Below are 56,690 nucleotides of genomic sequence, written 5' to 3'. Positions count from 1 at the left end.
CCCGACCTGGTGCATGATCCGCAGCACCCGCAGCACGGCGGCGTCGACGAGGGCCGCCTCCTGTGCGTCACGGAAGATCGTGCCGACGTACTTCTCCGCGGACCAGTGGTCCAGCCAGGTGTCCTCCACCAGCCGGTACACCGCGTCGGTCACGTCGCCGTAGCCCTCCACGCCGGCCAGCCAGACGTCCCGCTGGAAGACGGGATCGGAGAGCATGTGCAGCGCCGAGCGCACATTGCTGCGCCAGCGCCACCACGGCATGTCATTGACGGGCATGCCGCCCATGGTGGATGAGCGACGGCCACGACGGGAAGAGTTCTCCGAAGCTTGCACGGTCATCGATCGTACGTTCCCCTCCACATCGGTCACTTCTGCCCCCGCAATTCACCTGTGCGTCACCAATTGTTGACCCGAGATCACTCACGGGTTAGCCGTGTGGCGGAATCGTGCGGAACCATGACCGGCAGGCGACGCAAGCGCAGCACATTCCTCCCCGGCCTCCTCACCCGTCACGCCAGAAACGGCGTCCTCTCCGTGGGCACGGCGGTCGCGTGCGCGTCGCTCCTCGCCGGCTGCGGCGTCGTCCCCGGCACCACGGGGGGCGCCGGGGACGACCCGATCACCGTCATGACCTGGGCTCCCCAGGACACCAAGGCGACCAACAAGCCCGGCATGCCCGCCTTCGCCCGCGCCTACGCCCGCTGGATCAACGCCAAGGGCGGGATCAACGGCCGCAAGCTCAACGTGCTGACCTGCAACGACCACAACGACAGTGTGGCCACCGCCAAGTGCGCACGGCGGGCCGCCAAGGAGAACGTGGTCGCGGTCGTAGGATCCTACAGTCAGTACGCCGACTCCTTCTTCCCCTCCCTGGAGGGCGCGGGCATCCCGTACATCGGCGGCTACGGCATCACCAACGCCGAGTTCACCAGCCCCCTGTCCTACCCCGTCAACGGCGGCCAGCCCGCGCTGCTGGCCGGGCTCGGCCGCACGCTCGCCGACTGCGGGCCGGTCGCGCTGATCCGGCCCGACAGCATCGTGGGCGACCAGCTGCCCCCGCTGCTCGACTCCGGCCTGAAATCGGGCGGGCACCCGGCCGCGACGGACCAGCGGGCGGCGGAGGACGCCACCGAGTACGACGGCCATGCCGCGCGGGCGCTGCGGACGACGACCGCCACGCCGGGCGAGGAGGGATGTGTGGTGCCCGCGCTCGGTGACCGCACCGGTACCTTCATGGACTCCTTCCGGCGGACCCGCGAGGACTATCCCGACGTACGGACGGCGACCGTGCTCGGCAGTGTCGACCAGACGGTGATCGACGCGACCGGCGGGGCGTCGGGGCCGTACGAGGGCTCGTACATCACCGGCTGGTACCCCGTGGCGAGCGATCCGCGCTGGGACGGGATGAAGAAGGTGATCGAGGAGGAGGCCTTCGGCGACAACCGCATCGACGCCGCGGACGCCGGAGTGCAGACCACGTGGATCGCCTACACCGTGTTCCGGAAGGTCGTCGAGTCGCTCGGCTCCGCAGAGGTGACCGCCGACACCGTGACGGAGGCCCTCGACGGCGGTCTGAAGGTCAGCACGGGCGGGCTCACGCCGACGCTGCGGTGGCACTTCCAGGACAAGCTCGCCTCCGTCGGCTTCCCGCGCCTGGTCAACGCGAACGTGACCCTCCAGGTGGTGCGGGACGGGCGGCTGGTGTCGGCGCGCAAGGGCTTCGTCGACACGACGCGGACGCTCCAGGACGCCGACGTGACCTACTGAGCGCACCCGCTCAGTGGTTCACGCCGGATCACCTCACGTCACAGCTGGGTCGGCTGACGCTCGGTCAGTCCGTACTGCTTCGCGATCCCGTTCCACAGGGCGGCCGCCTTGGCCTTCTCGGTGCTCGCCACGCCGCTGGCCCGGTTCCCGGCCTGGGTCTGGCCGGTGACCCGGGCCTGGCCCTTCCTGCAGCCCTTCTTGCCGGCCGTCTGGTCGGCCCAGGCCGCGTAGTGGTTGTCGGCCGAGGCCGAGGCCTGCCACGCCTTGGTGAGGGCCGTGGTCAGCGCGGCGTGGTCGGGCAGCTTGTCGACGGTGATGCCGGAGAGCCGGGTGACCAGCTCGCCTCGCTGCCGGGCCGCGTCGCGCAGGTCCCTGGCGGCCTGGGCCAGGTTGTCGCAGCCCTTGACGTCGGCCACCGCGTTGATCACGGCGCTCCGGCTGTCGCCGCTGTCGGCGAGCAGCTTGTCCAGCTCGACCGCCTGGGCCCGGGCCGGGTCGGCGGACGGTGACGCGGATTCCGCCGTGGCGGGCGCCGAGGCGGCCACCGTCTTGTTGTCGCCGCCGTCGTCGTCCCCGCCTCCGCCGGTGCCGAGCAACGCGCCCGCGCCGACGCCGAGGACGGCGATGCCGATGCCGACGGCCGCGATGACCGGCACGCGCGAGCCGCTGCGGCCGCCGCGACCGGCCCGCCCGCCGCCGGGCTCGCCGTGAGCGGCGTGAGAGGGCTGGGAGGCGCCGTACGAGGGCTGCGGCTCCTCGATGCGGGGCAGCTGCTGGGTGGCGCCGGCCGGGCTCTGTGCGCCCCGCTCGCTGCGGAAGAGGTTCTCGAAGCCGGCGGGCGGCTGGTTGTCCCCGCCGGGCACCGGCGGGATGTACTGCGTCGCCTCGGCGTCCGGGTTCGACGCGGGCGGCAACGGCCCGGCTCCCGCACCGGCCCGCGGCCCGGTCCCCAGGAACGTGGTCGCCTCGGGGTCGTGATCGGCGGGCATCTCGGGCGGCAGGGCGCCCGGGCCCACCGGGGGTATGTACTGCGTCGCACCCTCGTCGGCGGACGCCGCGACGGGCGGCAGGTACTGGGTCGCCGCGGCACCGTCCCCGGCGACGGGCGGCAGGTACTGAGTCGCCCCCTCGTCGGCGACGGCCGGCAGGGGAGCGCCCGCGGCGGCACCGTGTCCGCCGGCGGCAGGCGGCTGCTGGCCACCCGCGACCGACCCGGACCCGGCCTGCGGGCCGCCCGCGGCGGGAGACCCGTAGGCACCGGAGGCGGGCGGCAGGGGAGCGCCCGCGGCGGCACCGTGTCCGTCAGCGGCAGGCGGCTGCTGGCCGCTCGCGGCAGCGGGCCCGTGCGCACCGGAGGCCGGCGGCAGGCCGCCCCAGGCGGGAGACCCGTACGCACCGGAGGCCGGCGGCAGGGGTCCTCCCCCGGCAGGGAAGCTGTGCGGGTCAGCGGCCGACTGCTGTGAACCGCCCCCTGCCGCAGGCCCGTACGCGCCCGAGCCGGGCGGCAGACCGTGCCCGGCGGAAGCCCCGTAGGCGTCAGCGGCCGGCGGCTGCGGGCCACCGGCGGGTGCGGCACCGGGGGCCTGCGCGTGCTGCGTGCCGGGGGCGGGCTGGTACGCACTGGAACCGCCTTCGGCAGGTCCGTACGCACCGGCAGCGCCTCCGGCAGGACTTCCGTAGCCGACGGGTCCGCCGACGGGGCCGGCGCCCTCCGGAGGCAGCGGGGCTCCCCCGGCAGGAGCGCTGTACGGGTTCGGGGGCTGTGTTCCCTCGGTGGGGAGCGCTCCCGGGCCCGGTGCGTCCCAGGCCGGTGACTCCGTCCACTGCTGGGGCGGTGGGGACTGCCAGCCCTGGCCCGGCGGTGGCGGCGGTGTCTGCTGGTCGGGGCCCCACGGCTGGCCCCAGGTCTGGCCCTCCGCGGGGGCGGCGGCCTGCGGCCGGCCGGTCGGGCGGCCGGCGGGGGCGTCAGCGGGTCCGCCCGTCATGCCCGGCAGCAGGGGTTCGCCACCGTCGGAGGGCAGCACGATGCCTTCGCGCGCGGGGCGCGCCGAGGGCTCCTCGCCCCGTCCACTCTGCGTCACCGGGACTCCTACTTATGGGGGACCTTGTGAATCGTCGGGTCACGCTACCGGGTCCCCTGAGCCCCGTGCCACGCAGCACAGGGCCTGACCTCGAGCCCTGTGAGCGCGGTAACACAACCAGGTCACGGCACGCCGCTCATGTCACCTCCCGCGCGCCAAGCGGCCGTTTCCCGCATGTTCACGCATCCGCCGACCCTGTGTTCACGCCGCCGCCTGCAAGTCCAGCCGCGCCCCGAACTCCCGTACCACCGCCTCGTCCCGGTACGGCTCCAGCCGCTGCTGGAAGTCCTCCAGGTACTCGGCGCCCCGGTTCGAGCGCAGCCGTTCCAGCAGGTCCACGGCCTTCATGCCGGTGCTGCACGCCTCCTCGATCTCGCGCTGCTGCACCTGCGCCGTGGCCAACAGCACATAGCCGATGGCCCGGCGGCGCGCCCGCGACTCGGGGTGCCCGGCCAGCGACTCCTGCGCGCACCGCGCCGCCGCCTCGGCCTGCCCCAGGTCCCGGTGACAGTGGGCCAACTCGTCGGCGAGGTAGGCCTCGTCGAAGTGCGCGATCCACACCGGGTCGTCCCCGGCGGCCGGGTCGGCCGCCTCCAGGGCGCTCACCGCGCGCCCGGCGGCTTCCTGGGCGGCGCGCGCGTCACCCATCAGGGCGTGCCCGCGCGCCTCCGCCGCGTAGAACATGGACTCGGCGCGAGGGGTCACGCGCCCCCGCGCCCCCTCCTGCGCCGCCCGCGCCAACTGCGCGATCTCCCGCGGGTTTCCGAGCTGCGCGGCGAGGTGGCTCATGGAGGCGGCCAGCACATAGCCGCCGTAACCCCGGTCCCCGGCCGCCTGGGCCAGCCGCAGTGCCTGGATGTAGTAGCGCTGGGCCAGACCGGGCTGCCCGGTGTCCACGGCCATGTACCCGGCGAGCTCCGTCAGCCGCGCCACCGCGGCGAACAGGTCCCGCCCGACCGCCTCCCGGTACGAGCCCGCCAGCAGCCCGGAGACGACGCTGTTGAGGTAGTGCACGACGACGGGGCGCACATGCCCGCTGCCGTACTGGTGGTCGAGGTCCACCAGCGCCTGCGTCATGGCCTGTACCGCCTGCACGTCGGACTGGCCCACCCGCGGGCCCGCCGAGCGCGCCACCTGGCCGTCGGGCGCGGAGATCAGCCAGTCGCGGCTGGGCTCGACCAGCGCGGACGCCGCCACGGAGGAGCCGGACAGGAAGTCCCGCCGCCCCACGTCACTGCGCCACAGCTCGCAGACCTGCTCGATGGCCCCCAGCACCGTCGGCGAGAACTGGAGACCGACACCCGAGGCGAGGTTCTTGCCGTTGGCCATGCCGATCTCGTCGATCGTGACCGTACGGCCCAGCTTGCGGCCCAGCGCCTCGGCGATGATCGCCGGAGCCCGGCCCCGCGGCTGCTGTCCGCGCAGCCAGCGCGCCACCGACGTCTTGTCGTAGCGCAGGTCGAGACCGTGCTCGGCACCGCACATGTTGACGCGCCGGGCGAGGCCGGCGTTGGAGCATCCGGCTTCCTGGATGAGCGCCTGCAGCCGTTCGTTCGGCTGACGGGCGACGAGCGGCCTTGCGGCCATGGCGTACCCCCTGAGGCTGCGGTGCCTGCCCACGCACCGAGTTGACGTGTCTCTTCCGCGGCCGAACCCCTCACGTCCCGGCGAAAAGATCCGGCCGTGAAGATCAATGCCCCGCCGACCAGGCGAAAATGCGAGGCATGTGAGGTTTGCCGGGGTGACGGCTGGTGCCGGCCCCACTCGTGGCTACCCAGCTCCGGCCGTCGGTCCTCCCGCGCGCCCCCGCACATGCACCCATGCGCCCCGAGGTCAGCGGCGATGCTCCTCCCCGCGCACGCGGGCGGGCGTAACCCCCGGTGACGACCAGAGTTGTGCTCATCGTGGAAGAGACGATCGCCGGCACCGAAGCCGCTCAGATCCCGAAGCAGCGCGGGGAATCGCTGCTGGAGACCGCTGTTCGCTACGCCGAGGAACGCCACTGGGACGTGTTCCCCGGCACCTGGCTGGAAGCCGCCGACGGCAGCCAGCGCTGCTCCTGCGGTGACGCGGCGTGCCCGGCACCCGGCTCGCACCCGGCGCGTCCGGACTGGGCGACGCAGGCGACGGGCAGTGCGACCGTCGCGCGGCGGATGTGGCAGAAGCAGCCGGCGGCGTCGATCCTGCTGCCGACGGGGCGGACGTTCGACGCGATCTCCGTGCCGGAGACCGCGGGGTTTCTGGCGCTCGCGCGGATGGAGCGGATGGAGCTGACGCTGGGGCCGGTGACGCTCACTCCGGACCGGCGGATGGAGTTCTTCGTGCTGCCGGGGGCTTCTGCGAAGGTGCCCGATCTGGTGCGGAAACTGGGGTGGTCGTTGGCGTCGCTGGATCTGACGGTGCTGGGTGAAGGCGCGTACGTGGCTGCGCCGCCCACGCGGTTCGGCTCGCGGGGGGCCGTGCAGTGGGCCTGCCGGCCGACTCCGGCGAATCGGTGGTTGCCGGATGCGGAGGAGTTGATCTCGCCGTTGGCCTATGCGTGCGGCAGGGATCGGTAGTCGCGCCTTCTGTCCTGTCCGGTTCGCGTCCATCGGCGGCTGCGGCTTCGTCGTGGTCGCTCGCGCAGTTCCCCGCGCCCCTGAAAGAAGGCCGGTGCACCACCGTAGGGTTCTCCGTGACGGAGGGAGACGCGGTGGGATCCAGCGCGGTGCGGGTGCGGGGGCTCTGGAAGCGGTTCGGGCAGCAGGTGGCTGTCGCGGGGGTCGATCTCGAGTTGCCGGCGGGCAAGTTCATCGGGCTCGTCGGGCCGAACGGGGCCGGGAAGACCACCACCTTGTCGATGGTGACCGGGCTGCTCAGGCCCGACCAGGGCACCGTCGAGGTGGTCGGGCACGACGTGTGGCGGGACCCCGTCGAGGTGAAGGCGCGGATCGGGGTGCTGCCGGAGGGGCTGCGGCTGTTCGAGCGGCTGTCGGGGCGGGAACTGCTGGCGTACACCGGGCGGTTGCGCGGGCTGCCCGGTGCCGAGGTCGACAAGCGCGCCACCCAGCTCCTCGACGTTCTCGACCTGGCGGGCGCCCAGCACAAGCTCGTCGTCGACTACTCGACCGGCATGCGCAAGAAGATCGGGCTCGCCACCGCTCTCCTCCACAATCCCGAAGTGCTGTTCCTGGACGAGCCGTTCGAGGGCGTCGACCCCGTGTCGGCCCATACCATCCGGGGCGTCCTGGAGCGGTACACCGCCTCGGGCGCCACGGTCGTGTTCTCTTCCCACGTCATGGAACTCGTCGAGTCACTGTGCGACTGGGTCGCCGTGATGGCCGCCGGGCGGATCCGCGCCACCGGGACCCTCGCCGAGGTGCGGGGCGACGCGCCCTCGCTGCAGCAGGCGTTCCTCGAACTCGTCGGCGCGCAGAGCCGGGACGCCGGGTCCGATCTCGACTGGCTGGGCGGCGGGTCCCGGTGAGCGCCCCGCCCATCACTCCCGTCTTCGTACGGCTGAAGCTGTCGCTGCTGCGCAACGGGCTGCGCCAGTCCGGCGGACGGAAGGCCGCCTACATCGCGTCGGCCGTCTTCGCCCTGTTGTTCGCCGCACTGCAGTTGATCGGCCTGATCGCGCTGCGCGGGCACGCGCACGTCGAGTCGCTGGTCGTGCTGGCCGTGACGGTGCTGGGCCTCGGGTGGGCGGTGATGCCACTGTTCTTCCCCAGCGGGGACGAGACCCTCGACCCGACCCGGCTGGTGATGCTGCCGCTGCGGCCCCGGCCGCTGGTGCGGGCCCTGCTCACGGCCTCGCTGGTCGGCATCGGGCCGCTGTTCACGCTGTTGCTGCTGACCGGTTCCGTGATCGCGGTGGCCCGGGGCGGTGCGGCGTTCGTGGTCGGTGTCGTCGCGGTCGTCCTGGCGCTGCTGGTGTGCCTGGCCCTGGCGCGGGCCGTCGCCGCCGCCAACGTACGGCTGCTGGCCAGCCGCAAGGGGCGGGACCTCGCGGTGCTGAGCGGTCTCGTCATCGCGGTCGGCGCGCAGGTCGTGAACTTCGGCGCGCAGCGGCTCGGCACGGCGGGGCTCGGCGAGCTGGACCCGGTGGGGGACGTGCTGCAGTGGGTACCGCCCGCCTCGGCGGTCGCGGCCGTGCACGCGGTGGGCGAGGGGTCGTACGGCCGCGCCGCCGTCCAACTGGCGCTGACCGCGGGCGCGCTGGCGGCACTGCTCGCGGTGTGGTCACGGCATCTGACCAAGCTGATGACCTCGCCCGACGAGTCCACCCTGGCCGGCACCGAGACGGCCGTGCGCGAGCGCTCGTCCACCGGGCTCGGGCGGCTGCTGCCCGCGGGCCGCACGGGCACGGTCATGGAGCGCAGCCTGCGGTACGTGTGGCGCGACCCCAAGACCAAGGCGGCCTGGGTGACGTCGCTGGCCATCGGCCTGATCGTGCCGGTGTTCAACGCCTGGCAGGGCACCGGGTCGGTGTACTTCGCGTGCTTCGCCGCCGGGATGCTCGGCATCCAGATGTACAACCAGTTCGGGCAGGACACCTCCGCGTTCTGGATCGTCGCGCTGACCATCTCGTCGCCCCGCGACGCCTACGTCGAGCTGCGCGCCCGCGCGCTGGCCCTGCTGCTGATCACCCTGCCCTACGCCACGCTCGTCACCGTGCTGACGACCGCCATGCTCGGCGACTGGCGGCGGCTGCCCGAAGCGCTGGGGCTGACCTTCGCGCTGCTCGGCGCGATGCTCGCGACCGGGGCGTGGACGTCCGCCCGCTTCCCCTACTCCATCCCGCAGGAGGGCTACAAGAACGTCGCCCCGGGGCAGACCGGGCTCGCCTGGATCTCGATCTTCGGCGGGATGATCGCGGCCGCAGTGCTGTGCGCGCCCCTCATCGCGCTCACGATCTGGCTGAACGTGAGCGCGCGGGGCGACGACTGGACGTGGCTGCTGTTCCCGGTGGGCACGGCGTACGGGGCGGTGCTCACCGTGGTGGGACTGCGGCTGGCCGCTCCTCAGACGGCCCGTCGGCTGCCGGAGATCCTCGTGGCGGTCAGCAAGGGGTGACCCGGGCGCTCCCCCGGATTCATTCGGTGTCGAGGCCGTCCAGGAACGGCTGGATGGCCGCGTACCAGGCCTCCGGCTGGTCGTAGTGCACCAGGTGGCCGGCGTCGGCGACCTCCGCGTACTGGCCGCGGGGCAGGACGCGGACCATCTCCTGGGCCTCGGCGCGGCCCAGCTCGCCGTCGAGGCCGCGCACGACCAGGGCCGGGCAGCGGACCTGGGCCAGCTCCTCCCAGTGGGCGTCGTACACCCAGGTCTCGCGGGAGCGGAGCATCTGCTCCGGATCGAAGACGGGGCGCCAGCCGTCCGGTGACTCGGCCATCACCTCGGCGTAGAACTCGCCGCGGGCCGGATTGGGCCGCTCCACCCAGGGGTCGTCCTCGCCGAACCACTTGCGGACGTCGGCGAGGGTGGCGAACGGCAGCGGCCAGGACTCGAACCACTGGGCCCACTCGCGCTGCGAGGCGCCGCCGAGCGCGGAGGCCCGCATGTCGCAGATGATCAGGCCGCGAACCAGGTCGGGGCGCCGGGCGGCGAGCTGCCAGGCGGTCAGCGCGCCCATGGCGTGACCGATCAGGACGACCGGGGCGAGGCCGAGCTGTTCGAGAGCGGCCTCGGCGTCGTCGACATAGGCGCCGCGGGTGAAGGACGCGTGCGGGGGCTTGTCACTACGGCCGTGGCCGCGCTGGTCGAGGGCGACCGCCCGGTACCGACCGGAGAGCCGGCGGGCCGTGGGCGCCCAGTGCGAGGCGCGGCCCATGAGGCCGTGCAGTAACAGCACCCCCGGGGAGCCGTCCAGTGCGGTGCGCCCGTCCCGCGGGCCCTGGCTGTCCCGGTCCGTGCCCCGCGCGTCTGGTGCGCCATGGGCGTCCTGCCCCGGATCCGGCTTGGGCGGGTCGCCGAACTCCCAGGCCGCGAGGCGTACGCCGCCCGTCCCGGTCACGTCGATGCGTCGCGCCATGTCCTGGCACCCCCCAAGCTTCGCGCGGACCGCGGCCGTCTCGGGCCGTCCGGTCCTGTGAACCGTGTTCTGCCTGCTGTGCCTTTGCCGTGCCTTGTGCCGTGCTGTCAGTGGGTCTCGTCGGCTGTGACTGCTGGTGTGTCTGTGCCCTGCGTCACCATGCAGACTATCGAATGCCCATTCGAGAATGCGCTTGTCGCGGGCAACACCCCTCGTTCGAGTGACCATCCCCGGGGATTGATCGCCGCTGCCGGGGGGAGATCTTCAGCGGGAGGCGGACCGCTCGGGGAAACCGGTCCGAGGGGAATGACCCTGAGAGCTCGGGGCTCCGGGTCAGCACAGGGGAGGACAGGCCCCGGCGCCACACGGCGCCGGGGCCTTCCCCATCTCCACGGCACATCCTCCCGCCCCCTCCCCGGCCGGGCGACATCGCTGTCGAGCCGCGGCCAAGAGCCCCTCAGGTCATATGCCCCACGCGACAGCGTCGCACGGGAACCGCGCGAGCGCTGCCATTCGACGGACCGAATACCGGATTCGACGGGATCACGCCAACGCCCCGAGCACCCCCTGCGAAACGGGAGTCGGCGCCGGCCTCGAACCGACGAGCCGCCGCCTCAGGGCTTGGCGACGAACACATGGGAAGCGATGTCCGCCTCCAGCTCGGCCGCCTCACCACCGCTGCCGACCAGCACACCACCCGCCGACTCGGTCACACTCACCACCGAGCCGGGCTGCACGCCCGCCCGCCGCAGCGTGTACATCAACTGCGCATCCGTCTGGATCGGCTCACCGATCCGGCGCACCACCACCGTCTTGCCCTCGGCACCCGGGTCGAGCGTGGCCAGCGACACCATGCCCTCGTCCAGGAACGGGTCCGCGCCGTCCTTCTCGCCGAGCTCCTCCAGACCCGGGATCGGGTTGCCGTACGGCGACTCCGTCGGGTGCCGCAGCAGCTCCAGGACGCGGCGCTCCACGGCCTCGCTCATCACATGCTCCCAGCGGCACGCCTCGGCATGGACCTGCTCCCACTCCAGACCGATCACGTCGACCAGCAGACACTCCGCGAGCCGGTGCTTGCGCATCACACGCGTGGCGAGACGGCGGCCCTCGTCGGTGAGCTCCAGATGCCGGTCACTGGCGACGGACACCAGACCGTCACGCTCCATCCGCGCCACCGTCTGGCTCACCGTCGGGCCGCTCTGGTCGAGCCGCTCGGCGATACGGGCGCGCATGGGGACCACACCCTCTTCCTCCAGCTCGAGGATGGTGCGGAGATACATCTCCGTGGTGTCGATCAGTCCGGACATACGTGCCCCTCGATGAGATCTGCCGGAGGCTGGACGGCTCACCGGCGCGTGCGCTGGCCCTCGACCCAATTCTGCCGGATACCACCGACAACCGTGCCGCCGGAGGCACAGCGGAGGTTACGACGCCCCGGGAACGGGTACAGCCGCCCTCTCCAGGAACTCCCGGCGCTCGGGACGCCCCCACACGGCCGTATTGACACCGCACTGGTCCAGACCGCACCGTGATGCGCGACACAAGCCCACCGAGGCCCCTGAAGGGAACCGTATGAGCGACCGCGCCCCGGCCGGCCAGTTCCTCGACGCCGCGATCGGCCTGCTGCAGCGGATCCGCGACGAGGAGGCCGACAGCATCGCGGCAGCCGGGACGCTCCTCGCCGACACCGTCACCGACGGGGGCCGCCTCTTCGCCTTCGGCGCCGGACACTCCTCCCTCGCCGCCCAGGACCTCGTCTACCGCGCCGGCGGCCTCGCACTCATGAACCTGCTCGCCGTGCCGGGCGTCGTCGGCGTCGACGTCATGCCCGCACCGCTCGGCTCCGCCCTCGAACGCGTCGACGGCCTCGCGAGCGCCGTCCTGGACAGCTCCCCGCTCCGCGCCGGCGACGCCCTGCTGATCATCTCCCTCTCCGGGCGCAACGCCCTCCCCGTCGAGATGGCCGTGCACGCACGCGCCCTGGGCGTGAAGGTCATCGGCGTGACCTCGGTGGCATACGCCTCGCAGACCGAGTCCCGGCACGCCTCGGGAACCTTCCTCAAGGACCACTGCGACCTCGTCCTCGACTCGAAGATCGCGGTCGGCGACGCGGAACTCACCCACGACAAGGTGCCCGCCCCCTTCGCCCCCGCCTCCACCGTCGTCACCTCGGCCCTCCTCCAGGCCGTCATGGCGACCACGGCCACCACCCTCGCCGACCGCGGCACCGAACCCCCTCTGCTGCGCTCCGGGAACGTCGACGGGGGCCACGACTGGAACGCGCGCGTGATGGAGCAGTACGCGGACCGCATCTACTACCGGCGCTGAGACGAACCGCCCCGGGCCCCGGGCCCCTCCCCGTCACATCACTCCGCGCCGGACAGCCCCTCGACACGTCACTCCGCGCCGGACAGCCCCGCGACACGTCACTCCGCGCCGGACAACCCCGCGAGATCCAGCGCCGCCGCGATCCGGACCGCCACGTCCTCCGCGTACATCGCGTCGGACCGCTCGAAGGCACTGCGCCCCGCACCCCGCAGGAACGTCACGACGCCCAGCGTCCGACCCCGGCTGCGCAGCACCGCGCACAGGGCGTGCACCGCGTCCGGCGGCCACTGCCGGGCCAGAGCCCACTCCCGGGCCTCCTCGGCCGGTACCGCCCCCGCGCTCGCCCGGAGCGCCCCGACCCGCTCCACGCACTGCAACGCCGGATGCCCCTCGGCATACCGCACCGGCAGGCCCGCCCGGCCCGCGACCTTGCTCGGACCCGGCGCACCGGACGGAGTCGCGGCGACCCGCACCAGCCGCACCGGCCCCCCGGACTCCGCATCCGCCAGCGGACCCCCGGCCACCCGGTCGATCAGCGCGTGGTCCGCGAACCCGGCCAGCGCGAAGTCCAGGTGGACGGTCGCCGCCTCCACCGGATCCTCGCACTCGGCCGCCGCCCGCGACGCCCGGTGCAGCTGCTGCGCACGGAACCGCAGCAGCGACGCCTCCTGCTCGCCCTGCTTGGCCTCCGTCACGTCCTGGAACAGCCAGCCCACACCCAACGGCACCGGCTCCTCCGCGAGCGGCGAAGCCAGCCGCACGAACCCGCTCCGCCAGCAGCGCCGCCGCTCCCCCTCCGGCGTCCGCACCGTCACCCACACCTCGGCCGGCGCGGGCGGCGCACCCTCCGCCAGCACATGCTGCAGCGCGCTCTCCAGCTCCTCCACACCCTGCGACAGCAGCTCCCCGAGCGGCCGCCCCAGCACGGACGTACGCCCCGTGCCCAGCGCCCGGGCCGCGTGCACGTTCACCACGGCCGGCCGCAGATCGACGTCCACGAGCACGACACCCCAGCCGGCGTCCTCGAACAGCGCCTCGCTCAACGCGATCGACCGCTCCAGATCGATCTGCGTGTGCACCTCGCTGAAGGCGCAGTACACACCCACCGGCTTCCCGTCGGGCCCCCGCACCACCGCCGACTGCGTCCGCACGAGCACCCGCCCGCCGTCCTTCGTCAGCAGCGCGAACTCGTGCACCTGACGCCCCGGGGCGTGCATCGCCGCCAGCAGCCGGCCCTCGACCTCCTCGGCGTCCGCGCTGCGCACGGCCCACCCGGCCAGCCCGCGCCGCCCCACGGCCTCGTCCGCGCTCCACCCCAGGATCCGCTCGGCCTCACGATTCCAGTGGGTCACGACCCCGTCGGCGTCGAAGGCGCACAGCGCCGCGTCCATACCGTCGAGCAGGGCGGCAAGCAGATCCGGACCACCCGGGTCCGAACCGTCCCGCCCGGGCTCGTCCGGCCCCAGTTCGTCGGTGGTCCCACTACGCCGGGAAGCACTCACCTGGACCCCCTGCAGGCTGCGTCCGCACGTACGGCACGTCGGTTCGCTACTTGCAATCATTCAACTGGAACGTGACCCAACGCACACCGGGTTCCCACAACATTGCAGGAATCGTTGTACGGCGGCGATCGCGACGTCAACGTGCCGGGAGCCGGAGTCAAGGTCTCAGAAAATCGGTTGATGCGGGGCCGGGCGGTTTCCTAGGGTTCCAGGTACACGAGAAGGGAGGTGGTTCGGCAGATGTATGAGAACCGGACGCGTGAGGTGGCTGCGGGCTAGCGGCCCGACACCACACACAGTGCGGTGCCGGACCAGCGCGTGAGCGAACGCGCAGCCGGCCCAAACTCCAGCAGTCACCCGACCCGCGAGTCGCCGGTACGTCCGGCCGGCTCCTCTCCGGAGGAACCAGACTCGCGGGTCGTCTGCGTTTTCGGGAGCCTCAGGGGGCGATGGCGGTGGACGAGTGGCGCGACGATCGGGTCGGGAGTGCGCTGCGGGGTGAGAATCCGGCCGTGATGCGCAGGCTGGACGCCGGGTTCGCGGCGATCGGCGATGTGCAGTTCCTGCCCGGTTACTCGGTGCTGTTGACGGACGATCCCGGGGTCCAGCGGTTGTCCGAGTTGCCGAGGAGCAGCCGGCTGGCGTTTCTGGGGGACATGGACCGGCTGGGGGAGGCCGTCGAGCGGGCCTGCCGGCGGGTGGAAGCGGGGTTTCGGCGGGTCAATCTGGAGATCCTCGGGAACGCCGACGGGTTCCTGCACGCGCACGTGTGGCCGCGGTACGACTGGGAGCCCGAGGATCTCGTGCGGCTGCCGGTGTGGCTCTACCCGCGTGCGATGTGGAGCGAGGAGCGGTACGCGCTCGGGGTGCGGCACGACCGGCTGCGGGAGGCGATCGGTGAGGAGCTGGACCGGCTCGCCGGGCGGGACGTGCTGACGGCCTCACCCGGTGCCGGGTGAGGCCGTGCGGCCGTCGGATCAGTGGGCGATGTCCCCGTAGCCCTCGATCTCGCGCGGGTTGCGGGAGCCGGGGCCGGTGTAGCGGGCCGAGGGGCGGACGAGGCGGCCGGTGCGCTTCTGTTCGAGGATGTGGGCGGACCAGCCGGCCGTGCGGGCGCAGGTGAACATGGACGTGAACATGTGGGCCGGGACCTGGGCGAAGTCCAGGACGATGGCCGCCCAGAACTCGACGTTCGTGGCGAGGACGCGGTCGGGGCGGCGGGCGTGGAGTTCGGCGAGGGCGGCCTTTTCGAGGGCCTCGGCGACCTCGAAGCGGGGGGCGCCCAGTTCGCGGGCGGTGCGGCGCAGGACCCGGGCCCTCGGGTCCTCGGCGCGGTAGACGCGGTGGCCGAAGCCCATGAGGCGTTCGCCCTTGTCGAGGGCGTTCTTGACGTAGGCCTCGGCGTCTCCCGTGCGCTCGATCTCCTCGATCATGCCGAGGACCCGGGAGGGGGCGCCGCCGTGCAGGGGGCCGGACATGGCGCCCACGGCGCCGGAGAGGGCCGCCGCGACGTCCGCGCCCGTCGAGGCGATCACGCGGGCCGTGAAGGTGGACGCGTTCATGCCGTGTTCCGCGGCGCTCGTCCAGTACGCGTCCACCGCCGCCACGTGCTTGGGGTCGGGCTCGCCGCGCCAGCGGATCATGAAGCGTTCGACGACGGAGTGGGCCTTGTCGATCTCACGCTGCGGGACCATGGGCAGGCCCTGGCCGCGGGCCGACTGGGCGACGTAGGACAGGGCCATGACGGCGGCTCGTGCCAGGTCGTCGCGGGCCTGCTCGGCGTCGATGTCCAGGAGGGGTTTCAGGCCCCAGACGGGGGCCAGCATCGCCAGGGCGGACTGGACGTCGACGCGGATGTCGCCGGAGTGCACGGGGATGGGGAAGGGCTCGGCGGGCGGCAGGCCGGGGTTGAAGGCGCCGTCGACGAGCAGGCCCCAGACGTTGCCGAAGGAGACGTGGCCGACGAGGTCCTCGATGTCGACGCCCCGGTACCGGAGGGCGCCGCCCTCCTTGTCCGGTTCGGCGATCTCCGTCTCGAACGCGACGACTCCCTCGAGCCCGGGTACGAAGTCGGACATCAGGCGGCTCCTCGTGATGTAAGTGACAGATGGTGTTGGTGTGGGGTGGGGCGGACCATGTGTCAGTCAGCTTGTGAAGCGGGCGGGCGGCCGTCCGATGGATCCACGGTCGTGCGCGGCGACTCGCGGTCCGGGCCGGTCTCCCCCCTGTGATGCCCCGTGCGGCTGGCGGTCACCCAACCGCAACGGCACCGAAACGATATCCCTGAGTGCCACCGTTGGGGAGACTTCGCGGCACTCAGTGCCACTCAGTGACGAAGGACACCGTCGGTACGGCAAGATGACCGGGTGACCGACCGCGACGCCGCCCCCTTCGATCTGGCCTCGATGCGCAAGCACTACCGGGCCGAGGGGCTCTCCGAGACCGAGCTGGCCGCCACCCCCGTCGAGCAGTTCGCGCGCTGGTTCAAGCAGGCCGCGACGGACGGCGGGCTCTTCGAGCCGAACGCCATGGTCGTCTCGACGGCCGACGCCGAGGGTCGGCCCAGCGCCCGTACGGTGCTGCTGAAGCACTTCGACGAGCAGGGGTTCGTGTTCTACACGAACTACGACTCCCGCAAGGCACGCGACCTGGCGGAGAACCCGTACGTCTCGCTGCTGTTCCCGTGGCATCCGATGGCCCGGCAGGTCATCGTCACCGGGGTCGCGCGGCGTACCGGGCGGGACGAGACGGCGGCGTACTTCCGGACCCGGCCGCACGGCTCGCAGCTCGGCGCGTGGGCCAGTGCCCAGTCCTCGGTGATCGCCACGCGCGCCGACATCGACGAGAGGTACGCCGAGCTGGCCGCGCGCTACCCGGAGGGGGAGCAGGTGCCGGTGCCGCCGCACTGGGGCGGTTTCCGGGTGGCCCCGCAGACGGTGGAGTTCTGGCAGGGCCGCGAGAACCGGCTGCACGACCGGTTGCGGTACGTGGAGCAGGCGGACGGGAGCTGGCGGGTGGAGCGGCTCAGTCCGTGACCGGCCGCCGGGCGGTTCCTATGGGCGGCGCAGCGCCTCCTCCAGCAGCCCCGCCCACTGCGCCACCACTCTTTCCCGGCGGGACGCGTCGTCGGTGAGGAGGTTGGCGAGGCCCAGGCCGCGGGCCATGTCGAGAAGGCCCTGGACGGTTTCGCGGACGCCGGGGACGGTCTCGTCGGCGCCGAGCAGGTCGACCGCTATGCGGTGGGTTTCGCGGCCCACGCGGGATTCGAGTTCGGTGACGCGGGGCCGGAGCTGGTCCTCGTTGGAGGCGGCCACCCAGAGGTGGAGGGCCGCGCGGAACAGCGGTCCGGTGTAGAGGTCGACCAGGGCGGCGACGACCGTGTGGCGGTCTCCGGCGGCGCCCTGCGGGAACAGGGCGCGCAGGGCGGTGGAGCGTTCCTCGGCGACGTACTCGACGGCCGCCGTGAAGAGGTCCTCGCGGGTCGGGAAGTGGTGCTGGGCGGCGCCGCGGGAGACGCCGGCGCGTTCGGCGACGACGGAGACCGTGGAACCGGCCCAGCCGTGTTCCGCGAGGCAGGCGACGGCGGCTTCCAGGAGCCGCTGCCGGGTGGCCCGGCTGCGGTCCTGCTTGGGGACTCGCTCCGCGCGGTCGGCCGTGTTCACACCGCCCATGTCCTTACACCACCCATGCCGGATCCCGTCGTTCGAGGAAGGCCGTCATCCCCTCGCGGGCCTGCGGGGAGGAGAACAGCCGGGCCGAGAGCGCGGTGAGGTCCGCCGCGTCCCGGTCGAAGGCCTCCAGCACCCTAGCCGTGAGCAGCCGTTTCGTCTCGGCCAGGGCGTCGGGGGCCGCTCCGCGCAGGCCCTCCAGGATGGGGGCCAGTGTCGCGTCCACGTCGTCGCCGTAGGCGGTGAGCAGGCCGGTCGTGGTGGCCGCGGCAGCGTCGAAGCGTTCGCCGGTGAGGTAGTAGCGGGCCAGGGCGCGCGGGTCCGTGCGCGGGAGGAGCGGGAGGGAGATGACCGCGGGGGCCACGCCGATGCGGACCTCGGTGAAGGCGAAGGTGGCTTCGGTGGAGGCGGCCGCGATGTCGCAGGCGGCGAGGAGGCCGAGGCCGCCGGCGCGGACGTGGCCGGTGACGCGGGCGACGACCGGTTTGGGCAGTTCGATGATCTGCCGGAACAGGCCGGTCAGGGCCTCGGGGGACGGAGGGTCGCGGAGGTCGGCGCCCGCGCTGAACGTGGTGCCGGTGTGGGTGAGGACGACCGCGCGGACGCCGGTGTCCTTGCCGGCGTCGGCGAGCGCGTCGGCCAGTTCGCCGACCAGGGCCGCGGAGAGGGCGTTGCGGTTGTGGGGCGAGTCGAGGGTGAGGGTTTCGACGGCACGCGTGCGTGCCGTGCTCACCAAGGCGTGCATCGTGTGGTTCCTCCTCGAGCGCGCAGGCCGTCTCGGTGCTCAGTACGACTTGGGCAGGCCCAGGGTCTGGTGGGAGACGTAGTTGAGGATCATTTCCCGGCTCACCGGGGCGATACGGGCCACCCGCGCGGCCGTTATCAGCCGGGCGAGGCCGTACTCGCGGGTGAGGCCGTTGCCGCCGAGGGTGTGCACGGCCTGGTCGACCGCCTTCACGCAGGCCTCCCCGGCCGCGTACTTCGCCATGTTGGCGGCCTCTCCGGCGCCCATGTCGTCGCCCGCGTCGTAGAGGTTCGCCGCCCTCTGCATCATCAGGCGGGCGAGTTCGAGGTCGATGTGCGCCTGGGCGAGGGGGTGGGCGATGGCCTGGTGGGCGCCGATGGGGGTGTTCCAGACGGTGCGGTCGCGGGCGTACTCGACGGCTTTCGCGAGGGCGTGGCGGCCCATGCCGATCGCGAAGGCGGCCGTCATGATGCGCTCGGGGTTGAGACCGGCGAAGAGCTGGAGGAGTCCCGCGTCCTCGTCGCCGACGAGGGCGTCGGCGGGCAGCCGTACGTCGTCGAGGGTCAGCTCGAACTGCTTCTCCGCGGCGCCCAGTTCCATGTCGATGGGGTGGCGGGTGAAGCCGGGGGTGTCGCGCGGGACGATGAACAGGCAGGGCTTGAGGCGGCCGGTGCGGGCGTCCTCCGTGCGGCCGACGATGAGGGTCGCGTCGGCGATGTCGACGCCGGAGATGAAGACCTTGCGGCCGTTGAGGATCCAGTCTCCGGTGTCCTGGTCGCGGCGGGCGGTGGTGGTGATGCGGTGGCTGTTGGAGCCGGCGTCCGGTTCGGTGATGCCGAAGGCCATGAGGCGGGTGCCGTCGGCCAGGGCGGGGAGCCACGTTTGTTTCTGGGCGTCGGTTCCGAAGCGGGCTATCACTGTGCCGCAGATCGCTGGTGAGACCACCAGCATGAGGAGGGGGCAGCCGGCGGCGCCGAGTTCTTCCAGGACTGTGGAGAGTTCGGAGATGCCTCCGCCGCCGCCCCCGTGTTCCTCGGGGAGGTTGACGCCGAGGTAGCCGAGTTTGCCTGCGTCGGACCAGAGTTGTGCGGTGTCGACGCCTGGGCCGTGGCGTTTGCCGAACGCGGCGACGGCTGCTCGCAGTGCCTTGTGGTCTTCGGTGTCCATCGGGGTCCTTTCGGATGCGGGCTCGTCGTGGCTGGTCGCGCCCGCGCGGCGGTAGGCGCATATTGATGGAGCCCCGCGCCCCTAAGAGGTCTCCGTCACCACAGCCAGTAGTGAGCCCGGCTCCACCTGTTGGCCTGGTACCGCGCGCAGCTCGCTCAGCGTTCCTGTCACCGGGGCCGTGATCTTGTGCTGCATCTTCATCGCCTCCAGCCAGAGGAGGGGGTCTCCGGCCTTCACGGGCGTTCCCGCGGTCAGTCCGTCGGCGACTCGGACGACCGTGCCGGGCATGGGGGCCAGGAGGGAGCCGGGGGCGTGCTGGGTGGTCGGGTCGGGGAAGCGGGGCAGGGCCGTCAGGGCGGTGGTGTTGACGTACACCTGGTCGCCGTGACGGGAGACCTCGAACCGGCGCCGCACGCCGTCCACTTCGAGGATCACCAGATCGGCCTCGGCGTGCACCACCCGCACGCCGTCCGCCTCCAGGCCCTGCCTCGTGTGCCGGTAGCGGGCCTCGTGCTCCTCGCCGGCCATCAGGTAGCGCTTGGTCTGCGGCTGCGAGGGGACGTTGCGCCAGCCGCCGAAGCGGGAGCGTCCGACGGCCTGGGCGAGGGCGGCGGCCAGGGTGGCGTGCGGGTCGGGGGACGGCTCGGTCAGGTCCGGCAGGTGGCGGTCGTAGAAGCCGGTGTCCATGCGGGCCGCGGTGAACTCCGGGTGGCGCAGGGAGCGGACCAGGAGGTCGCGGTTGGTGACGGGGCCGTGGATGGCGGCCCGCTCCAGGGCGGAGGCGAGCCTGCGGAGGGCCTCCGTGCGGGTGGGAGCGTACGACACGACCTTGGCGAGCATCGCGTCGTAGTGGACGCCGATCTCATCGCCGTCGGTGTAGCCGGTGTCCAGACGGACGCCGTCCGGCACGGTCAGGCGGTGCAGGCGGCCGGTCTGCGGGGACCAGTCGCGGGCGGGGTCCTCGGCGTACAGGCGGGCCTCGATCGCGTGGCCACGCGCGTGTGGCGGGTCGGCGTCGAGGGCGTGGCCTTCGGCGACGCGGATCTGTTCCGCCACCAGGTCGAGTCCGAACACGGCTTCTGTCACGGGGTGTTCGACCTGGAGGCGGGTGTTCATCTCCAGGAAGTGGGCCTTGCCGTCGGCGACGAGGAACTCGACCGTGCCGGCGCCCACGTAGTCGACGGCTCGGGCGGCCCGTACGGCGAGGGCGTGCAGTTCCCGCTCGAGCCCGCCGGCGAGTCCGGGGGCGGGGGCCTCCTCGATCACCTTCTGGTGGCGGCGCTGGAGGGAGCAGTCGCGGGTGCCGAGGGGCCAGACGGTGCCGTGGGTGTCGGCGAGGATCTGGACCTCGACGTGGCGGCCGTTCTCCACGTACGGCTCGACGAAGACCTCGCCGTCGCCGAAGGCGCTCGCCGCTTCGGCGCGTGCGGCGGCCAGTTGGCCGTCCAGGTCCGCCAGGTGCCGTACGACGCGCATGCCGCGTCCGCCGCCGCCCGCGGCCGCCTTCACCAGGACCGGCAGGTCGGCCTCGGTGATCTCGGTGACCTCGGTGAGGGGCTGGATGCCCATCAGTCGTTTGGCGCGGGTCTTGGAGGCCATGGCCTCGATGGCGTCCGGGGGCGGGCCGATCCAGACGAGGCCCGCGTCCTGGACGGCGCGGGCGAAGCCGGCGTTCTCGGAGAGGAAGCCGTAGCCGGGGTGCACGGCGTCCGCGCCGGCCGCGAGGGCGGCCTTCACGATCAGGTCGCCGCGCAGGTAGGTGTCGGCGGGCGCGGTCCCCGGCAGTCGTACGCTCGCGTCGGCCAGGCGCGTGTGGAGGGCGCCCGCGTCGGCGTCCGAGTGCACGGCGACCGTGCCGATGCCCAGCTCGCGGCAGGTGCGGAAGACTCGGCACGCGATCTCGCCCCGGTTGGCGACCAGCAGTGTGGAAATCATCTGGTTCCCTTGCCTCACATCCGGAAGACGCCGAAGCCGCCACGGGCGCCCTGGTAGGGGGCGGTGTGGATGGCGGACAGGCACAGGCCGAGGACGGTGCGGGTGTCGCGCGGGTCGATGACGCCGTCGTCGTACAGCCGCCCCGAGAGGAACATCGGCAGCGACTCGGACTCGATCTGCTGCTCCACCATGGCGCGCAGGGCGGCGTCCGCCTCCTCGTCGTACGGCCGGCCCTTCGCGGCGGCCGACTGGCGGGCGACGATCGACAGCACACCGGCGAGCTGCTGCGGGCCCATGACGGCCGACTTGGCGCTGGGCCAGGCGAAGAGGAAGCGGGGGTCGTAGGCGCGTCCGCACATGCCGTAGTGGCCGGCGCCGTAGGAGGCGCCCATCAGGACGGACAGGTGGGGGACCTTCGAGTTGCTGACGGCGTTGATCATCATCGCGCCGTGCTTGATGATGCCGCCCTGCTCGTACTCCCGGCCGACCATGTATCCGGTGGTGTTGTGCAGGAACAGCAGCGGGATGTCGCGCTGGTTGGCGAGCTGGATGAACTGGGCGGCCTTCTGGGACTCCTCGCTGAAGAGGACCCCTTGGGCGTTGGCCAGTACACCCACGGGGTAGCCGTGCAGGGTCGCCCAGCCGGTGGTGAGGCTGGTCCCGTAGAGCGGCTTGAACTCGTCGAAGTCGGAGGCGTCGACGACGCGGGCGATGACCTCGCGCGGGTCGAAGGGGCTCTTGAGGTCGCCGGGGACGATGCCCAGGAGTTCGTCGGCCGAGTACTTGGGTGGTTCGGCCGGGCCGGGATCGTCGTAGGCCTTGCGGTGGTTGAGGCGGGCGACCACGCGCCGGGCCTGCCGGAGGGCGTCGTGCTCGTCGACGGCGAAGTGGTCGGCGAGGCCGGACACCCGTGCGTGCATCTCGGCGCCGCCCAGGGACTCGTCGTCGCTCTCCTCCCCCGTGGCCATCTTCACCAGCGGCGGACCGCCGAGGAACACCTTGGCGCGCTCCTTGACCATGATCACGTGGTCGGACATGCCGGGGATGTAGGCGCCTCCCGCGGTGGAGTTCCCGAAGACGACGGCGACGGTGGGGATACCGGCGGCGGACAACCGGGTCAGGTCCCGGAAGATGGCGCCCCCGGGGATGAAGATCTCCTTCTGGGACGGCAGGTCGGCGCCGCCGGACTCCACCAGGCTGATGCAGGGCAGCCGGCTGGCGAGGGCGATGTCGTTGGCGCGCAGGGCCTTCTTCAGCGACCAGGGGTTGCTCGCTCCGCCGCGCACGGTCGGGTCGTTGGCCGTGATCAGGCACTCCACGCCCTCGACGACCCCGATGCCGGTGACGAGGGAGGCGCCGACGGTGTGGTCACTGCCCCAGGCGGCCAACGGGGACAGTTCCAGGAAGGGCGTGTCGGGGTCGAGGAGCAGCTCGATGCGCTCGCGGGCGAGGAGCTTGCCGCGCCCGCGGTGCCGTTCGACGTACTTCTCGCCGCCGCCCGCGAGGGCCTTGGCGTGCTCGGCGTCGAGTTCGGTGAGCTTGGCGAGCATCGCCTCGCGGTTGGCCCGGTACTCGGGGGTGTTCGGGTCGAGCGCGGAGGTCAGGACGGTCACAGGAGAACCTCCGGTATGTCCAGGCGGCGGGAGCGCAGCCATTCGCCGAGGGCCTTGGCCTGCGGATCGAAGCGGTGTCGCGCGGCGACGCCGGCGCCGAGGATCCCTTCGACGACGAAGTTGAGGGCGCGGAGGTCGGGCAGGAGGTGCCGGGCGACCGGCAGTTCACGGCTCTCGGGTATCAACTGCCGGAACCTGTCGGCCGTCAGCTCATGGGCGAGCCACCGCCAGGCGTCGTCCGTGCGAGCCCACACACCGACGTTGGCGTTGCCGCCCTTGTCACCACTGCGGGCGCCCGCGACGAGACCGAGGGGGGCGTGCCGGGTGGGTCCGGGGGGAATCGGCTCCGGCAGGGGCGGCTCGGGTACGGCGTCGAGTACGCGGGTGTCCTGGGCGGGCGGTACGGTCACCCGCTGTCCGTCGTGGAGGACGGCTACATGGTCGACGGCGCCATGGGGGATGTACACATCCTGGAACACCCCATAGGGCGAGCCCTTTCCCGGTGGCGCCAGCACATGGAAGCCGGGGTAACTGGCGAGCGCCAGCTCCACGGCCGCCCCGGTCAGCGCACGTCCGACGGCCCCCTGGTCCGGGTCCCGTACGACGAGCCGGAGCAGCGCGCTCGCCGTCTCCTCGCTCGTGGCGTCGGGCCGGTCGGTGCGGACCAGTTCCCAGCGCGCGTCGGCGACCTTGCCGAGGCCGGGTTCCATCTGCTCCCGCACCAGGGCGGCCTTGGCCTCGATGTCGAGGCCGGTGAGCACGAACACGACCTCGTTGCGGAAGCCGCCGAGCCTGTTGAGCCCGACCTTGAGGGTGGGCGGCGGCGCCTCTCCGCGCACGGCCTCGATGCGCACCCGGTCGGGGCCGTCCTGGGCAAGCCGTACGGTGTCCAGCCGGGCCGTGACGTCCGGTCCCGCGTACCGGGCGCCGGCCGTCTCGTACAGCAACTGGGCGGTGACCGTGCCGACGTCGACGAAGCCGCCGGTGCCGGGGTGCTTGGTGATGACGCAGCTGCCGTCGTCGTGGAGCTCGGCGAGCGGGAAGCCGGGCCGCCGGACGTCCCCGTCCCGGAAGAACGCGTAGTTGCCGCCGGTGGCCTGCGTCCCGCACTCCAGCACGTGCCCGGCGACGACGGCGCCCGCGAGCCGGTCGAAGTTCCCCTGGCCCCAGCCGAAGTGGGCGGCGGCGGGCCCGGTGACGAGTGCCGCGTCCGTCACCCGCCCGGTGACGACGACGTCGGCGCCCGCCCGCAGACCGGCCGCGATGCCGAAGCCGCCGAGGTAGGCGTGGGCGGCGAGGCTGTGGGGGTACGCGGCGGTGAGGTCGTCGCCCTCGACATGGGCCACCCGCACGGGGATGCCCAGCCGCTCCGCCAAAGCCCGGACGGCGTCGGCGAGCCCGGCCGGGTTGAGCCCGCCCGCGTTGCTGACGATCTTCACGCCCCGCTCGTGGGCGAGCCCCAGGCACTCCTCAAGCTGCCGCAGGAAGGTGCGGGCGTATCCGGCGCCGGGGTCCTTCAGCCGGTCCCGGCCGAGGATCAGCATCGTCAGCTCGGCGAGGTAGTCGCCGGTGAGGACGTCCAGGTCACCGCCGGTGAGCATCTCGCGCATGGCGTCGAAGCGGTCGCCGTAGAAGCCGGAGGCGTTGCCGATGCGGAGGGTCACCCGGCTTCTCCCTTCGGGGCACGGCCGCCGCCCGGCGGACCGGCGAAGGCCTGGGCGATGTCCAGCCAGCGGTCGGCGTCGGGGCCGTCGGCGCGCAGGGCGAGGTCGTCGCGGTGGGCGCGCTGGGTGACGAGGCGGCAGAAGTCGAGGGCGGGTCCGGTGACGCGCTGCGGGGCGTCCCGCGGCCCGTACGTCCACAAGTCACCGGAGGGCGCCACGAGTTCGACCCGGAAGGGATCGGCGGGCGGGGTCAGCCCGTGCACACCGTAGGCGAAGTCCCGGGTCCGCACCCCGAGCCAGGCCACATGGCGCAGCCGGTCGGTAGGTAGGCGCACCACACCCAGCGCGTCGGCCACGTCCTGCCCATGGGCCCAGGTCTCCATGAGACGGGCCGTCGCCATGGAGGCGGCCGACATGTGCGGGCCGTACCAAGGGAACCGCGCCCCGGGCGGGGCGGCCCGCAGCGCCTCCTCCAGCGCCGCCCGCCCGGCACGCCACCGCGCGAGCAACTCCGCGGGCGGGAGACCGGCGGCCTCCTCGGCGCCCTCGTCGACGAAGGAGCCCGGCGCCGCGAGTGCCCTCTCGACCAGGGCGCGGAAGCCGTGGGCGTCCGTGACGGCGAGCAGGGCCGAGCGGTCCGTCCAGGCGAGGTGGGCGATCTGGTGGGCCACGGTCCAGCCGGGCGCGGGCGTCGCGAGCGCCCAGCGCTCCGAAGCCGCCCCGGCCACGAGTCGGTCGAGTTCCTCGCTCTCCTCGTGCAGGTCGTCGATCACGGATGTCGGATCGGACACGGGCGCTCCCCTCGGGGCACGGCGGTGTGCGGGGCGGTGCGGCGTGCTGAGGAGCATGGCAGCGACGCAAGAAACAATCAAGCGTGCTTGCATGAAAAAAGGAGGAGCGATACCACGGGACGGCTGCGGCCCGCCGCCCCGCGGTATCGCCGCGGTCGTCGGCAGCCGGTCGTCAGTCGACGGGAGCGACTCGGATCAGGTTGCCGTCCGGATCCGTCACGACGAACGTGCGCCCGAACGCCTCGTCGTGGGGCTCGCTGACCACGCGCACGCCTTTCGCGACCCACTGCTCGAACCGGCGGTCGATCACGTCCGGTCCGCCCGTCAGCACGAGACAGACCTCACTGGTCCGCCGCACCTCGGGAGTCAGACCTTCGGCCTGCCCGCTCCACAGCGCGAGTTCCGCACCGCCACCGAGGTCGAAGGTGATGTACCGGGGAGTCTCGAAACCGGGCTTGATCTCGAGAAGGTCCGCGTAGAAACGGGCGGCTTCGGGGGCGTCGTTGACGTAGACGATGAACACGATCGGGCTCGGCATGTCTCGCTCCTTCGGTCGGTCTTGCTTGCGAATGGAGCGTGCCGGTCATTCATGACGGATCCCGTCATGTTTTCTGGGATTCTCGATCCCGTGACTCCGGATCGCTTCTTCACCTTGCTGCTGGCGCTGCAGGCCAGGGGGACCACGACGACCGCCGACCTGGCGGCTCAGGTCGGCGTGTCGGTCCGTACCGTCCTGCGCGATCTGCGGTGGCTGCAGGAGGCGGGTTTCCCGTTGCTGGTCCGGCGCGGCCGCTGGGGCGGGGTGACTCTGCTGCCCGGTGGTCTGCTCGACACGTCACGGCTCACACCGGAGGAACGGGACCACCTCGTCCTCTACGGCCTCGACGACGAGCAACGCGAGCAACTCGGAGCCGCCGCCGACGCCCGGCGCGCGCACCAGAAGGTGCGCCCCCGGCCGGGAGCGTCGCGCACCGGTGGGCTACCGCTGAGCGCGGTCGTCACCACCGACAACAGACCGTGGTTCTCCCCGGACTCCGAGGGCATGCCCCCGGCAGCGCTCGTCGGTGACCTGCGGCGCGGTGTGCGGTTGCGCATCTCCTACCGCCGGTCCGAGGAGACCGAGGCCACGTGGCGGGTCGTCGACCCGTACGGTCTGCTGGCCAAGGCCGGGAGGTGGTATCTGGTGGCGGACTCCGCGGGCCGTCCCCGGCTCCACGCGCTCGAGAGGCTTGTCGACTGGGAGCCGATGCGGGCGGCTCGCCGGCTGCGTCCGGACGCGACCCTGGACAGCGTCGCGGCAGAGCTGACGGCGGACTGGGAGAACCCCAGGACCTTCCCGATCCACGCCGAACTCGACTCGCGGCACCTCGGCCGGGCGAGGCGCATCCTCGGCCGTAAGCTGATCGTTCGGGACACCGTCGGAGAGGGGCGCGTGAGCATCACGGTCACCGGCCGGAACCTGGAGGACGTCCGTCAGCTCCTGCAGTTCGGTGACAGCCTCACTGTGACCGCCCCCGAGGAAGCGCGCGAGCGCATTCGGCAGCTGGCCGAGCAGATCCTCCAGAAGTACACCTGACGATGAAGAGGGCCGTCCCGTACAGCCGGTCCACCTTCAGGCGGATGACCACCCGGCGTGTCCGGACAACTGGCGGCTGTTGTCGTGCCTAACGCGCATCGGGCCCCGGCACGATGGGGGCCGCCAGCGTTTCGGACTGCCCGGCGCGGCGCAGCGACGCGGCGACGAAGCCGTCGGCCTTGAGCTCCTCGACCAGATCCCGCAGGAACCGTACGGTCTCCGGCCGTCGAGTGGTGGTCGTGCCGACGGCCTGGCGGATCTGCATGAACCCCTTCTCGATCAGCCGCACTTCAGGGTGCGCGGAAACGTACGCGCTCATCGGTTGCCGGATGCCCGCGCCCGCCTCCAGGCCTTGCGCGGCGAAGGTGTCGACGCCTTCGGCGCCGCGGACGAGTGTGGCGTGGCGCAGGGTCCGGGTGAGGTAGAGGTCGTAGGCGGAGCCGGCCTTCACGCCGATCCGGACTCCCGGCGCGTCCACGTCCTCGGGTGTCTTGAGGCCGGAGTCGCGGGGCACGACGTACACCCCCTCTATGAGCACGTACGGCGCGGTGAACGCGACCTCTGCCTCGCGGGCGGGCTCGATCGCGAGGAAGCAGACATCGGCCCGCCCGTCGGCCATCGCCTCGAACGACTTGCGCGCGGCGTCGAAGCAGAGGAACTCCACGGGCACACCGAGCCGGGCCGCGATCTCCCGGGCGAGATCGACGGTGATGCCGCTCGGCGCCTCCGGCGTGCCCTGGGCCAGAACGGGATTGCCGAGGTTGATCGAGGCGCGCAGGACTCCGGTGGGTGCGAGGTCGGCGACCAGTGAGGGCAGGCTCATGCCGGGAGTCTAGATTTCCGCCTCCGGCACCCGGGCCGTGTTCCGGACACGTTCTCAGCCCGTGACGCCCGCGGTGATGCGCCTGCTCAGCTCCTCGGCCGTCAGGCCGCCCGGCTCCCGGCTCTGGCGCACGCTCTCCCGGGCGGCGTGCTGCAGGGCCGCGTTCACCGGTGTGGGCACGCCGTGCTGTCGTCCGAGCAGCACGATCTCCCCGTTGAGGTAGTCCGTCTCGATGGATCCCGCGCCGCGCGCCAGGCTCTGCCAGGACGAACTGCGAGCGCGCTGGCCGGGGATCGGCTGCGGGTCGACCGTCCCGCCGCGCAGTTCGGTGATCTCGGGCCCGCTCGCGTAGGCGATGCCCGCGGCGTCCAGGGTCGCGGCACCCTCGGCCTGTGCCCGGGCGACCAGGTCCCGCGCGGCGCCGTCCGAGGCGGAACCGCACACGGCCTCGACCACGTTGGCGAGGTTGCCCAGGAGCTTGCCGTACTTCCAGCGCATCACGTCCGCCGCCACCGGAGCCAGGAAGCGGGCCTTCTCCAGGTCGTCCGCGATCCGCCGGGCGGTGTCGTCCGGGCCCGTCCCGTACCGGCCGATGACCAGGGCGCCGGTGTTGGGCCCGCAGGGCGCGACGACCTCACCCGGGTTCAGGTGGCTGCAGGGAAGGACGACGCACATGCCGTACACCTCGCGGAAACGGCGCAGCGCCAGGCGCTCGTTCTCCACCCCGTTCTGGGCGCACACCAGCGGCAGGCGTTCGCCCGCCGTGCCGCCGCCCGCCACCGGCCGCGCGGCCCACGCGTCCAGGGCGGCCACGCTGTCCTGCGTCTTGACGGCGAGCACGAGCACATCGTCCTCGCGTAGTTCGACGTCCTCCGGCCGTGGCACGACGGGCACGTCGAGGGTGAGCGTGCCGGTGGGGACCGTGAGCCGCAGCCCGTTGTCCCGCAGCGCCTCGAAGTGTGCCCCGCGGGCGACCAGGACGACGGCCCGGCCGCTTTCGTGCAACCGCCCCCCGATCGAACCGCCGACCGCTCCGGACCCGATGATGATGTAGCGCATTCGCCCCCCTGGCTCTTCGCTTCAGTGTCGTACAAGGTGACCACGACTGAGGGCGCCCCACACAGGCGGGGCGCCCTCGGTCACGTACGGGAGAAGGTCAGAGCTTCTCGATCACGTAGTCGACGCACTTGGTCAGCGCCTCGACGTCCGCCGGGTCGATCGACGGGAACATCGCGACGCGCAGCTGGTTGCGGCCGAGCTTGCGGTAGGGCTCGGTGTCGACGATGCCGTTAGCGCGCAGGACCTTGGCGACGGCGGCGGCATCCACCTCGTCGGTGAAGTCGATCGTGCCGATGACCTGCGAGCGCTTGGCCGGGTCGGTGACGAACGGGTTCGCGAACTTGACGTCCTCGGCCCAGCCGTACAGCGTCCGCGCGGAGGTGGCGGTGCGGCGGACCGCCCAGTCCAGGCCGCCCTGGCCGTTCATCCACTCAAGCTGCTCGTTGAGGATGAACAGGGTGGCGAGGGCCGGGGTGTTGTACGTCTGGTTCTTGCGGGAGTTGTCGATCGCGGTCGGCAGCGAGAAGAACTCCGGCACGTGGCGGCCGGAGGCGTGGACGCGCTCGGCGCGCTCGAGGGCGGCCGGGGAGAAGATCCCGATCCACAGGCCGCCGTCGGAGGCGAAGGACTTCTGCGGGGCGAAGTAGTAGACGTCCGTCTCGGCGATGTCGACCGGGAGGCCGCCGGCGCCGGAGGTGGCGTCGACCAGGACGAGGGCGCCCTCGTCGGCACCGGCCACCCGCTTGATCGGCATGGCGACACCGGTCGAGGTCTCGTTGTGGGTGAAGGCGTAGACGTCGACGCCCGCCTGGGCGACCGGCTCGGGGTGCGTGCCGGGGTCGGCGGAGATCACGTCGGGCTCGGCGAGCCACGGGGCGAGCTTGGCGGCCTTGGCGAACTTGGAGGAGAACTCGCCGAAGGTGAGGTGCTGCGACCTGTTCTCGATCAGGCCGTGCGTCGCGATGTCCCAGAACGCGGTGGAGCCGCCGTTGCCGAGGATCACCTCGTAGCCGTCGGGGAGCTGGAACAGCTCGCTGATGCCCTCGCGCACCTTGCCGACCAGGTTCTTGACGGGAGCCTGGCGGTGGGAGGTGCCCATGAGGGAGGTGCCGGTGGCGGCGAGGGCGTCCAGCGCCTCCGTCCGCACCTTGGAGGGACCCGCGCCGAAACGTCCGTCCGCGGGCTTGATGTCAGAGGGAATCTGGATCTCAGCCACGGAGTGGAGCGTAGCCGTTTCCGGAAACCTGGGCGAAACGTCGTCCGTCGGGTGAGACGGTCTTCGGACAGCCCCCCGGCCCTTCACGCGCCGGACGGGCCGGACGCGCCGGACGGGCCCGGCCAGACAGCCGAGGCGTCGTCGCGGTGCGGGGCCGGCAGCCGGACCGGGCGGACGGGGACGGGGCGGACGCGGCCCTCGGTGGTGGCCGTCCAGGGGGCGGGACGGCCGGAGTAGCACAGGGTGGTGAGGACGAAGACGCCGTCGGCGTAGACCTCGACGTACTCCCCGACGGTGAGGATGCGCAGGGCCGCGGCGGGTTCCGTCAGCAGGGTCTCGCCGAGCGGGGCGCCCTCGGGGCCGGTGACCGCGAGGTTCTTGCCGTCGCAGGTGACCGTCAGCGCGGGCCGGTCGCCGTCGGAGACATGCGTGCGCAGGGTGATCTCGGTGCGGCCGGAGAGGGCGACGTCACCGACCGCGTTCAGGGAGGCGTCGTACGACTCCTCGCCGAGCCACGGGTCCAGGCCCGGCCACCACTCCAGGCGGGGCGCCGCGTCCCGCGGTACGACGAGGGACTTGGGCTGGGCGAGCATGCCGCGGCAGCGGTCGCCGGTGTCGGTGAGGCCGACGCGGCGCGGGGTGGTGTGCAGCACCACGCGGGAGCCGTCGGGGGCGGCGACGACGCGCGGGGCGTACGCGCCCGTCGGGCCGAGCGGGCCGCGGCGGGTCCACGGGCCGCGCAGCCGCGGGGCGGTCCACGCCTCGAAGCCCCGGGTGGCGCCGATGGAGCCGAGCAGCAGCCAACTGCCGTCGTCGAGGCGTTCCAAGACCGGGCACTCCAGTTCGTCGACGTCGCCGGGGGAGATGAGCGGCGGGTGGACGGTCCAGTGCTCCAGGTCGTCGGAGGTGGCCCAGGCGACGCAGCCGCTGACCTCGACCGGCAGGGAGGCGTCGGCGGCGCAGACCAGCATGACCCAGCCGTCGGACTCGTCGTCGCGTACGACGAAGGGGTCGCGCCAGCCCATGCGTTCGCCCGTGCGGTACCAGCGACCGTCCGCCTCGACGACGGGCCCCGTGCCGTGGCGGCGCCAGCCGGTGCCGTCGGTGCGGTCGGAGTAGGCCAGGCCGACGGACTGCAGGGGCCAGCCGCCGGGGGTGAGTCCGGAGACGGCGGTGTAGAGCATCGCCATGCCGGTGCCGTGCGGGAAGGCGTGCATGGTCCACACCGCCTGCTGGTCGAACCGGCCGGGCAGGCCGTTGCCGAAGGCGGTGCCCTGCGGCTCCCAGTGGACCAGGTCGGTGGAGGTGGCCCGGCCGTAGGAGGTCTCCATGCGCAGGTGGTCGAACTCGGCCGTCCACGGGCCCTGCAGGTGCAGCACGGTGTAGGTGCCGTCCGCGTGGCGCAGGAGGTCGAAGTCGTTCACGCAGAGGCCGGGCGGCGCGTATCGCATGGACAGGTCCTGTCTGCCGACAGCGGCACTCAAGCGCGTGCGCTGTGTTCTGGCTGGCGAGAGTTTCTCTGAGAGTCAGCCGAAGTAAAACCCGAACGCAAACGCTTGCGCAACCGCGTGGGCGGGTTTACGGTCTCGTCACTCCCCCACACGCCGATGTGTTCCGGACGAACCCGGGCACGCGGCGTGCACCCGACCAAGGAGCGTCCCGTGACGGTCAGCATCACCGATGTCGCCGAGGCCACCGGGGTCTCGGCGTCCACCGTGTCCCGGGCCCTGCGCGGCCGTCCCGGGGTGTCGGAGGAGATGCGGGCCCGGATCGTGGAGGTGGCCGCCGAGCTGGGCTACACCGCCTCGCGCTCGGCGTCCAGCCTGGCCAGCGGGCGCACCCACACCATCGGCGTCGTCGTCCCGTACGTGGGCCGCTGGTTCTTCGGCACCGTGCTGGACGCCGCCGAGAAGGTGTTCAGCGCCGCCGGTTACGACGTCCTGCTGTACAACCTCGGCTCACCGGAGGCCCGCAAGCGCTTCTTCACCAAGCTGCCGATCCGCAAGCGGGTCGACGCCGTGCTGTCCCTCCTGATCCCGGACCCGGAGGAGGCCTCCGCCCTGCGGTCCCTCGACGTGCCGCTGTCGACCACGGTCGGTGGCCCCCGGCCCGGCTTCACGGTGGTCGGCATCGACGACCGGGGCGGGGCGGAGAGCGCCGTACGGCACCTGGTGAACCTCGGCCACCGGCGGATCGGCATGATCTCCGGGGCCAGTGAGCCGCTGCACTGGACCACGCCCCTCGATCGCCGGCAGGGCTACCTGGACGCGCTGGCCGACGCCGGGATCGAACCCGACCCCGGCCTGGAGTCGGACGGCGGTTACACGGTCGAGGGCGGCGAGCTGGCCATGACCGAGCTGCTGGCGCTGCGCAACCCGCCGACCGCCGTGTTCGCCCAGTCCGACGAGATGGCGATGGGCGCGCTGCGCGCCCTGCGCCGGCACCGGCTGAGGGTTCCGGAGGACGTGTCCGTCGTCGGCTTCGACGATCACGAACTGTCCGAGGTGGTCGGGCTGACCACCGTGGCCCAGCCGGTCGCCGCTCAGGGCCGGGAGGCGGCCCGGCTGCTGCTGGCTCGGCTGGACGATCCGGACGCCGGGCCGCCGCACCCCGTCGAGATGCCCATCCGTTTCGTCCTGCGCGAGACCACCGCTCCCCCGAACACCGGCCGGCAGCGGTAGCTCCACCCCTTCCCTCCCCTCTCCCCCCTCCCCCGCCGGGGGCGCTGTTCCGGCCCTCGGCCCCTCCCCACCGTCCGCGTACCCACCCGCACCCTCGCACGGAGACATCACATGATCACCGGACACGGAAAACACCGTCGTACGGGCCTGACGGCCCTCGCTCTGCTGCCCCTGGCGGCGCTGGCCGCCTGCGGCGGGGGTGGCGGCGGCACCGACACCTCCGCCGAAAAGGGCAGCGGCAAGGGCACCATCAGCGTCTGGGCCCACCAGGGCCAGGCGAGCGAGGCGGCCGCGCTGCAGAACGCGGTGAAGTCCTTCAACTCCTCGCAGAGCGCCATCAAGGCCGAGCTGAAGCTCATACCCGAGAAGGACTACACCAAGACCATCACCGCCACCGACGCGTCCGAACTGCCGGACGTGCTGGAGTTCGACGGCCCGACGATGGCGAACTTCGTCTTCAACAGCAAGCTCGCCCCGGTCGACGGTCACGTCTCCGCCAAGACCCTCGGCAACGCCACCGACGCGATCAAGGCGCAGGGCGAGATCGACGGCAAGCACTACGGCCTGGGCATGTTCGACGCCGGGCTCGGTATGTACGCCAACAAGAAGCTGCTGGACGCGGCCGGCGTGAAGTACCCGACGAGCGTGGACGACGCCTGGACGGCCGAGGAGTTCGGCAAGGCGCTCAAGGCGCTGAAGGGCAAGGACTCCGACGGCAAGGTCCTCGACATATCGGAGCAGTACGGACTGGCCTCCGAGTGGGGCACCTTCGGCTTCTCCCCGATCGTCTGGTCGGCCGGCGGCGGCCTGCTGAAGGACGGCAAGGCGGCGGGCGCCCTGGACAGCCCGAAGGTCGTCTCCGCGATGAAGACCTTCCAGTCCTGGAAGACGTACGTCGACCCCAACACCGACGGCAACGCCTTCGCCAAGGGCAAGGTGGCGCTGAGCTGGGTCGGCCACTGGAACTACCCGGCGTACAGCGAGGCGCTCGGTGACGACCTCGCCGTCCTGCCGCTGCCGGACTTCGGCAACGGGCCCAAGACCGGCCAGGGTTCGTGGGCCTGGGGCATCGGCGCCGACAGCAAGAACGGCAAGGCCGCGGGCACGTTCCTGGACTACCTGCTGAACGACGCCAACGTCGGCGCGATGACGAAGGCCAACGGCGCGGTGCCCGCCACCAAGTCGGCCCTCGCCAAGAGCGAGCTGTACAAGAAGGGCGGCCCGCTCCAGCTCTTCGCCGACCAGCTGGCCAAGCCGTGCGGCGACAGCGACATCAGCGCCTCCTGCGTCGCCGTCACCCGCCCGGTGACCGCCGGATACCCCACGGTCACCGCCAAGTTCAACACGGCCCTGAACTCGATCTACGGCGGCGCCGACCCCGAGGAAGCCCTGAAGAAGGCCGCCCGCGCCATCGACCGGGACTTCACCGACAACGCCGGCTACGAGATCCCGTAACCCGCAGCACGCATCGGCCCGGGCGGGCCGTCGGCGACGTGGCCGCGCGACGATGCGGCCCCGTACCGGACGAGCCCGCCCCGCCGGGAAGGACCCTCCCGTGAAAACCGTGGAACCCGCGCACGCCGCGCCCCCTGGCCGGGCGCAGGCCGCCTCGCCCGCGCCCTCCGCGAAGCCCTCGCGCCCGTCGCGCGGCAACCGCGACTGGCTGCACGGGCTGCTGATGTCCGCCCCGGCCGTCGGCGGGCTGATCGCCTTCGTCGGCATCCCGTTCGGCTACGCCGTGGTGCTCTCCTTCTACAACGTCCGTCTCGGCTCTCCGCTGGAGCCCACCTTCTTCGGCGTGGAGCACTACCGGCGGCTGTTCACCGACCCCGACCTGTCCGGCCCGTTCCTGCGGGCGCTGCTGAACAACCTGACCTTCGCCGTGGTCGTCGTACCGCTCCAGACGGGTCTGGCGCTGGCGCTGGCGATCCTGCTCAACCGCAAGCTGAAGGCGATCGGCCTGTTCCGGTCCTTCTTCTTCATGCCGGTGGTCTTCCCGATGGCGCTGGTCGCCGTGATCTGGCGGCTGATCCTCGCCCGCAGCGAGCAGGGCATGCTCAACTCCGCGCTGGACGTGGTCACCTTCGGCAACTGGGGTGCCTTCGACTGGCTCGGTGACGGTCTCACCGCGATGGGCTCGATCATCGTGCTGTCGGTGTGGCAGGGCGTCGGTTTCCAGATGGTCATCCTGCTGGCCGGCCTCCAGCAGATCCCGGGCGAGCTCTACGAGGCCTCCGAGCTGGACCGGGCTTCGCGCTGGCAGCAGTTCCGGCACGTCACCCTGCCCGGCATCCGCGGCACCCTGGTGTTCGTCGCGATGCTGACCTCGGTGCTGTCGTTCCGCGTCTTCGACCAGGTGTACATCCTCATCCGCGGCGGCGGCCTGGACGAGGACGCCACCCGCACCGTGATGTACCAGGCCGTCACCACGGCCTTCGACCAGAACAACATCGGGCAGGCCTCGGCCGTCACGGTGGTGTTCTTCCTGATCGTCGTCGTCCTGACGATCGTCCAGCGCCGCGTCGTCCGGCCCGACAACGAGGACTGACTCCCCCATGGCCATGACCCGTACACCCGTACGCCGCGTCCTCGACTACACCGTCCTGAGCGTCCTGGCGTTCGTCTTCGCCCTGCCCGCGCTCTACCTCTTCCTCGGCAGCCTCAAGCCGTCCGACGAGGTCCTGAACGGCCTGTCCGGCTTCCTGCCCACCCATCTCTCCTTCGACAACTACACCGCCGTCCTCGACAGCCTCAACTCCGACAGCACCGGCTACTTCTGGCAGTTCATGGGCGTGTCGGTGCTGCTGTCGTTCGTGGTCGTCACGGGCGGACTGATCGTCAACTCCATGGCGGCGTACGGGCTGACCCGGCTGAAGTGGCGGGGGCAGAACGCGGTGTTCACCCTGGTCCTGCTGCTGATGCTGATCCCGTTCGAGTCGGTGGCGGTGCCGCTGTTCTACATGTTCAACGGCCAGCGCAACACGATCTACATCCAGGCGCTCCCGTTCGTCGCCAACGCCTTCGCGATCTACCAGTTCCACACGTTCTTCCGGAAGATACCGCCGAGCATCGAGGAGGCGGCCCGGCTGGACGGCGCGGGGCCCTGGCGCACCTTCTTCGCGATCATCGTGCCGATGTCCAAGCCGGTGTTCGCCTCGGTCGCGATCCTCACCTTCCTCATCCAGTGGGGCTCCTTCCTGTGGCCGGTGCTGATGGTGTCCGACCCGTCGGTGCGTCCCCTCCCGCTGGAGATGAGCGTGTTCCAGGGGCAGCAGCCCCCGGACTGGGGCCAGATCCTCGCCTTCGGCGTGCTGCTGGTGCTGCCCGTGCTGATCGTCTTCGCGTTCTTCCAGCGCTGGTTCGTCGAGGGGGTGGCCAGCTCGGCCGTCAAGGGCTGAGGCCGCCGGGGAGCATCGCCCCGATCCGTCACTGTCAGTGGTCGGGTGCATGCTGGACGCATGACGGATTTCGGGGATCTGGCTGCCCTCGAGGCGGAGCTGCGCCGGATCGTCCGGGGTGACGTGGGTTTCGACGTCACCTCCCGGGCACTGGTCACCATGGACGCCTCCAACTACCGGCGGGTGCCACTGGGCGTGGTCGCTCCCCGTGACGCCGACGACGTGGCGGCGGTGCTGGAGGTGTGCCGGGAGCGGCGGGTGCCGGTCGTGGCGAGAGGCGGCGGGACGTCGATCGCGGGGCAGGCGACGGGCACGGGCGTGGTGCTGGACTTCACCCGGCACATGAACCGGCTCGTGTCGCTGGATCCCGAGGCGCGGACGGCCGTCGTCCAGCCCGGGCTGGTGCTCGACCGGCTCCAGGAGGCCGCCGCCCCGCACGGGCTCCGCTTCGGCCCCGACCCCTCCACTCACAGCCGCTGCACGCTCGGCGGCATGATCGGCAACAACTCGTGCGGTTCACACTCGGTGGCGTGGGGGACGACCGCGGACAGTGTGCGCGAGCTGGACGTCGTCACCGCCCGGGGACGGCGGCTGCGGCTCGGGCAGGACTGGGCCGGTGCCCCGGACGGGCTGCGGGAGCTGGTCGACGGTGAACTGGCCCGGCTGCGTACGGGCTTCCCGGAACTGCCCCGCCGCATCTCCGGATACGCGCTGGACGCCCTGCTGCCCGAGCTGGGCGCCGACGTGGTCCGCTCCTTCTGCGGTTCCGAGGGCACCCTGGGCATCCTCACCGAGGCGGTCGTACGTCTGGTCGAGGCGCCACGGGCGCGTGCGCTGGCCGTGCTGGCGTACGCCGACGAGGGCGCCGCGGCGGAGGCGGCCGCCGGACTGCTGCCGTTCGCCCCGCTGACGGTGGAGGGCATGGCGGCCGACCTGGTGCCCTCCGCCACCGCCCTGCCGAAGGGCGGGGCCTGGCTGTTCGTGGAGACGGGCGGGGAGTCACCGGGCGAGGCCCGCGCGCGTGCGGAAGCGATCGTGCGGGCGGCCGACGTCATCGACGCCCTGGTGGTCACCGACCCGGCGGGACAGCGGGCGCTGTGGCGGATCCGGGAGGACGCGAGCGGTACGGCGACGCGGATGCCGGACGGCAGTGAGGCGTGGCCGGGGTGGGAGGACTGCGCGGTGCCGCCCGCCCGTCTTGGGGCGTATCTGCGCGACTTCCGCGCGTTGATGGCGGCGCACGGGCTGCGCGGCACGCCGTACGGGCACTTCGGGGACGGCTGTATCCACGTCCGGATCGATTTCGACCTGCTGACGGAGGCCGGCGTCGCCCGGTTCCGCCGCTTCTCGGAGGAGCTCGCGGAGCTGGTGGTGGCGCACGGCGGGTCGCTGTCCGGAGAGCACGGGGACGGGCAGGCGCGGGCGGAGCTGCTGCCCAGGATGTACGGGGAGGAGATGGTGGGCCTCTTCGAGCGGGTGAAGGGCGTGTGGGACCCGGACGACCTGCTCAACCCCGGAATGCTGGTACGCCCCGCGCCCCTCGACGCCGGTCTCCGTTTCTCCGTCCTGCCACGTGAGCCCGTCGACGTCTCCTTCGGCTATCCCTCCGACCGGGGTGACTTCTCGGCGGCGGTGCGGCGCTGCGTGGGCGTCGCCAAGTGCCGTACGGCGTCGGTGTCCGGCTCCTCCGTCATGTGCCCGTCCTTCCGGGCGACGGGCGAGGAGGAGCACTCCACGCGTGGGCGTGCCCGGCTGCTGCACGAGATGCTCGCCGGTGAGGTCGTGACCGACGGCTGGCGCTCGACCGAGGTCCGGGACGCGCTGGACCTGTGCCTGTCCTGCAAGGGCTGCCGGTCGGACTGCCCGGTGGAGGTCGACATGGCCACGTACAAGGCGGAGTTCCTCCACCACCACTACGCCGGGCGGCGCCGTCCGGCCGCGCACTACACGATGGGGTGGCTGCCGGTGTGGCTCCGGGTGGTGTCGCGGACGCGTACGGCACCGCTGGTCAACGCCCTCGCCCGGTTTCGCCCCTTCGCGTGGACGGCGAAACGGCTGGGCGGGATCGCGCCCGAGCGGGACATCCCGAGGGTGGCGTCGCGGACGTTCAGCCGGTGGTGGGATCAACGGCAGGACAAGGCGGAGCGGGGAGACCTGGTCGTCCTGTGGCCCGACACCTTCACCGAGCACCTCTCACCCTCCGTCGGGCAGGCCGCCGTGCGGGTGCTGGAGGCGGCCGGGCTGCGGGTGGCGCTGCCGCCGACCGTGCGTCTGGAGAAGCCGCCGGTGGGTGACGGCCGGACGGTCGCGCTCGACCCGCTGTCGCTGCTGCGGGGCCGGGGACGGGTGTGCTGCGGGCTGACGTACGTGTCGACGGGCCAGCTCGACCGCGCCCGAGCCGTCATGAGCCGCACCCTGGACCTGATGGAACCGGTGCTGGAGACCGACGCCCCGGTGGTGGTCCTGGAGCCGAGCTGCGCCGCGGCCCTGCGTACGGACGTCCCCGAGCTGCTGCACGACGACCCGCGTGCGGCCCGCCTCGCCGCGAAGGTCCTCACCTTCGCCGAGACGCTGGAACGCCACGCCCCCGGTTGGACGCCGCCGCGCGTGGACCGCCCGGTGGCCGGTCAGACCCACTGCCACCAGCACGCGGTGCTGGGCGACGCCGCCGACCTCCGGCTGCGTGCGGCCGCCCGTCTCTCCGGTGACCTCAGCGGCGGCTGCTGCGGTCTCGCGGGGAACTTCGGTTTCGAGAAGGGCCACCACGAGGTGTCCGCCGCGTGCGCGGAGGAGCAGCTCCTGCCGTCGGTGCGGGACGCCCCGGACGGCACGGTGGTCCTGGCGGACGGCTTCTCCTGCCGTACGCAGCTGGAGCAGCTGGCGGGTGTGCGCGGTAGGCATCTGGCGGAGGTGCTCGCGGCGGCCATGGAGGAGGCAGCGGGACAGGGCTTGTGAGACGTTCGGGCCACGCGGTGAGCGGTCCGAGTGTCTGAGCCGGGGAGGGGCCGGAGGCGCTCCTAGGCTCGCGGGACCACATATCCGAAGGAGCCCGCGCATGAGCGTCCGCGTCCAGCCGATCACCCGCGACGAGCACCTGACGTTCGTCACGGCCCGCCCCTCCGCCGGCCACACGCAGGTCCCGTCCTGGGGCGAGGTGAAGCCCGACTGGCGGCCGGAGAGCCTGGGCTGGTTCGACGAGAGCGGGCGGCTGATCGGCACCGGACTGGCGCTGCTGCGCCCGGTGCCCGGGCCGAAGGTGCCCGGGCTGCGGCGGTACCTCGCGTACCTGCCCGAGGGCCCGCTGATCGACTGGCAGTCGCCCGGACTCGAGGGTCTGCTGGAGCCGATGCTGGAGTACCTGCGCGGACGCGGTGCCTTCACCGTGCGCATGGGCCCGCCGGTCGTGGTGCGCCGTTGGGACGCCGAGACCGTCAAGGCCGCCATCGCGGACCCGGCGGCCCGGCGGCTGCGGGACGTCCCGGCGACGTCGCACGACCCCCGGGCCGGACAGGTCGCCGACACCCTGCGCGGCCTTGGCTGGCAGCAGACCGAACCGGGCGGTGCGGGCGGCTTCGCCGCGGGACAGCCCCGGTACGTCTTCCAGGTGCCGTTCGCCGGACGCTCGCTGGACGACATCCGCGGCGGCCTGAACCAGCAGTGGCGGCGCAACATCACCAAGTCGGAGAAGGCCGGCGTGAAGGTCGAACGCGGCGGCTACGAGGACCTGCCGGCCTTCCACGCGCTGTACACGGAGACCGCCGAGCGGGACCGCTTCCGCCCTCGTCCGCTGCCCTACTTCCAGCGCATGTGGAACGCGCTCACGGCCGAGCACCCCGACCGCATGCGGCTCTACCTCGCCCGTCACGACGGCGAGGTGCTCGCCGCCGCGATCATGCTGACCGTCGGCGAGCACGTCTGGTATTCCTACGGCGCCTCCACCGGCCGCCGGCGCGAGGTCCAGGCGAGCAGCGCCGTGCAGTGGCGCATGATGACCGACGCGCACGAACTCGGCGCCGCCGTCTACGACCTTCGCGGCATCACCGACACCCTGGACGAGTCCAGCCACCTGCTCGGCCTGCTCCGTTTCAAGGTGGGCACCGGGGGCGAGGCCGTGGAGTACCTCGGCGAGTGGGACTTCCCGCTCAACCGGCTGCTCCACAAGGCTCTGAACCTGTACCTGGCGCGGCGCTGACGGCTCGCATACCGAGACAGTGGCGTAATCGGTTTACGCACCTGACCGAGTCCATTACTCTGGACTTGACAGTACATCTTGATGCACGCCACCGTGCAAGACGGTGTACGTACGCCCCCGAGCCGAGTACAGGACCGCCCGTGACCACCCCCGACACCGCCGCCACGCCCCAGCCCGCGACCTCCGTCACCCCGGCAGCGGCCGGTGCTCCGCGCCCCGGCCCCCTGGGGTCTCTCGGGCCCGTGGGCCTGGTACTCGCCGGCGGGATCTCGGTGCAGTTCGGCGGCGCGCTGGCCGTGACGCTGATGCCGAGGGCCGGTGCCCTCGGAGTCGTGGCGCTGCGCCTGCTGGTCGCGGCGGTCGTCCTGCTGCTGGTCTGCCGACCGCGGCTGCGCGGCCACTCGCGCACCGACTGGGGCACGGTCGTCGTCTTCGGCGTCGCCATGGCCGCGATGAACGGCCTCTTCTACCAGGCCCTCGACCGCATCCCGCTGGGCCCGGCGGTCACCCTGGAGGTCCTCGGCCCGCTCGCCCTGTCGGTCCTGGCCTCCCGCCGCGCGATCAACATCGTTTGGGCGGCACTCGCCCTCGCCGGTGTCTTCCTCCTCGGCGGCGGAAACTTCGACAGCCTCGACCCCACCGGAGCGGCCTTCGCCCTGGGCGCCGGCGCCATGTGGGCGGCCTACATCGTCTTCAGCGCCCGTACGGGCCGCCGCTTCCCGCAGGCGGACGGCCTGGCCCTTGCGATGGGGGTGGGTGCCGTGCTGTTCCTGCCCCTGGGCATCGCCGAGTCGGGCACGAAGCTGCTCGACCCGGTGACGCTGGGCCTGGGCGCGGCGGTGGCCCTGCTCTCCTCCGTCCTGCCCTACACCCTCGAACTCCTCGCCCTGCGCCGCCTGCCCGCCTCCACCTTCGCGATCCTGATGAGCCTGGAACCGGCCATCGCCGCGACGGCCGGCTTCCTCATCCTCGACCAGGCCCTCACGGCGCCGGAGGCCGCCGCGATCGCCCTGGTCATCGCGGCGAGCATGGGCGCGGTGCGGACCCAGGTGGGCGGCGGCCGCAAGAAGACGGCGGCGCCGGAAGGGACGGGGCTGGAGGGCCGGGAAGGCTAGGGAAACGCCGAGCCGGCCCGGGAGCCCGGTCAGCGGACGACGTCGAACACGTTCTTCTGCAGGCCGTTGGCATAGGCCTCGTGCTCGACCAGCTTCAGCTTCTGCGTGTCCTTGTCGGTGGTGCTGAAGAGCCGCTTGCCCGCGCCGAGCAGGAGCGGGAAGACGAGCAGGTGGTAGCGGTCGATGAGGCCGGCGTCCGAGAGGGCTTGGTTCAGGGAGGCGCTGCCGTGGACGATGATCGGGCCGCCTTCGGTCTCCTTCAGCGCGGCGACCTCGTCCAGTGAGCGCAGGATCGTCGTCTCGCCCCAGTTCGACACCAGGTCGTCCTCGCCGAGGGTGGTGGACACGACGTACTTCGGCATCACCTTGTAGTCGGCGAAGTCCTCCATGTCGGGCCACACCGCGCTGAACGCCTGATAGCTGGTCCGGCCCATCAGCATCGCGGTGGCTTCCTTCTGCTCACGCTCCTTGATGTCGAATGCCTCGGGGAGGAACTCGATGTCCTTGAAGGTCCACCCGGAGTTCCGGTAACCGGGCTCGCCGCCCGGGGCCTCCACGACGCCGTCGAGCGATATGAAGGCAGTGCTGACCAGAGTGCGCATCTCAGTTCCCCTATGTCTCGTGTCCGGTGATCGGCGGATTCGGCCGGCGCGGGTTTCCACCGCACTCGCGCTGCGGCGCGGCACCATGCTCTGTCGACTGCCGGACACGGGGAAACTCATCGGCCGTCGCCGCCCCCTTTTTGGCAGGTCCGGAACATCCCCCGATACGGCAGCGAGGGGCGCCCGGCGGACTTCGCCGGACGCCCCTCGCATCAGCTCAGGCCGCGGTCACCAAGGCACCCTCAGCGCCCGAACCCCAGGATCCCCCGCAGGCTGTCACCGACCGCCGCGACGGCCGGCTGCGACGCGCTCGGCGTCTGCTGCGTCGCCGGCTGCGGCTTCGGGTCGGGGTTCTTCTTGCAGACGGCGTCGGCCACGCCGCCGCCCCCGCGCGGCACCTTGCCGCTGGTGAGGTACGTCGCCAGGTGCTTGTCGAGGCAGGCGTTGCCGCTCAGCGTGATGCCGTGGTTGCCGCCGCCCTGCTCCACCACCAGGCTGGAGTTCTTCAGCAGCCGGTGCATGGTGACACCGCCCTGGTAGGGGGTGGCCGCGTCGTCCGTCGCCTGGAACAACAGGACCGGCGGGAGCTTGGTGTTGGCGACGTTCACCGGCTTCAGCGACTTCGTCGGCCAGAACGCGCACGGCGCGTTGTACCAGGCGTTGTTCCAGGCCATGAACGGGGCCTTCTCGTACACCGCCCAGTTGTCCTTGCGCCACTGCTTCCAGTCGCGCGGCCAGGACGCGTCACGGCACTGCACCGAGGTGTAGACGCTGTAGCCGTTGTCGCCCGAGGCGTCGATGGCGGCGATGTCGTCGTACGCCTTGACCAGCGCGGCGGTGTCCTGCTTGTTGACGTACGCCGCGAACGTCTGGGCGAGCGTGGGCCAGTAGCCGTTGTTGTAGCCGCCGGGTATGAAGATGTCCTCCAGCTCGGAGGCGCCCACCTTGCCGCCCGCGGGCTTCTTCGCCAGGGCCGCCCGCATGGCGTACCACTTGGCCTCGATCTTCTTCGGGTCGGTGCCGAGCTTGTAGGTGGAGTTGTACTTGGCGATCCATGCCATCAGCGCCTTGTGGCGCTTGTCGAAGGCGTAGTCCTGCTGGATGTTGTCGTCGTACCAGACGCCGGTCGGGTCGACGATGGAGTCCAGCACCACGCGCCGCACCCGCTCGGGGTACAGCTTGGCGTAGACCGCGCCGAGGTAGGTGCCGTACGAGTAACCGAAGTAGTTGATCTTCTTCGCGCCGAGGGCCTTGCGGATCGAGTCCATGTCCTTCACGGCGCTGACCGTGTCCATGTACGGCAAGACGTCCTTGTACTTCCTGCCGCAGGCCTGGGCGAAGGACTTGGCACGATCGAGGTTGGCCTTCTCGAGCGCCGGCGTGCTGGGCACGGAGTCGGGGCGCACCGGGTCGAAGTGGCCCGGCTTGCAGTCCAGGGCGGGCTGGCTCTTGCCCACGCCGCGCGGGTCGAAGCCGATGACGTCGTACTGGGCGGCGACCTCCTTGGGCAGCGAGGACGCGACGAACGAGGCCAGCGACAGGCCACTGCCACCGGGACCACCGGGGTTGACCAGCAGCGGGCCCTGGGACTTCGCCGCGGTGTGCGGTACGCGGGACAGCGCCAGCGTGATCTGCTTACCCTGCGGCTTCGCGTAGTTGAGCGGCACCTTCACCGACGCGCACTGCATCGTCGGGGAGTCGTCCGTACCGCACTTCTTCCAGGTGACCTTGGCCGCGGCGGTCGTCAGGGCGGTGTTCGCGGACTGCGACACGTCGGCGCTGGCGGGGGCGGCGGTGAGCGTCCCGGCCAACACGACCGTGGCGCCGCACAGTACGGCTGCGCTTCTTCTCATGGAGTTCTCTCAGAACGGTGAGGGGGGTTCAGGCCCGCGAGTGACGTGGGCCGTGCCGCATCCTTTCGGAAGAGCGCACCCGGAAGAACGTCTTCGACAAGATTTGACCGAACCGAGTCTTCTCACGTGCGAGGGGCGCCCGGCGAACACCGGGCGCCCCTCGCTGGGTTCAGGAGGTGCCGAGCACCAGAGACAGGTTGACGTCCAGTGAGAGGACTCCCCTGCGTACGGTGCCCATGCTCGCTACCGGCTCAGCTTCCTGAACCGCCGCACCGCCAACGGCAGGAAGATCACCGTGAGGATCACCGGCCACACCCCCGCCATCAGCAGGGCGTGCTGCTCGACCCAGGTGTCACCCGTGACCGGCGTGCCGAACAGCTCGCGGGTCGCCGCCGCCGTGGACGAGATCGGGTTCCAGACCGCCAGCCAGCCCAGCCAGTCGGGCATCAGCTGCGGCGCGACGAAGATGCTGGAGATCATCGTCAGCGGGAAGGCGACCGCGAACAGGCCGCCCGCGGCCTCCGGGTTGGGCACGAGCAGGCCGAGCCACACGCCGATCCAGATCAGCGCGAACCGCAGCCACAGCAACAGCCCGAACGCGGCGAGGAAGCCGAAGCCGCCGTCCGGCCGCCAGCCCATGGCCAGCGCGGTGAGCATCATGATGGCCAACTCGGCGCAGGCGACGATGAGATCGGTGATCCCGCGCCCGGCCACCACGGCCGAGGACGCCATCGGCATCGAGCGGAAGCGGTCGATGACGCCCTTGGTGGAGTCGTACACCACGACCGTGGCGGTGTTGATGAAGCCGAACGCCATGGTCATCACGAACATGCCCGGCATCAGGAAGTCCTTGTAGTCCCCGCCGCCCGGTACCTTCATCGCGCTGCCGAAGACATAGCCGTACATCAGCACGGACAGGATCGGGAAGCCCAGCTGCCAGGCGATGTTGACGGGCTGGCGCTGGTAGTGGGTGAGGCCGCGGCGGACGATGTTCCAGCAGTCGGCGAGCACCCAGTACGTACCGCCCCGCGGGCTCGGGGTGCTCAGGTCGAGGGCGCTCACGCCGCGGCCTCCTTCTCGGTCCGGTGTCCGGTCAGGCGCAGGAACACGTCGTCGAGGCTCGGCCTGCGCAGCCCGATGTCCTCCACGCGGACGCCCTCGTCCTGGAGGGTCCGCGCCACTTCGGTGAGTGCCGCGACCCGGTCGGTGACCGGGGCGTGCACCCGCAACTCCGTCTCGTCCGCCTCGGGTTCGCCGTCCGTGACCCGGGCGACCACCTTCACGACCCGCGGGATCTCGGACCGCTCGGCGACCACGACCTCGATGCGGTCGCCACCGACCAGGTTCTTCAGCCCGTCCGGGGTGTCGTCGGCGATGGCCCGCCCCTGGTCGATGACGGTGATGCGGGAGGCGAGCTTGTCGGCCTCCTCCAGGTACTGCGTGGTCAGCAGCACGGTCGTGCCGCCCGCCACCAACGCCCGCACGGACTCCCACACTTCGCCACGGCTGCGGGGGTCGAGGCCGGTCGTCGGCTCGTCCAGGAAGAGGACCGCCGGAGCGAGGATCATCAACGCGGCGAGGTCCAGGCGGCGCCGCATGCCGCCGCTGTACTTGCCGACCCCCCGGTCGCCGGCGTCCGTCAGGTCGAACTGCTCCAGCAGTTCGGTCGCGCGGAGCCGGGCCCGCTTCCCGCCCAGGTGGAACAGACGGCCGAACATCTCCAGGTTCTGCCGGCCGGTGAGCACCTCGTCCACCGCCGCGTACTGCCCGGTGAGCCCGATCCGGGCCCGCACCTCGCGCGGCTGCCGGGCCACGTCGAGCCCGGCGACCGTCGCCCTGCCTCCGTCCAGCCTGATCAACGTGGACAGGATGCGCACGGCGGTGGTCTTGCCCGCCCCGTTCGGCCCGAGCAGACCGTGCACCGTGCCCTCGCGCACCTCCAGGTCGAAGCCGTCGAGGGCGCGTTTCTCGCCGTACCGCTTCTCCAGCGCCTCCGCCCGTACCGCGTATCCGTCCATGCCGCCCCTCCCGTGTGGTCATGCCCGTCGGCCTTGAACTGAGTACACCGTACCCGATTACGCGTACGCCGTACTCAGTTTTTTTGCGCGGGACGCCTAAGCTGGGCCTCATGACGAGCGGCACGACAGGTACGAGTGGCACCGGCGGCACGGAGGCCAGCGGCAGCGGCGACATCGCCCGCACCCTCGAACTGCTGTGGGACTCCGGTCGGCGCCCGAGCCGCGGGCCCAAGCCGACCCTCACCCTGGACCGGATCGTGGAAGCCGCCGTCCAGGTGGCGGACGCCGAGGGGCTGGCGGGCCTGTCCATGCGCCGGGTGGCCGCCGAACTCGGCACCGGCACCATGTCGCTGTACCGGTACGTCCCCGGCAAGGCCGAGCTGCTCGATCTGATGCTGGACCGGGTGCAGCGCCCCTCCGACGACCCGGCCGGCCCCGCCGAGGGCGACTGGCGCTCAGCCCTGGAGACGCTGGGCCGGGAGACCCTCGCCCTCTACCGCCGTCACCCCTGGTTGCTCCAGGTCAACCAGTCCCGCCCGGTCCTCGGCCCGAGCACCCTGGACGGCATGGAGAAGGTCCTCAGCCGGATCCGCCCGATGGGGCTGACCGATCCCGAGCTGCTCTCCGCGATCATCATGGTCGACGGGTACGTCGTCGGGGCCGCGCGTTCGCAGCTGTACCAGCAGGAGGCGGAGCGCCGGACCGGCCTGACGGACGCCGAGTTCTGGCAGGCGCAGGTGCCGACCCTGGAGAAGGCCATGGCATCGGGCCGCTACCCGGTCATGGCGTCGCTCTCCGAGGACACCTTCGGGACCGACTTCGACCACTTCGAGTTCGGGCTGCAGCGGATCCTGGACGGCTTGGAGGTGTTCGTGGCGCGGCGCCGCCGCGAGTCGGCCCCGTGAGCCATCCCCTGTCGGGCTACCTGCGGCGCCGCAGCCCCCGCAGGCCGAGCAGGGCGGCGCAGGCCACGGCCACGGCGATGGCGCCGGTCTTGAGGTTGCCACTCAGCCCCTCACCGCCCTCCCCGCCGTCCCGTGCGGCCGAACTCCCGCCGCCGGACGCCGGCTTCCCGCCGCCTCCGGGCGCCTCCTGCCCCTCCACCGGGCTGTCGGCCCCCTCCGCGCCGTACATCAGCCGTTTCCCGTCGGCGGTGTAGGTGACGGACTCACCCTGCCCGAGGAACGGCACGCCGAGCCGCTTCTCCCGCTTGATCTTCCCGCCGTTCCAGTCGTACGCGATCGAGCCGAAGTAGCTGCGTACGACGAGGTGTTCACCGTCCGGGGAGAGCGTGGCGTCGGTGGCCTCCAGGTCGGAAACGGACGCGACGGGCTTGAAGACGTTCGTCCCGGAGGCGGAGAGGTCGGCAGGCCCCTCGTAGAGGTGCCCGCCCTTCTCGTTCTTGTCGACGATATAGGCCCGTCCGGTCTTCGGGTGCACCACGAGTGACTCGGCGTCGCGTGCCCCGTCGGAGTACTTCACGACGTACTGCGTGGCCCGGAGCGTCTGGTCCTCCAGCGTCTTCGGCTCGGGCAGCTCGTAGATCCACACGTGGGGCCAGCCGCCGCCGAGGTTGTCGCCGATGTCACCGACGTAGATCCGGTTGTCCGGGCCGATGGAGATGGCCTCGACGTCCCGGGGCGTGCCGACGCCGGTGAGGGTGAGGCGGGCGACGGTCTCACCGGTCCTGCTGTCGACGGCGTAGATGTAGGGCCCGTCGTCGCTGTCGTTGTGCGTCCAGTAGATGCCGGGGTGCTGGCGGGAGGCGGCCAGACCACTGGACTCCGTGATGCGCGGGTCCTTGATGGTGAAGTCCTCGTCGGCGTCCGCCGCGGAAGCGGGCACGGCGAAGGCCCCCACGAGGAGAGCCGCGGCGAGGAGGGCGAACGGTCTGCGCATGCCCCAAGCCTGCCATCCCGCTCCGCGGTTCAGCGGCCGTAACCGATCACGAGATCAGGAGCGCGAGTCGCCGGCCGACGCGCGTGGCCCGACTCACACCCCACCCGGCGCCTTGATCCAGCATCATGAGCGGATGCTCAGGTTCATGCCCGTAGGTGACTCCATGACGATCGGAAGCGCGGGCGAACACACGTGGCGCTACCGGCTGTGGCAGCACCTGTCCCGGTCCTACGGCGGCCCCTGCACCCTCGTCGGCCCCCGCGAGACGCTCTACGACAAGCTCGCCGAGGCGCCGGAGTCCTACGCGTACGCCGAACCCGACTTCCCACGGGCCCACCTGGCCGGCTGGGGCGAGGGCTGGCAGCACATGGCGCCGCTGATCGGTGATGCGGTGCGGTCGTGCCGCGCGGACGTCCTGCTGGTCTCCCTCGGCCTCATCGACCTGGGCTTCTACACGAACGCCGAGCAGACCGCCGAGAACGTCCGGGCGTTCGTGTCCGAGGCGCGGGCCGCGAACCGGCGGGTGCGGATGGTCTGGCTGCCGGTGATCCCGAACGTGCGCGCGGCGACGGACCAGCCCTTCGCCACCGAGGTCACCCGTTTCAACGAACTGCTGGCGAAGACGGCCGCCGACCTCGACGAGCCCGGCTCCCCCATCCTCCTGGCCTCGCTCCCGCCGTCGTACGACATCCACACCGACACCTACGACGGCACCCACCCCAGCGCGAGCGGCGAGCACAAGATCGCGGCGGCCTTCGCGGAGGCGATGTACCAGGCCTGGGACCTGGCCGAGCCCTATGAGGAGTGACTCCCGGTGACCACCCGGGCCAGGAACTCCGCGCAGGCCCGCGCCCCCAGACCGTCCCAGCTCTCCGCCGCCTCCCCGAGGTAGACGGCCCGGGCGTGGGCCAGGGCGGGCCGGTGCCCGGCGGGAAGCCGTCCGATCGCCCACTCGGCGGCGGCGTCCTTCGACCGGATGCTCCCGGTGTCGAGCGTGGTCCACACCCGGGCGAGGGTGAGCAGCACGTTGCGCGTGTCGGTCTCCACCTCGGCCATGAGTTCCGGCACCCCGGCGACGATGGCCCGCCGCAGGTCGGCGACCGGCACGGGGTCGAGCAGTTCGGCGGGTCGGGGGCCGTGCAGCGGGGCGTCGGCGAGCAGCACCATGCTGAGGAGCGGGGCAAGGTCAGGGCAGGGCTCGGGAGCGGGGATCATGCCCCGCTCGTAGTCGCCCCGCAGCCACTCGCCGTACAGGAACTCGCAGGTGGGCGGGTAGCGCCAGGGCCGCACGTCGCGTTGGACGACGACGATGAGCTCGACGGGCCGCCGCCCGTTGTGGACGCCGGACACCCTCATCAACTCCCCGACCAGCAACCGGCGTTGCGCGTGCGTCGTGGGCTCGCGCACGACGGCCAGCACGTCGACGTCACTGTGCGGGCGCAGGCCGCCGAGGGCGGCGGAGCCGTGGAGGTAGATACCCAGGACCAAGTCCCCCAGCGCCTGGTTGACCAGTCGTACGACAGGGTCGGCATCACCGTCTGGCATATGCGGTTCTCCCCGTGTCCTGGTCACCGTGCGTATCGTTGTACCGCGCGGCTGTACTCGTCCAGGGGCAGCCGGGGAGGAGCGCCACGATGACCGTCCTGGAAGACAGGATCGAGATGGCCGACGCCAACACGAAACGCTTGGACGAGTGGTTCGAGCGCCTTGAGCGCATGCCCGTCCCCGAAGGCTTCAGGGTCGAGATCGTCGGGGGCAACGTCCACATGACGCCGCAGCGCCACACGCATTGGCAGATCATCCGCCGGGTCCTGCGAGCCTTGGAAGAGAGGTTCGGAGAGGACGTCATGGTGTTCTCGGACGTCCGCATCGACTTTCCGGGCCACGAGAACGCCTTTTGCCCGGACCTCGCCATGCTCAAGGACTCCTCGAAACCGGACGACGAAGGCCACTGGCGATACCAGGATGTCGAGTTCGTCGCCGAAGTCATCTCCGAAGGCACGGCCGCCAACGACTACGGCCCGAAGAAACACGCCTACGCAGCCGCCGAGGTCCCGGTCTATGTCATCGCCGATCCCTACCAAGGGAGGTGCTATGTCTACACCGACCCCAAGGACGGCGACTACGAGACAAGGACTCCCGTGGACTTCGGCACCGACGTCGTCCTGACCGGAACGGTGGTCGACCTCACCCTCAAGACCGACGGCTTCCCCCGTGACTGACAGGCGGAACAAGCCCCGGGGCCGACTCTCTTGCCTGGAGCGCACTCCAGCACGTTGGCTTGGACACCATGGAGTACACGCAGCTCGGACGCACGGGACTCAAGGTCAGCCGGCTCGTCCTCGGCACCATGAACTTCGGCCCCCAGACCGACGAGGCCGACAGCCACGCCATCATGGACGCGGCGCTGGACGCGGGCATCAACTTCTTCGACACGGCCAATGTCTATGGGTGGGGTGAGAACAAGGGCCGTACGGAATCGATCATCGGGAACTGGTTCGCGAAGGGCGGCGACCGGCGCGACAAGGTCGTCCTCGCCACGAAGGTGTACGGCAACATGGGCGCCGACGGTCCGGCCTGGCCCAACCACGACAAGCTCTCCGCCGTCAACATCCGCCGGGCTGTCGACGCCAGCCTCAAGCGGCTCCAGACCGACCACATCGATGTCTACCAGTTCCACCACATCGACCGGGCCACCCCGTTCGAGGAGATCTGGCAGGCGATCGACGTCCTCGTCCAGCAGGGCAAGATCCTCTACGTCGGGTCGTCGAACTTCCCCGGCTACAAGATCGCCCAGGCCAACGAGATCGCCGCCCGGCGCGGCGGGACCATCGGACTGGTCAGCGAGCAGTGCCTGTACAACCTCGCCGAGCGGCGCGCCGAGATGGAGGTCATCCCGGCCGCTCAGGACTACGGGCTCGGTGTGATCCCCTGGTCGCCGCTGCACGGCGGTCTGCTGGGCGGTGTGCTGAAGAAGGAGGTCGAGGGCAAACGCCGCGCCTCGGGCCGCGCGGCCGACGCGCTCGCCGACCCGGCCGTCCGCGCGCAGGTCCAGTCCTACGAGGACCTGCTCGACAAGCACGGCATCGAGCCCGGCGAGGCCGCCCTGGCCTGGCTGCTCACCCGGCCCGGCGTGACCGGCCCGATCGTCGGCCCCCGCACCGCCGAACAGCTCGCCTCCGCCGTCCGCGCGGCCGAGCTGGAACTGTCCGAGGAGCTCCTGACCGGCCTGGACGAGATCTTCCCGGGCCCGGGGCCGAGCCCGGAGGCCTTCGCCTGGTGATGACAGGAGGGCGAACACCCTGACAGAGGCGGGGAACTGCGCGACGCAGCCCCCAGCGGCCCGCAGCCGAGAGACTGCCGACCGCGGTTCCCCGCTACCTGCCGAGCGCGGAAGCCAGAGCCACGACGAGGAACATCAGTACAAGCACACCGGCCATGATCCGGTTGCGGGTTTTCGGGTCCACGCCATCGAGCCTAACCGGCGCCCCCGAGCGGCCAGCGCCCGACCGCCTCATAACGGGGCTGCTCCCCGGGAACCCCCGACGTCGGCAGGCGGCTCCGCACCAGCGCCAGCTCGTCCACGGTCCAGGTCCGGCCGGCGAACGCGTCGAGAGCCTCCACGTACGCCCGCACATCCCCTGACTCCCGCCGCCGGGCCACGGTCAGATGGGCCCTGTACCGCCGGTGCTCCCCCATCGGCACCCCGGCCTTCCGCGCCGCCGCCTCCGCCCGCTCGGCGAGCAGCCGCAGGGTGGCCAGGTCACCCTCGGCCCCGGCCCACAGCGCCTTGCCGCGCCCGAACTGCCCGCCGCCACGGACGGCCAGCGGGAAGACGGGGGTACGATGCGCGGCTCGCTCCAGCCGGGCCGACAGCTCCGGCACGAGTCCCTCGTCGACCTCCCCGTAGAAGGCCAGCGTGAAGTGCCACCCGGGGCGGCTGGTCCAGCGCATCCCGTCGGCGCCGGGCAGCCCGCGCATCTCGTCGACCACGGCGCCGAGCTCACGAAGCACCTCGTCAGGGGGCAGCACGGCGGCGAAGAGTCTCATACGGCCAGTCTGCCCGCCCGCGCCTCGCGGGTAAGAGCGTGCCCCGATCGCCGTGCGCATCGTTGTACCGCACGGCCGGACCCATCCACGGCGTACGGCCGTGGAGGAGCGCAACGATGACCGTCCTCGACGACGGGAAGATGGCCGACAGCAGCGGCGAACTCAGCCTCGACATGATGTTCGAGTGGGTGGAGGCGATGCCCGTCCCCGGCGGTTACAAGGTCGAGATCGTCGGGGGGAACATCTTCATGGCGCCTCAGCAGGACGCCCACTGGGACATCATCGCGAACATCGTCGAGCAACTGCGCACCAAGTACCCGCGCAAGCGCGTGAAGTCCGACGTCCGCGTCGACTACCCGGGCCACCTCAACGGCTTCGCCTCCGACGTGACGGTGCTGACGGAGGGCGCGGCGAAGAACGACAAGGGGCTGTGTCGCTACCAGGACGTCGAGTTCGTCGCCGAGGTGATCTCCAGGAAGACCGCGGCGAACGACTACGGCCCCAAGAAGGACGCCTACGCGGCGGCCGAGGTGCCGGTGTACCTGATCGTCGATCCGTACACCGGCCGCTGGCACCTGCACACCAAGCCCAAGGACGGCGAGTACCGGGGCGAGCTGAGTCTCGACTTCGGAGACGACGTGGATCTGACCGGCACCGTGGTCGGCCTCGTCCTCAAGACCGGCGAGTTCCCCCGCGACTGACCCCGCCGGCCCCTCCCCCACTACGCCGCCGGAGCCAGCTCCTCCCGCTGCTCCCGGGGCACGAACCGCACCCGCGGGTGGCCGCGGTGCCAGCCGACCGACAGGCGGAGGTTGCCGACGCGGGCCAGGATCAGGCCGATGACCGCCGCGGCGAGGGCCGCCACCGCGCCGCCGGCCGCGAGGCCGACCCGCGCGCCGTAGGTGTCGGTGACCCAGCCGACGATGGGGGCGCCGACCGGGGAGCCGCCGAGGAAGACCATCATGTAGAGGGCCATGACACGGCCGCGCATGGCCGGGTCGGTGGACATCTGGATGCTGGTGTTGGTCGTGACGTTGACCGTCATGCCGAACAGACCCAGCGGGACCATGAGCAGGGCGAACATCCACAGGGTGGGTGTCGTGGCCGCCACGATCTCCAGGGCTCCGAAGACCATCGCCGCCGCGATCAGCAGCCTCAGCCGGGACGTGCCGCGCCGCGCGGCGAGCAGTGCCCCCACAACCGATCCGACCGCCATCAGCGTGTTGAACATGCTGTACGCGCCCGCGCCCGCGTGGAACACGTCGTCCGCGAAGGCCGACAGGTAGACCGGGAAGTTGAAGGCGAACGTGCCGACGAAGCCGACCAGGACGATCGGCCAGATCAGCTCGGGCCGGCCGGTGACGTAGCGGACGCCCTCCCTCAGCTGCCCCTTGCCGCGCGGGGCGCGCTCGACGGTGTGCAGCTCGCGGGAGCGCATCAGCAGCAGGCCGGTGAGCGGTGCGATGAACGACAGGCCGTTGAAGAGGAACGCCCAGCCCGTGCCTACGCCGGTGATCAGCAGGCCCGCGACGGCGGGGCCGACCAGGCGGGCCGACTGGAAGTTCGCCGAGTTCAGGCTGACCGCGTTCTGCAACTGCTGCGGGCCGACCAGCTCGGAGACGAAGGACTGCCGGGCCGGGTTGTCGACGACCGTGGCGAGGCCGACCGCGAAGGCGGCGACGTACACGTGCCACACCTGGACCTGGCCGGTGAGGGTCAGGGCGGCGAGGGCGAGCGCGGTGACGGCCATCGAGGACTGCGTCACGAGCAGCGTGGGCCGCTTGCGCAGCCGGTCGACGAGGACGCCGCCGTAGAGGCCGAAGAGCAGCATCGGCAGGAACTGCAGCGCGGTGGTGATGCCGACGGCGGCGGAGGAGCCGGTGAGGCTGAGCACGAGCCAGTCCTGGGCGATGCGCTGCATCCAGGTGCCGGTGTTGGAGACGACCTGCCCCAGGAAGAACAGGCGGTAGTTCCTCACCTTGAGGGAGGAGAACATCGAGGTCTTGCGGACCGGCCGGCCGGCGGAGGCGGGTGAGTCGGGAGTGGGCGGGGAATCGTGGGGTTCGGTTGCGGGGGCGGAAGCTGTTCCGGGTCCCGAACTCAAAGGGTTCGCCTCCTTACGACATACGGCTTACAGATGCGCGAGCTTCTCCAGCACGGGGGCGGCGGCGCGGAGTTTCGCCCACTCGTCCTCGTCGAGGTTCTCCACCAGCGAGGCCAGGAACGCGTTCCGCTTGCGGCGGCTCTCCTCGAGCATCACCTCGGCCCGCTCGGTGCGCGTCACGACCTTCTGGCGCCGGTCCTCGGGGTGCGGCTCCAGACGGACCAGCCCCTTGGACTCCAGCAGCGCCACGATGCGGGTCATAGACGGCGGCTGGACGTGTTCCTTGCGAGCGAGCTCGCCCGGTGTGGCGCTGCCGCACAGGGACAGGGTGCCGAGCACCGACATCTCGGTGGGGCTGAGCGACTCGTCGACCCGCTGGTGCTTGAGCCGTCGGGACAGCCGCATCACGGCGGATCGGAGAGAGTTCACGGCGGCTACGTCGTCGCCATGGCTGAGGTCCGGCATGTTCTTTAGCTTAACTCATTACCCTGACTAAGGACTACTCGGGGTGCACAGGAACGCCCGTGACCCTGGCCACTGAACCGTGACATCACTCATATGGGTGATCCGGCGGCGGAACGGGACACGCCGCGCCGAAGAGTGCCGAGACCCTCATGGTCATGGGGACCAGTGTGCTCAGCCTGCGCATAGACCACGACCTGCTCGAACGGCTCCGGGATCACGCCGCGAAAAGAGGAATGAGCGTCCAGGACTATGTCGTCCGGACGCTCATTCGAGACGACTTCGACCAGCGGTTCCAGACCGCCGTCGAGGAGACGGAGCGTTTCTACGGGTCGCCCGGCTCCGGCGACGAGGATCAGGTCAGGCCCAGCGCCGGCATCAGGTAGTAGAACGCGAACACCGCCGCCACCGCGTACATCGCCGCCGGCACCTCCCGGCCCCGCCCGGCCGCCAGGCGCAGCACCGCGAAGGTGACGAAGCCCATGCCGATGCCGTTGGTGATCGAGTACGTGAACGGCATCATCAGCATCGTCACGAAGGCCGGAATGGCGATCGTGTAGTCCGCCCAGTCGATCTCCTTGACCGAGCCGGCCAGGATCAGGAAGCCGACCGCGACCAGGGCCGGGGTGGCCGCCTGGGACGGCACCATCGTGGCGACCGGCGTCAGGAACAGGGCGGCGGCGAACAGACCGCCGGTGACGACGTTCGCGAGGCCGGTGCGCGCGCCCTCGCCGACGCCCGCCGTGGACTCGACGAAGGCGGTGGTCGCGGAGGAGGAGCTGGCGCCACCGGCGGCGACCGCGAGGCCGTCGACGAACAGCACCTTGTTGATGCCGGGCATCTGCCCCTGCGCGTCGGTCAGCTTCGCCTCGTCGGAGACGCCCATGATCGTGCCCATCGCGTCGAAGAAGCACGACAGCAGCACGGTGAAGACGAAGAGCACACCGGTCAGCAGGCCGACCTTCTCGAACCCGCCGAACAGGCTGACCTGGCCGACCAGCCCGAAGTCGGGGCTCGCGACCGGGTTGCCGGGCCACTTCGGGGCGGTGAGACCCCAGCTCGGCACCTCGGCCACCGCCTCGATGATCACCGCCACCACGGTCATCACGACGATCGAGATCAGGATCGCCCCGGACACCTTGCGCACGATGAGGGCGAACGTGAGCAGCACACCCACGACGAAGACCAGCACCGGCCAGCCGCCCAGGTGGCCGTCGCCGCCGAGCTGGAGCGGGACGGTGGTCTGGGCGGCGTCCGGGATGCGGGAGACGAACCCGGCGTCGACGAGGCCGATCAGCATGATGAACAGGCCGATCCCGATGGAGATCGCCTTGCGCAGGCCGTAGGGCACGGCGTTCATGACCCGCTCGCGCAGGCCCGTGGCGACCAGCAGCATCACGACGAAGCCGGCGAGGACCACCATGCCCATCGCGTCCGGCCAGGACATGCGCGGGGCCAGCTGGAGGGCGACGACGGAGTTCACGCCGAGACCGGCGGCGAGCGCGATCGGGACGTTGCCGATGACGCCCATGAGGAGCGTGGTGAGCGCGGCGGTGAGGGCCGTCGCGGTGACCAGCTGTCCGTTGTCGAGCTGGTGACCGTACATGTCCTTCGCGCTGCCGAGGATGATCGGGTTCAGCACGATGATGTAGGCCATCGCGAAGAAGGTGGCGAGGCCGCCCCGGACCTCGCGGGACAGGGTGCTGCCCCGCTCGGAGATCCGGAAGAAGCGGTCGAGTGCGCTGTGGGCGGGCCCGGATCCCGGCTGTTCAGGGGCGGGGGCCTTGGCGGGAGCCGAGGACGACATGTGTTTGGTGGTTCCTACGAAGAGAAGCGGTCAGACACAAACCGTTTCAGTATGAACATATAAACCCCGCATCGCACATCTCCGCGCGTAGATCCGACCGCCTCGTAAGCTGTCCCCATGGCGAAATGGACCCCCAGACACGAGGCGCCGGAGCCCCTGGAGGGCCCCGTGGTCGCCACCATCACCGGCGGCACGATCCTCTGGTTCGCCCTGTTCCTGGTCCAGCTCCCCTTCTACGGCTGGTTCGACGACCACGGCCACACCTGGTGGCTGTGGACCTGCCTGGCCGGCGGTGGCCTCGGCCTGATCGGCATCTGGTACGTCCGCAAGCGCGATGCCGCGATCAAGCGGGCCGCCGCGCCGCAGGACACCCCGGAGGCTCCCCCGACCCCCTCGACGCCCTCGGCCCAGTAGACCGGCGTCCGTGCTGGGGCCGGGTGGGTCCGCAGCCCGGCGTGGCGGGGTGCTCGGCGTTGGTGCGGGGGCGGGGCGTTGCGCAGCCCGGCGTGGCGGGGTGCCGCTGCGCCCACCCTCCCCCAAGCTCTCGGCTTCGCTCGAGCA

Annotated in this window: 51 protein-coding genes (1 of these 51 running past the window's edge); 22 read left to right on the top strand and 29 right to left on the bottom strand. The window is 71.6% G+C overall.

What is annotated here, in order from left to right; all coding sequences use genetic code 11:
* Positions 1–339: the 5' portion of an SCO4402 family protein gene (locus tag IE97_RS0111795; RefSeq protein ID WP_030236352.1), read on the bottom strand. The gene continues 162 nt to the left of window position 1, outside the view; only the first 339 of its 501 coding nucleotides appear in the window; its start codon is at positions 337–339; its stop codon lies beyond the left edge, outside the window.
* A gap of 117 nt (positions 340–456) precedes the next feature.
* Between IE97_RS0111795 and IE97_RS0111790 the strand changes: the two genes are divergently transcribed.
* Positions 457–1,767, top strand: coding sequence for an ABC transporter substrate-binding protein (locus tag IE97_RS0111790; RefSeq protein WP_030236349.1), 1,311 nt, complete (start codon positions 457–459; stop codon positions 1,765–1,767).
* Between the two features lie 38 nt (positions 1,768–1,805).
* Here IE97_RS0111790 and IE97_RS0111785 read toward each other — a convergent pair whose 3' ends face one another.
* On the bottom strand, positions 1,806–3,848 hold the full coding sequence (locus IE97_RS0111785) for a hypothetical protein (protein WP_030236343.1): 2,043 nt from the start codon (positions 3,846–3,848) through the stop codon (positions 1,806–1,808).
* Positions 3,849–4,049: 201 nt separating this feature from the next.
* Positions 4,050–5,435: a hypothetical protein gene (locus IE97_RS0111780; protein WP_030236339.1), complete on the bottom strand. Its 1,386-nt coding sequence runs from the start codon at positions 5,433–5,435 to the stop codon at positions 4,050–4,052.
* A gap of 308 nt (positions 5,436–5,743) precedes the next feature.
* Here IE97_RS0111780 and IE97_RS0111775 point away from each other — a divergent pair, with 308 nt between their 5' ends.
* From IE97_RS0111775 to IE97_RS0111765, 3 genes are all read left to right on the top strand, one after another.
* Complete coding sequence (locus tag IE97_RS0111775; protein ID WP_106975328.1) at positions 5,744–6,406, top strand: bifunctional DNA primase/polymerase; 663 nt, start codon at positions 5,744–5,746, stop codon at positions 6,404–6,406.
* A 116-nt stretch (positions 6,407–6,522) separates the two neighbouring features.
* Positions 6,523–7,314 (top strand): ABC transporter ATP-binding protein, encoded by a 792-nt coding sequence (locus IE97_RS0111770; protein WP_030236332.1) that lies wholly within the window; start codon positions 6,523–6,525, stop codon positions 7,312–7,314.
* Positions 7,311–8,903, top strand: coding sequence for a hypothetical protein (locus IE97_RS0111765; protein WP_030236328.1), 1,593 nt, complete (start codon positions 7,311–7,313; stop codon positions 8,901–8,903). Before IE97_RS0111770 ends, IE97_RS0111765 begins: the two co-directional genes overlap by 4 nt.
* Positions 8,904–8,922: 19 nt before the next feature.
* Here IE97_RS0111765 and IE97_RS0111760 read toward each other — a convergent pair whose 3' ends face one another.
* Positions 8,923–9,861, bottom strand: a complete 939-nt coding sequence (locus IE97_RS0111760) for an alpha/beta fold hydrolase (protein ID WP_030236324.1) — start codon at positions 9,859–9,861, stop codon at positions 8,923–8,925.
* Positions 9,862–10,475: 614 nt separating this feature from the next.
* On the bottom strand, positions 10,476–11,168 hold the full coding sequence (locus IE97_RS0111755) for a metal-dependent transcriptional regulator (RefSeq protein ID WP_030236318.1): 693 nt from the start codon (positions 11,166–11,168) through the stop codon (positions 10,476–10,478).
* 265 nt (positions 11,169–11,433) lie between these two features.
* Here IE97_RS0111755 and IE97_RS0111750 point away from each other — a divergent pair, with 265 nt between their 5' ends.
* Positions 11,434–12,189: an SIS domain-containing protein gene (locus IE97_RS0111750; RefSeq protein ID WP_030236314.1), complete on the top strand. Its 756-nt coding sequence runs from the start codon at positions 11,434–11,436 to the stop codon at positions 12,187–12,189.
* Between the two features lie 98 nt (positions 12,190–12,287).
* Here IE97_RS0111750 and IE97_RS0111745 read toward each other — a convergent pair whose 3' ends face one another.
* A complete protein-coding gene (locus IE97_RS0111745) occupies positions 12,288–13,691 on the bottom strand; it encodes a PAS domain-containing protein (RefSeq protein ID WP_030236311.1) in 1,404 nt (467 codons plus the stop codon).
* 449 nt (positions 13,692–14,140) lie between these two features.
* Here IE97_RS0111745 and IE97_RS0111740 point away from each other — a divergent pair, with 449 nt between their 5' ends.
* Entirely contained in the window at positions 14,141–14,650 is a 510-nt protein-coding gene (locus IE97_RS0111740; protein ID WP_030236308.1) for a diadenosine tetraphosphate hydrolase, read from the top strand.
* 18 nt (positions 14,651–14,668) lie between these two features.
* On the opposite strand, the gene IE97_RS0111735 is transcribed toward IE97_RS0111740, so the two are convergent.
* Complete coding sequence (locus IE97_RS0111735) at positions 14,669–15,769, bottom strand: citrate synthase 2 (protein ID WP_030236303.1); 1,101 nt, start codon at positions 15,767–15,769, stop codon at positions 14,669–14,671.
* A 288-nt stretch (positions 15,770–16,057) separates the two neighbouring features.
* Here IE97_RS0111735 and pdxH point away from each other — a divergent pair, with 288 nt between their 5' ends.
* A complete protein-coding gene (gene pdxH / locus IE97_RS0111730) occupies positions 16,058–16,726 on the top strand; it encodes a pyridoxamine 5'-phosphate oxidase (RefSeq protein ID WP_030236300.1) in 669 nt (222 codons plus the stop codon).
* Positions 16,727–16,744: 18 nt separating this feature from the next.
* Here pdxH and IE97_RS0111725 read toward each other — a convergent pair whose 3' ends face one another.
* The 8 genes from IE97_RS0111725 to IE97_RS0111690 all read right to left on the bottom strand — a co-directional run bounded on the left by IE97_RS0111725 (position 16,745) and on the right by IE97_RS0111690 (position 25,812).
* Positions 16,745–17,362, bottom strand: coding sequence for a TetR/AcrR family transcriptional regulator (locus tag IE97_RS0111725; protein ID WP_030236296.1), 618 nt, complete (start codon positions 17,360–17,362; stop codon positions 16,745–16,747).
* Positions 17,363–17,366: 4 nt separating this feature from the next.
* Entirely contained in the window at positions 17,367–18,104 is a 738-nt protein-coding gene (locus tag IE97_RS0111720; protein ID WP_030236292.1) for an enoyl-CoA hydratase family protein, read from the bottom strand.
* A 39-nt stretch (positions 18,105–18,143) separates the two neighbouring features.
* On the bottom strand, positions 18,144–19,271 hold the full coding sequence (locus IE97_RS0111715) for an acyl-CoA dehydrogenase family protein (protein ID WP_030236289.1): 1,128 nt from the start codon (positions 19,269–19,271) through the stop codon (positions 18,144–18,146).
* 81 nt (positions 19,272–19,352) lie between these two features.
* Positions 19,353–21,206, bottom strand: coding sequence for an acetyl/propionyl/methylcrotonyl-CoA carboxylase subunit alpha (locus IE97_RS0111710; protein WP_030236287.1), 1,854 nt, complete (start codon positions 21,204–21,206; stop codon positions 19,353–19,355).
* A gap of 14 nt (positions 21,207–21,220) precedes the next feature.
* Positions 21,221–22,819 (bottom strand): acyl-CoA carboxylase subunit beta, encoded by a 1,599-nt coding sequence (locus tag IE97_RS0111705; RefSeq protein WP_030236285.1) that lies wholly within the window; start codon positions 22,817–22,819, stop codon positions 21,221–21,223.
* A complete protein-coding gene (locus tag IE97_RS0111700; protein WP_030236282.1) occupies positions 22,816–24,483 on the bottom strand; it encodes an acyclic terpene utilization AtuA family protein in 1,668 nt (555 codons plus the stop codon). The genes IE97_RS0111705 and IE97_RS0111700 overlap by 4 nt, the downstream gene beginning before the upstream one ends.
* Positions 24,480–25,274, bottom strand: a complete 795-nt coding sequence (locus tag IE97_RS0111695; protein WP_030236279.1) for a TIGR03084 family metal-binding protein — start codon at positions 25,272–25,274, stop codon at positions 24,480–24,482. Before IE97_RS0111695 ends, IE97_RS0111700 begins: the two co-directional genes overlap by 4 nt.
* Positions 25,275–25,446: 172 nt before the next feature.
* Positions 25,447–25,812, bottom strand: a complete 366-nt coding sequence (locus IE97_RS0111690; protein WP_030236274.1) for a VOC family protein — start codon at positions 25,810–25,812, stop codon at positions 25,447–25,449.
* A gap of 90 nt (positions 25,813–25,902) precedes the next feature.
* Between IE97_RS0111690 and IE97_RS0111685 the strand changes: the two genes are divergently transcribed.
* Positions 25,903–26,850 carry a helix-turn-helix transcriptional regulator gene (locus tag IE97_RS0111685; RefSeq protein ID WP_030236270.1) on the top strand — a complete coding sequence of 316 codons (948 nt, stop codon included), beginning with the start codon at positions 25,903–25,905 and terminating at the stop codon, positions 26,848–26,850.
* 88 nt (positions 26,851–26,938) lie between these two features.
* Here the strand turns inward: IE97_RS0111685 and IE97_RS0111680 are convergent, their stop codons facing one another.
* From IE97_RS0111680 to IE97_RS0111665, 4 genes are all read right to left on the bottom strand, one after another.
* Positions 26,939–27,673 carry a transporter substrate-binding domain-containing protein gene (locus IE97_RS0111680; RefSeq protein ID WP_030236267.1) on the bottom strand — a complete coding sequence of 245 codons (735 nt, stop codon included), beginning with the start codon at positions 27,671–27,673 and terminating at the stop codon, positions 26,939–26,941.
* A 54-nt stretch (positions 27,674–27,727) separates the two neighbouring features.
* Entirely contained in the window at positions 27,728–28,732 is a 1,005-nt protein-coding gene (locus tag IE97_RS0111675) for a ketopantoate reductase family protein (RefSeq protein ID WP_030236264.1), read from the bottom strand.
* 97 nt (positions 28,733–28,829) lie between these two features.
* Positions 28,830–29,948, bottom strand: a complete 1,119-nt coding sequence (gene serC / locus IE97_RS0111670; RefSeq protein WP_030236261.1) for a phosphoserine transaminase — start codon at positions 29,946–29,948, stop codon at positions 28,830–28,832.
* 83 nt (positions 29,949–30,031) lie between these two features.
* Positions 30,032–31,399, bottom strand: a complete 1,368-nt coding sequence (locus IE97_RS0111665; protein ID WP_030236259.1) for a hypothetical protein — start codon at positions 31,397–31,399, stop codon at positions 30,032–30,034.
* 210 nt (positions 31,400–31,609) lie between these two features.
* Here IE97_RS0111665 and IE97_RS0111660 point away from each other — a divergent pair, with 210 nt between their 5' ends.
* From IE97_RS0111660 to IE97_RS0111630, 7 genes are all read left to right on the top strand, one after another.
* Entirely contained in the window at positions 31,610–32,629 is a 1,020-nt protein-coding gene (locus IE97_RS0111660) for a LacI family DNA-binding transcriptional regulator (protein WP_030236257.1), read from the top strand.
* A gap of 111 nt (positions 32,630–32,740) precedes the next feature.
* The gene (locus tag IE97_RS0111655) at positions 32,741–34,084 is read left to right on the top strand and encodes an ABC transporter substrate-binding protein (protein ID WP_030236254.1); all 1,344 of its coding nucleotides are present in this window, start codon (positions 32,741–32,743) and stop codon (positions 34,082–34,084) included.
* 100 nt (positions 34,085–34,184) lie between these two features.
* Positions 34,185–35,177, top strand: a complete 993-nt coding sequence (locus IE97_RS0111650; RefSeq protein WP_030236252.1) for a carbohydrate ABC transporter permease — start codon at positions 34,185–34,187, stop codon at positions 35,175–35,177.
* 7 nt (positions 35,178–35,184) lie between these two features.
* Positions 35,185–36,027, top strand: coding sequence for a carbohydrate ABC transporter permease (locus IE97_RS0111645; protein ID WP_030236250.1), 843 nt, complete (start codon positions 35,185–35,187; stop codon positions 36,025–36,027).
* A gap of 60 nt (positions 36,028–36,087) precedes the next feature.
* Complete coding sequence (locus IE97_RS0111640; protein ID WP_030236247.1) at positions 36,088–38,982, top strand: FAD-binding and (Fe-S)-binding domain-containing protein; 2,895 nt, start codon at positions 36,088–36,090, stop codon at positions 38,980–38,982.
* Positions 38,983–39,082: 100 nt separating this feature from the next.
* The gene (locus tag IE97_RS0111635; protein WP_030236245.1) at positions 39,083–40,219 is read left to right on the top strand and encodes a lipid II:glycine glycyltransferase FemX; all 1,137 of its coding nucleotides are present in this window, start codon (positions 39,083–39,085) and stop codon (positions 40,217–40,219) included.
* 140 nt (positions 40,220–40,359) lie between these two features.
* Entirely contained in the window at positions 40,360–41,334 is a 975-nt protein-coding gene (locus IE97_RS0111630; protein WP_030236242.1) for an EamA family transporter, read from the top strand.
* A 29-nt stretch (positions 41,335–41,363) separates the two neighbouring features.
* On the opposite strand, the gene IE97_RS0111625 is transcribed toward IE97_RS0111630, so the two are convergent.
* From IE97_RS0111625 to IE97_RS0111610, 4 genes are all read right to left on the bottom strand, one after another.
* The gene (locus IE97_RS0111625) at positions 41,364–41,936 is read right to left on the bottom strand and encodes a dihydrofolate reductase family protein (RefSeq protein ID WP_030236238.1); all 573 of its coding nucleotides are present in this window, start codon (positions 41,934–41,936) and stop codon (positions 41,364–41,366) included.
* Between the two features lie 242 nt (positions 41,937–42,178).
* Positions 42,179–43,789 carry an alpha/beta hydrolase gene (locus tag IE97_RS0111620; RefSeq protein ID WP_030236235.1) on the bottom strand — a complete coding sequence of 537 codons (1,611 nt, stop codon included), beginning with the start codon at positions 43,787–43,789 and terminating at the stop codon, positions 42,179–42,181.
* A 243-nt stretch (positions 43,790–44,032) separates the two neighbouring features.
* A complete protein-coding gene (locus IE97_RS0111615) occupies positions 44,033–44,851 on the bottom strand; it encodes an ABC transporter permease (protein ID WP_030236232.1) in 819 nt (272 codons plus the stop codon).
* Positions 44,848–45,807 carry a daunorubicin resistance protein DrrA family ABC transporter ATP-binding protein gene (locus IE97_RS0111610; protein WP_030236229.1) on the bottom strand — a complete coding sequence of 320 codons (960 nt, stop codon included), beginning with the start codon at positions 45,805–45,807 and terminating at the stop codon, positions 44,848–44,850. Before IE97_RS0111610 ends, IE97_RS0111615 begins: the two co-directional genes overlap by 4 nt.
* A gap of 110 nt (positions 45,808–45,917) precedes the next feature.
* On the opposite strand from IE97_RS0111610, the gene IE97_RS0111605 reads away from it, so the two are divergent.
* Entirely contained in the window at positions 45,918–46,712 is a 795-nt protein-coding gene (locus tag IE97_RS0111605; protein WP_030236225.1) for a TetR/AcrR family transcriptional regulator, read from the top strand.
* A gap of 16 nt (positions 46,713–46,728) precedes the next feature.
* Here the strand turns inward: IE97_RS0111605 and IE97_RS0111600 are convergent, their stop codons facing one another.
* Positions 46,729–47,706, bottom strand: coding sequence for a hypothetical protein (locus IE97_RS0111600; RefSeq protein ID WP_030236221.1), 978 nt, complete (start codon positions 47,704–47,706; stop codon positions 46,729–46,731).
* 133 nt (positions 47,707–47,839) lie between these two features.
* Between IE97_RS0111600 and IE97_RS0111595 the strand changes: the two genes are divergently transcribed.
* A complete protein-coding gene (locus tag IE97_RS0111595) occupies positions 47,840–48,514 on the top strand; it encodes an SGNH/GDSL hydrolase family protein (RefSeq protein ID WP_030236217.1) in 675 nt (224 codons plus the stop codon).
* Here the strand turns inward: IE97_RS0111595 and IE97_RS0111590 are convergent.
* Complete coding sequence (locus IE97_RS0111590) at positions 48,502–49,251, bottom strand: aminoglycoside nucleotidyltransferase ANT9 (RefSeq protein WP_030236213.1); 750 nt, start codon at positions 49,249–49,251, stop codon at positions 48,502–48,504. The genes IE97_RS0111595 and IE97_RS0111590 overlap by 13 nt on opposite strands.
* 89 nt (positions 49,252–49,340) lie before the next feature.
* On the opposite strand from IE97_RS0111590, the gene IE97_RS0111585 reads away from it, so the two are divergent.
* Positions 49,341–49,928, top strand: coding sequence for a Uma2 family endonuclease (locus IE97_RS0111585; RefSeq protein WP_030236208.1), 588 nt, complete (start codon positions 49,341–49,343; stop codon positions 49,926–49,928).
* A 68-nt stretch (positions 49,929–49,996) separates the two neighbouring features.
* The gene (locus tag IE97_RS0111580) at positions 49,997–50,989 is read left to right on the top strand and encodes an aldo/keto reductase (protein ID WP_030236204.1); all 993 of its coding nucleotides are present in this window, start codon (positions 49,997–49,999) and stop codon (positions 50,987–50,989) included.
* Between the two features lie 194 nt (positions 50,990–51,183).
* Here IE97_RS0111580 and thpR read toward each other — a convergent pair whose 3' ends face one another.
* Positions 51,184–51,756, bottom strand: coding sequence for an RNA 2',3'-cyclic phosphodiesterase (thpR, locus tag IE97_RS0111575; protein WP_030236200.1), 573 nt, complete (start codon positions 51,754–51,756; stop codon positions 51,184–51,186).
* A 116-nt stretch (positions 51,757–51,872) separates the two neighbouring features.
* On the opposite strand from thpR, the gene IE97_RS0111570 reads away from it, so the two are divergent.
* Complete coding sequence (locus IE97_RS0111570; protein ID WP_030236196.1) at positions 51,873–52,457, top strand: Uma2 family endonuclease; 585 nt, start codon at positions 51,873–51,875, stop codon at positions 52,455–52,457.
* Between the two features lie 20 nt (positions 52,458–52,477).
* Here the strand turns inward: IE97_RS0111570 and IE97_RS0111565 are convergent, their stop codons facing one another.
* Both IE97_RS0111565 and IE97_RS0111560 read right to left on the bottom strand, forming a co-directional pair.
* Complete coding sequence (locus IE97_RS0111565) at positions 52,478–53,860, bottom strand: MFS transporter (RefSeq protein WP_030236192.1); 1,383 nt, start codon at positions 53,858–53,860, stop codon at positions 52,478–52,480.
* Between the two features lie 27 nt (positions 53,861–53,887).
* Complete coding sequence (locus tag IE97_RS0111560) at positions 53,888–54,325, bottom strand: MarR family winged helix-turn-helix transcriptional regulator (protein ID WP_030236188.1); 438 nt, start codon at positions 54,323–54,325, stop codon at positions 53,888–53,890.
* A 149-nt stretch (positions 54,326–54,474) separates the two neighbouring features.
* Between IE97_RS0111560 and IE97_RS0111555 the strand changes: the two genes are divergently transcribed.
* Positions 54,475–54,708, top strand: a complete 234-nt coding sequence (locus tag IE97_RS0111555; RefSeq protein WP_030236184.1) for a hypothetical protein — start codon at positions 54,475–54,477, stop codon at positions 54,706–54,708.
* Here the strand turns inward: IE97_RS0111555 and IE97_RS0111550 are convergent.
* On the bottom strand, positions 54,678–56,129 hold the full coding sequence (locus tag IE97_RS0111550) for an NCS2 family permease (RefSeq protein ID WP_030236181.1): 1,452 nt from the start codon (positions 56,127–56,129) through the stop codon (positions 54,678–54,680). The two genes, IE97_RS0111555 and IE97_RS0111550, sit on opposite strands and share 31 nt — an antisense overlap.
* A gap of 117 nt (positions 56,130–56,246) precedes the next feature.
* Between IE97_RS0111550 and IE97_RS0111545 the strand changes: the two genes are divergently transcribed.
* A complete protein-coding gene (locus IE97_RS0111545) occupies positions 56,247–56,543 on the top strand; it encodes a DUF2530 domain-containing protein (RefSeq protein ID WP_078603185.1) in 297 nt (98 codons plus the stop codon).
* The last annotated feature ends 147 nt before the right edge of the window (positions 56,544–56,690 follow it).

This window comes from Streptomyces sp. NRRL S-455, from assembly GCF_000717875.1.
In the GTDB taxonomy this organism is placed as follows: domain Bacteria; phylum Actinomycetota; class Actinomycetes; order Streptomycetales; family Streptomycetaceae; genus Streptomyces.
This window is presented reverse-complemented; position numbering and strand designations above follow the sequence as displayed.

Bases quoted from the DNA above. Each gene is read 5' to 3' on its own strand.
- IE97_RS0111740 (WP_030236308.1), top strand. From the start codon at position 14,141: ATGGCGGTGGACGAGTGGCGCGACGATCGGGTCGGGAGTGCGCTGCGG.
- IE97_RS0111600 (WP_030236221.1), bottom strand. From the start codon at position 47,706: ATGCGCAGACCGTTCGCCCTCCTCGCCGCGGCTCTCCTCGTGGGGGCC.
- IE97_RS0111605 (WP_030236225.1), top strand. From the start codon at position 45,918: ATGACGAGCGGCACGACAGGTACGAGTGGCACCGGCGGCACGGAGGCC.
- IE97_RS0111665 (WP_030236259.1), bottom strand. From the start codon at position 31,399: ATGCGATACGCGCCGCCCGGCCTCTGCGTGAACGACTTCGACCTCCTG.
- IE97_RS0111580 (WP_030236204.1), top strand. From the start codon at position 49,997: ATGGAGTACACGCAGCTCGGACGCACGGGACTCAAGGTCAGCCGGCTC.
- IE97_RS0111560 (WP_030236188.1), bottom strand. From the start codon at position 54,325: ATGCCGGACCTCAGCCATGGCGACGACGTAGCCGCCGTGAACTCTCTC.
- IE97_RS0111585 (WP_030236208.1), top strand. From the start codon at position 49,341: ATGACCGTCCTGGAAGACAGGATCGAGATGGCCGACGCCAACACGAAA.
- IE97_RS0111655 (WP_030236254.1), top strand. From the start codon at position 32,741: ATGATCACCGGACACGGAAAACACCGTCGTACGGGCCTGACGGCCCTC.
- IE97_RS0111725 (WP_030236296.1), bottom strand. From the start codon at position 17,362: ATGGGCGGTGTGAACACGGCCGACCGCGCGGAGCGAGTCCCCAAGCAG.
- IE97_RS0111640 (WP_030236247.1), top strand. From the start codon at position 36,088: ATGACGGATTTCGGGGATCTGGCTGCCCTCGAGGCGGAGCTGCGCCGG.
- IE97_RS0111680 (WP_030236267.1), bottom strand. From the start codon at position 27,673: ATGAGCCTGCCCTCACTGGTCGCCGACCTCGCACCCACCGGAGTCCTG.
- IE97_RS0111550 (WP_030236181.1), bottom strand. From the start codon at position 56,129: ATGTCGTCCTCGGCTCCCGCCAAGGCCCCCGCCCCTGAACAGCCGGGA.
- IE97_RS0111620 (WP_030236235.1), bottom strand. From the start codon at position 43,789: ATGAGAAGAAGCGCAGCCGTACTGTGCGGCGCCACGGTCGTGTTGGCC.
- IE97_RS0111675 (WP_030236264.1), bottom strand. From the start codon at position 28,732: ATGCGCTACATCATCATCGGGTCCGGAGCGGTCGGCGGTTCGATCGGG.
- IE97_RS0111735 (WP_030236303.1), bottom strand. From the start codon at position 15,769: ATGTCCGACTTCGTACCCGGGCTCGAGGGAGTCGTCGCGTTCGAGACG.
- IE97_RS0111710 (WP_030236287.1), bottom strand. From the start codon at position 21,206: ATGATTTCCACACTGCTGGTCGCCAACCGGGGCGAGATCGCGTGCCGA.
- IE97_RS0111715 (WP_030236289.1), bottom strand. From the start codon at position 19,271: ATGGACACCGAAGACCACAAGGCACTGCGAGCAGCCGTCGCCGCGTTC.
- IE97_RS0111545 (WP_078603185.1), top strand. From the start codon at position 56,247: ATGGCGAAATGGACCCCCAGACACGAGGCGCCGGAGCCCCTGGAGGGC.
- IE97_RS0111635 (WP_030236245.1), top strand. From the start codon at position 39,083: ATGAGCGTCCGCGTCCAGCCGATCACCCGCGACGAGCACCTGACGTTC.
- thpR (WP_030236200.1), bottom strand. From the start codon at position 51,756: ATGAGACTCTTCGCCGCCGTGCTGCCCCCTGACGAGGTGCTTCGTGAG.
- IE97_RS0111690 (WP_030236274.1), bottom strand. From the start codon at position 25,812: ATGCCGAGCCCGATCGTGTTCATCGTCTACGTCAACGACGCCCCCGAA.
- IE97_RS0111570 (WP_030236196.1), top strand. From the start codon at position 51,873: ATGACCGTCCTCGACGACGGGAAGATGGCCGACAGCAGCGGCGAACTC.
- IE97_RS0111780 (WP_030236339.1), bottom strand. From the start codon at position 5,435: ATGGCCGCAAGGCCGCTCGTCGCCCGTCAGCCGAACGAACGGCTGCAG.
- IE97_RS0111755 (WP_030236318.1), bottom strand. From the start codon at position 11,168: ATGTCCGGACTGATCGACACCACGGAGATGTATCTCCGCACCATCCTC.
- IE97_RS0111750 (WP_030236314.1), top strand. From the start codon at position 11,434: ATGAGCGACCGCGCCCCGGCCGGCCAGTTCCTCGACGCCGCGATCGGC.
- IE97_RS0111720 (WP_030236292.1), bottom strand. From the start codon at position 18,104: ATGCACGCCTTGGTGAGCACGGCACGCACGCGTGCCGTCGAAACCCTC.
- IE97_RS0111760 (WP_030236324.1), bottom strand. From the start codon at position 9,861: ATGGCGCGACGCATCGACGTGACCGGGACGGGCGGCGTACGCCTCGCG.
- IE97_RS0111595 (WP_030236217.1), top strand. From the start codon at position 47,840: ATGCTCAGGTTCATGCCCGTAGGTGACTCCATGACGATCGGAAGCGCG.
- IE97_RS0111625 (WP_030236238.1), bottom strand. From the start codon at position 41,936: ATGCGCACTCTGGTCAGCACTGCCTTCATATCGCTCGACGGCGTCGTG.
- IE97_RS0111555 (WP_030236184.1), top strand. From the start codon at position 54,475: ATGGTCATGGGGACCAGTGTGCTCAGCCTGCGCATAGACCACGACCTG.
- IE97_RS0111590 (WP_030236213.1), bottom strand. From the start codon at position 49,251: ATGCCAGACGGTGATGCCGACCCTGTCGTACGACTGGTCAACCAGGCG.
- IE97_RS0111790 (WP_030236349.1), top strand. From the start codon at position 457: ATGACCGGCAGGCGACGCAAGCGCAGCACATTCCTCCCCGGCCTCCTC.
- IE97_RS0111610 (WP_030236229.1), bottom strand. From the start codon at position 45,807: ATGGACGGATACGCGGTACGGGCGGAGGCGCTGGAGAAGCGGTACGGC.
- IE97_RS0111645 (WP_030236250.1), top strand. From the start codon at position 35,185: ATGGCCATGACCCGTACACCCGTACGCCGCGTCCTCGACTACACCGTC.